Source organism: Shewanella sp. SP2S2-6 (genome assembly GCF_031931965.1).
Lineage (GTDB): Bacteria > Pseudomonadota > Gammaproteobacteria > Enterobacterales > Shewanellaceae > Shewanella > Shewanella baltica.
The window spans coordinates 1-57,671 of the sequence record NZ_JAUOEQ010000011.1; the positions used below are offsets into that span (position 1 = coordinate 1).

The following is a 57,671-nucleotide window of genomic DNA, read 5'->3' on the forward strand; positions in this document are numbered from 1 at the left end:
CTATTTTTTATAGAGAGTGGTTCCTAGCAAATAACTAACGAGTTGTTTGGTAAGAACAAAGCATTTACTTCCTAGCCTACTGAAGTGAATGTGTTACAAAGCTCGGTTACGAGTTAAATCATAAGTCTGGATCCCCTTCATTTTTTAGAAGAGAGTGCCTAGGACACCGTAGATGTTAAACGGGAACAATACGTTCAAATTAATATGTCCGGGTCCCCTTCGTCTAGAGGCCTAGGACACCGCCCTTTCACGGCGGTAACAGGGGTTCGAATCCCCTAGGGGATACCAATTTTAATCAAGGTTTATCGAAACTTTGGTTAAAGACAATAAACCACCTCAAGGTGGTTTTTTTGTGTCTGAATTTTGAATATTAAATCGAGATCTCCCCGATTCATTTATGAGTCATACGCGTCGAGTTATTTGCCGATTCCGAATTTACCCACCAATCAAACCATCCACATTAAGATAAATGATGCTTCGAGAGACATACTTAGTGCGCTGAAGTCATTCTGTTCAATCGTGTGATAAGAATTATTTAAGTGTTTTTCTGCTTAACCTTGTACTAGCCCATGGTTAAAACTCACCTTTCGGATTATTGAGTGTGTTGGCACTTTGAATGCTGCTACTTTCAATACTGATAAGTTGAACCGTTAATCGCGATTTATCTCATGCTTCCAATCGCTAAACGATCGCAATTTGAAGTGAACCGTTCTTACGGTAGCTATTGTAATAGCTGAATAGCGTATCGTTGCGGTGAATATGAGGGCGGTGTAAGAGTGAAGCTTTGCGGGAAGAGGGCAGAATTAGGCGGAGACTTACTTGAGATAAAAAAGGCGACACTCATTGCTGAGTGTCGCCTTTCGTCATTTAACTTTTAATTTAGTCTACACCTAAGAATCCACCGGTTTGGTGTGCCCATAGCTGAGCATAAATACCGCCAGCGGCAATAAGTTCTTGATGCGTGCCTTGTTCGACGACTCGGCCTTGATCTAACACGATTAGCCTGTCCATTGCGGCAATGGTCGAAAGTCGATGAGCAATTGCAATCACTGTCTTGCCTTGCATTAACTCATATAAACTTTCTTGAATGGCGGCTTCGACTTCGGAATCAAGCGCTGAAGTGGCTTCATCAAGCAGCAAAATCGGCGCATTTTTTAATAAAACCCGCGCGATAGCGATACGCTGTCTTTGGCCCCCAGAAAGTTTTACACCACGTTCACCGACTTGGGCATCTAAGCCATGATTACCGTGAGGGTCACTTAGATCCTTAATAAAGTCATTGGCTTGAGCTTGTTTAATGGCGCTATCGAGCTGCTCTTCACTGGCCGTTGGATTGCCGTAAAGAATATTCTCGCGGATGGTGCGGTGCAACAGTGATGTATCTTGGGTCACCATACCGATTTGCGAGCGCAGTGAATCCTGCATAACCGTCTTAATGTCTTGATCGTCAATATTAATCTGACCTTTCTCGACATCGTAGAAACGCATTAACAGATTCACTAAGGTCGACTTACCCGCACCAGAACGTCCCACTAAGCCAACTTTTTCACCTGCCTTAATATTCAGATTCAGATCTTCAATCACCCCAGTCTGCTCGCCGTAATGGAAACACACTTGGTTGAAATCAATCTTACCCTGATTGACGACCAACGGCTTGGCGTTTGGCTCATCTTGGATGATCGTTGTTTTCGATAAGGTGTTCATCCCATCGGTGACAGTGCCGATATTTTCAAATAACGAACTGATTTCCCACATGATCCATTGTGACATGCCGTTTAAGCGCAGTGCTAAACTGACCGCAATGGCTATGGCGCCTACCGTGATTGCATTATCAGTCCACAGAGCTATCGATACAGCGGCAATGCTGAATGCGAGTATATAGTTGATAATTTGCACGCTGACACTGATGCCCGTTACTAAGCGCATCTGGCGATAAACCGTGTCTAAGAATATCCGCATACTGGATTTGGCGTATTCGGCTTCTTTTTGCGTGTGGGCAAATAGTTTCACTGTGGTGATGTTGGTATAACTGTCGACAATACGGCCTGTCATGGTCGAGCGCGCATCGGCTTGTTCGGTAGAGACTCTTTTCAGCCTAGGTACAAAGTACCATTGCAGCCCAACATACAGTGCAAGCCAGATGAGCATAGGTATGACTAAGCGCAGATCTGCGCTGGCGATCATCACTAACATAGAAGTGAAATACACGAGAATGTATACCAATACATCGAGTAATTTCATCACAGTTTCGCGCACGGCTAGGGAGGTTTGCATGACTTTGGTGGCGATTCGGCCAGCAAAGTCATCTTGATAAAATGACACACTTTGCTTTAGCAAATAGCGATGTGCGAGCCAACGGATCGACATAGGATAATTGCCGAGCAAGGTTTGATGCATGATAAGCGCATGCAGTAATACCAAGATTGGCATCACAATCAGCACCATGCCCCCCATCAGCATTAAGGTCGTGCCTTCGTCTTGAAATAAGGTTTCTGGATTTTTTTTCACAAGCCAATCCACTAATTGGCCCATAAATCCGAACAGGGACACTTCAAGCATCGCCAGCAAAGCGGTCAGCACTGACATTAAGATCAGCGGCAGTTCGTAGCCTTTAGTGTAGTGGCGGCAAAAAGCATAAACCCCTGTGGGTGGCTTAGTCGGTTCATCATCGGGGAGGGCTTCAACCCAAGATTCAAATCGTTTAAACATGAATTAACTCTATGGTGAGATAAAAAATAGTCGCGTATAGCATATAGGATTTCATTCCCTAAAAGCATTGAAATGATTGAGTTCCGTTTTCCGCTAGTGCTACATGCTAGTTTTACGTAAAGTAATGAACAAGAAATTAATTGTGAGCGAATATTGTCGGGCGTAGTGAAAAATGAGTACAGATAGAGCGTCTGAGAGTGCGATTAAGCGTGATGAAATAGACTCAGTGCATTCACTGGAGTCAAGTGCTGGGCTACTTTCTGCGTCCATTTGCCGTGAGGCTAGGATGAGCCGCGATCCGCGTTTTGATGGTAAGTTTTTTGTGGGGGTATTAACGACGGGCATTTATTGCCGTACCGTGTGTCCCGCCGTCGCGCCAAAAGAGCAGAATGTGCGTTATTTTGATTCGGCCGTGAAAGCCGCACAGGCGGGATTGCGCCCGTGTTTGCGTTGTCGGCCCGACAGTGCGCCAGGTTCAAATCCGTGGAAAGGCACTGGCACAACGTTGGCGAGGGCCATTAGTTTAATTGAAGCGGGTGCCTTAGCGGGGAAATCATCGGGAGAGCCAGCGTCGACTGTGACACAATTGGCTGACAGATTAGGGATCAGTAGTCGTTATCTTAATAAGCTCTTTACCGAAGGTTTTGGCACTTCGCCTAAACAATATGCCTTATACAGGCAGTTACTGTTTGCAAAACAACTGCTACATCAAACCCAATTACCTATCACCCAAGTCGCGCTGGCTGCGGGTTTCAATAGTATTCGCCGTTTCAATGAGGCATTTAAGCAAACTTTACAATTGACGCCAACTCAATTAAGAAAGACCGCGTTAACCAAGGCGTCAAAGGAGCATGTTGTTGGACGAACAACAGGATTAGGTGAAATTGATACTATGGGTGAATTTGTGCCGCACTATGGATTAACCCTATATCAATACTATCGACCCCCATTAGATTGGGCATCGCAGCTGGCATTTTATCGCTTACGTGCGGTGACGGGGATGGAGTGGTTCACGCCGCAAATGAGTCATCCACAAGCGAGTGATGCTGTTCAGGTTGCAGATGAAGCGAACCTTGCCGCTGAAGCCAATGCTGACGATAACGGGCTCGAATATGGTCGCTGTTTTGCCATAGGCAAGATGCGCGGCACAGTGCAAATTATCCATGAGCCTAAGCTGAATCGCTTCAAACTTGCGATTGCTTTGACCGAAGATTCCGCTGTCGATGAGCTGCAATTGCTAGTCACTGAGGTGCGACGTATTTTAGATCTCGATGCGGATATGCAGCAGATTGAGCAAGGTTTAAGTACGCTGCCGAGTTTAGGTTTAATGCCGTTTTCGGGATTGCGCATTCCTGGCGCAGGATCTTTGTTTGAAGCGGTTTGCCGCGCCATCTTGGGTCAGCAAGTGACGGTCGTGCAGGCGACTAAGCTACTGAATATATTGGTTGAAGCCTATGGCGAGTGTTTTAGTCTCAATGGCCGCGAGTATCGATTATTCCCAACACCCGAGGCGATTCGTGAGGCGAGTTTAACTGAGCTTAAAATGCCGGGCGCCCGTAAATTAGCGCTCAATGCGCTCGCGGCGTTTATCTGCGAACATCCAGAGGCAAGTGTCGATGATTGGCTTAGCGTTAAAGGCATAGGTCCTTGGACGATAGCGTATGCTAAGCTTCGTGGCTTGGGCGATCCAAACGTGTTTTTACATTCGGATTTGATTGTTAAAAAGCATTTATTGGCCTTATATATCAAGAACAATAAGTTAGATGAAACGGCAGCCGCAGCAGTGAGCTATCCCAAATTGTGCGAGCAGCTGAGTCAACAAATTGCCCCGTGGGGCAGTTACTTAACCTTTCAGCTTTGGCATCAATAACCATCAAGCCGCCTCATATTGAACTGCCAGTTTAAAAAGATGAGTTAGCAGTTCAGTTAAGTACCAAATTAAGATCAAACAAAGAGCAAACAAAGAGCAAACGAAGAGACAGATTATGAAACATGCAATTCGTCAATTGAGCCAAGCGCCAAGCATTGCAGAATATCAACCCTGCGCCGTGGATACGTTTATCAGTCCTGCCGGAATATTACAGTTAAATGCCAATGCCTATGGGCTGAGCCATTTAACCGTTGTCGGCTCGGATCGCACTGAGGTTGTGCTTGCCAAGGCGAGTGAGGATGCCCTCAATCAAGCTAAGGCGCATATTCGCGAAACTCAGACGCAGCTCGCGGATTACTTTGCGGGTGAGCGGGTTGAATTTGATTTAAAACTCGCGCCCAAGGGCACTGAATTTCAGCGCGACGTATGGCAAGCCTTGCTCAATCTAGATTACGGCCAGAGCTGCAGTTATGGGCAGATTGCCGAGCAAATCGGTCGGCCTAAGGCAGTGCGCGCCGTGGGCGCGGCCAATGGCGCCAATCCAATCGCGATTATCGTGCCTTGCCATAGAGTGATAGGCAAAAATGGCAAGTTAACGGGTTACGCCTACGGGCTTGCGATGAAACAGCAGTTGTTAACGCTGGAAACTGACAAGCACTGCCTCGATATTTAAGCTAGAATAGCCGCCTATTAAGATATTGGTGAGCAGTTAAACTTTCTATGACTCAGGCTTCTTCCTCTGCAGCAAGCTTTGCCCAACTCGGCATTATTGCACCTTTGCTAAATCGACTAACCGAATTAGCGTATGTTTCGCCCACACCAGTACAGGCGGCGACGATTCCCGCTGTGCTCGCTGGGCGGGATGTGTTAGCCGGCGCCAATACGGGCTCGGGTAAAACGGCAGCCTTTGCCGTGCCGCTGTTGCAGCAACTTGTTGAAGCAAAAACAGACCATAAGACAGGCGCTTATGTTCGTTGTTTGGTCTTAGTACCCACCCGTGAATTAGCCCAACAAGTCGCAGACAGCTTTCTGTCCTATGCCTCGCATTTGAATGGCAAGCTAAAAATTGTCGCCGCGTTTGGCGGTGTGTCAGTCAATGCGCAAATGCAGAGCCTACGCGCTGGTGCTGATGTATTAGTGGCAACGCCGGGTCGTTTGTTAGATCTGTTGTCCAGCAATGCCATCAAACTTAACCGCGTTAGCGCCTTAGTGCTCGATGAAGCTGACCGTATGTTAAGCCTTGGTTTTACAGAAGAATTAGCCCAAGTGCTCGACGCGTTGCCCGCCAAGAAACAAACCTTATTATTCTCAGCGACATTTCCAGAAGAAGTCCGTGAATTAACGGCAAAATTGCTGAATGATCCGCTTGAATACCAATTCCAAAGTGAACAAGAAAGCACGATTCATCAGCGGGTGATCACCGTTAATCGTCCGATGAAAACCGCATTATTGGCGCATCTGATTAAAGAACATCAGTGGTCACAGGCGTTGATTTTTGTGAGCGCCAAAAATACCTGTAATCACTTAGCGCAAAAGTTGTCTAAACGTGGGATCAGTGCCGAAGTCTTCCATGGCGATAAAGCCCAAGGCGCACGGACTCGGGTGCTCGATGGGTTTAAAAATGGTGAGATCAGTGTGTTAATCGCCACTGACATTGCCGCCCGTGGTATCGATATCGATAAACTGCCTGTGGTGATCAACTTTGATTTACCAAGAAGCCCTGCGGATTATATGCATCGCATTGGCCGTAGTGGCCGCGCCGGTGAAGCAGGCTTAGCTGTGACCTTGATTTCCCATGAGGATTATCACCACTTTGGCGTGATAGAGAAAAAGAACAAGCTTAAGTTAGTGCGTGAGCAAATTGTCGGTTTTGAAGCTGATGACGAAATGCCAGCCGAACTGTTAGAACAAGCTAAACCTGTCGCCAAGCCCGAAGGTACGGGTAAAAAAAAACGTAAACAGTTACCACCTGCCAATGCTGAATTTTGGGGTAAAAAATCTTAAGTCGTTGGAAACAAGCTATTCTTAGCTTATCTCTGACGTCCCTTGTCATCTCACTTGTCGTAGGTAAGGTTTATGCAACACTTATTCTGGTTAGTTGAAGGTAAAGTCGCAGGGCGCAGTGGTCCCAATAAAGATCCTTGGGATTTGCAGGCGCTTAAAGAGGCCGGTATTGGTGCCATCCTGTCGGTCAATGGGGGCGAAGGCTGTGAGCCTAGCACCTTTAAAAAGCTCGATTTACGTTACGAATGTATTCCCTTTTCGCGCAATGTGCCGCCCCAAGATGGGGATGTGGCGATTTGTGTCGCTCAATTGCCCAAGGCATTAGCTTTTATCCAACAGTGTGAAGCCGATGGCTTACCTGTGGTGATCCATTGTCGCTCGGGTAAGGATCGCACCAGTCTCATCATGGCCTATTACTTGATGGTCAATGGTGCTGCGCCATTACACGCTGTCAGCCAAGTTCGCAGTATTCGCGATATCGCCTTTACTGCAGATGGTTGGGATCAATTCGCCTTTGACGTTTTGTACGCATTACAAGACTAAGCCTTTTTTAGGCGACTTAGAGTCGAACCTATTCATTAATAGGCATAATAGTTTCATTCGTTTGACCTTAGTCATCAAATTTTTACTGTGTTAAGGTTAAGCTATCCGCAGGTTGGTTTTAGTGAGTTATCTATCTAATTATGAAAAGTAAGGCAAGTCAGTCACAGGGATTACTACTGTTTCGGTTATCACAGACTCAAGTGTTTGCCTTAGGCACGTTGAAAGTGCGTGAGCTGGTGCCGTACACACGTCTCAGTAAAATCCCTCAATCTCATCCGACGATTCTGGGTGCTTCAACTATCCGTGGTCATACGATTCCTATCATAGATATGGCGGCGGCGATTGGTTATCGGCCGATTGCCCCAGAAGAGCGTGAAAAGTGCTACATCATCATCACGGATTGTCAGCGGATGATCATTGGTTTCTTAGTACGTGGTATCGATAAGATTATCGAATGCAACTGGCGTGATATTGAAGCACCATCGTCTAGTTTGGGTAAAAATGCCTATTTGACCGGCGTGACACGTTTCGAGGACCAACTGGTACAGTTGCTCGACGTTGAACTGTTATTGTCGAAAATCTTTCCCGATAACCCGCAGGCGAATCGGGCTATTTTGACCGACGTACAACGTGAAAAACTCAAACCTATGAATATTCTTTTAGTGGATGATTCTAAGGTGGCACGTAAGCAGTTATCCGACGCCCTTGATATGATTAACATTCCTTATCGAGTCACCGCCGACGGCAAAGAAGCGCTAGTCATGATGGAGCAAGCGGCACTGGAACATCACCCGATAGATATTTTGGTGAGTGATATCGAGATGCCGGGACTGGATGGTTACGAATTGGCTTTTGAAGTGCGTGATAATCCACTGACTGCCAAGGCCTACATTATTTTACACACTTCTTTATCCAGCGAAATTAGCGTGAGTCAGGCCCATCAAGTTGGGGCGAATGAAGCACTAACTAAGTTCGATGCCCACGAGTTAATCGATGCCATGTTACGCGGTGCCGATCTCGCCTTAGATAAGCGCTAATCTGGCGCTTGTTAGTTTTTTGTATGCTTTTTGCGGGGCTAGGGTAATTTAGTTAGCTTATTTCCCCGCAAAACTAGACAAGTCCAGTCACATCCTATAAAAACCTTATTGGCCTCATTTCCGAAGGTGCGCGTTGGGGATCTCAACCGAAATATAATAACGATAGGTTAAACCATGAAACAAGAATCATCATTGTTAGCTAAGTTGGCTAATGGCAGTCTCGTAATACAAATCTTTTTGGGGATCATCGCTGGTGTGGTCTTAGCCAGTTTTTCACCGAGTAGCGCGAAAGATATCGCCTTCTTAGGCAGTTTATTCGTTGGGGCATTGAAAGCGATTGCTCCCATCTTAGTATTTATCTTAGTGGCGTCATCGATTGCCAACCAAAAGAAGAATACCCAAACCAATATGCGTCCCATTGTGGTGCTGTACTTATTCGGCACTTTTGCGGCCGCATTAACCGCAGTGCTCCTGAGTTCAATTTTCCCGACTAATTTAGTCTTAGTTGCCGGCGTGGAAGGCACCAGCCCACCACAGGGCATAGGTGAAGTCATCCATACCTTGTTATTCAAACTGGTTGATAATCCGGTGAATGCGTTAATGACGGGCAACTATATTGGTATTCTCGCTTGGGGTGTGGGCTTAGGTTTAGCCTTACATCATGCTACCGATTCGACTAAGCAAGTGTTTGCCGATATGAGCCACGGTATTTCACAAATGGTGCGCTTTATTATCCGTTTAGCGCCTATCGGTATTTTTGGTCTCGTTGCGGCGACATTTGCCGAAACCGGTTTTGCGGCGATTGCAGGCTATGCCCAGTTATTGGCCGTGCTATTAGGTGCGATGGCTATTATTGCTTTAGTCGTTAATCCATTGATTGTGTACGTGAAGATTAAACGTAATCCGTATCCGCTGGTATTTCAATGCTTGCGTGAAAGTGGTGTAACGGCGTTTTTTACTCGCTCGAGCGCGGCAAACATTCCGGTGAATATGGCGCTGTGTGAAAAGTTAAAGCTGCATGAAGACACTTATTCCGTTTCTATTCCCTTAGGTGCCACTATTAACATGGGCGGCGCGGCGATCACTATTACCGTATTGACCTTAGCTGCGGCGCATACCTTAGGCATTCAAGTCGATTTACTGACCGCCTTGTTACTGAGTGTTGTTGCTGCTGTTTCAGCTTGCGGCGCATCGGGTGTGGCGGGTGGTTCATTATTATTGATCCCACTGGCTTGTAGCTTGTTTGGTATTTCTAACGATGTTGCCATGCAAGTGGTTGCTGTTGGCTTTATTATTGGTGTGGTTCAAGATGCAGCCGAAACTGCACTGAACAGCTCAACTGACGTTATCTTTACCGCTGCCGCTTGTGAAGCCGCTGAGAATAAAGCTAAACTGAGTTAACGAGTGCTGTTATTCGTATCGAAAAGTATTATGGAAGCAGTCACTTAGGTGGCTGCTTTTTTTATGGGAGTCGTTATGATCTTTTTTGATTTTAGCGTACTAGATGCTGCAAAGCCCTGGTATGGAATAAATGACACTGTGATGGGCGGTTTGTCCCGCAGTAAAATGACGGTTTCACCTTTAGGTTATGGTGAGTTTAGTGGCCATGTGTCGCTGGCAAATGGCGGCGGGTTTGCCTCAGTGCGCTGTGAGTTTAGCCCCATAGATGTCAGTGAATTTACTGGGATTTACCTCGAACTCGATGACGACCGAACTAAAGACTATAAAGTGAATTTAAAGGATGTCGACACACCGCAAAGTACGGTATATCAAGCGCCTATGCCCACGTCAACTCACCAAACCTTTGGTGTGAGTAGTGCCAGAGTATTGAATTGGCAGCGGATTGAAATTCCCTTCAGTGATTTTAAGCCCCAATGTCGGGGTAAACCCATTTCCCGTCCGAATATAGTATTGAGTCAGTTGTGCAGCTTAGGGTTAGTGATTGGCGCCCAGCAAAGTGGCGACTTTTCATTGAAAATCAGAGAAATCGGCTACTACTAGCGCTTGTAGTGAGTTTCTTATGGTGAATTTATTGTCGCGAGTTTCTTACCGCTAAGTGCTTATGGCAGATGGCTTGTTGCTAATGGCGCGGGTCATCTCAAGGCTTAATTGAATAAGAAAAAGGATAAGGCCGAGGCACTTATCCTTATGGTGGCGGTGCCAAATAGTGAACTTGGCGAAAGCCGCAGCTTAAGCGCCGATAATCCCTAATGGTTTGGCGGTTTGCCACGCGCCGCGGGTAAAATCAGGGAAGGTGACTGAGTTACTGCGGTCATTGATTGAATGTTCACTTAAGATATTCACCACCGACCAAGATGCACCATCGTACACATCCTGATCTAAAGCCTCACCATTGCGTAGGCAATAAATCATGCGCCATAGCATCACAAAGTCCATGCCGCCGTGGCCGCCGTTAATTTCAGCCTCTTTTCCTATGCGCTGCCACAGTGGGTGATCGTATTTGTCGTACCACTTTTGCATGTCCATATCCCACTCGTGGTAACTTTGACCAAAGCCACCATTTTCGACGGCGATCCGATTCGGGAAGCCAGCAAACACGCCATTTGTCCCTTGGATCAAATTATGGCGACTGTAAGGTCTTGGGGTCGTCGTGTCATGCTGGACCATGATGGTTCGGCCCTTAACGGTTTTAATCAGGCTGGTATTGATATCCCCATTGATGTACTTGAGCTGATTACGCTCATGATCGGCGGGGAATTCACGCTTAGCATAAAGTGCACGGCCAAGGGCAGGAGAACTCATCGAGGTAAGATAATCAAATCGGTCACCGCGGTTAATGTTCATATACTGGGAGACTGGCCCTAAACCGTGGGTTGGGTATAAGTTGCCGTTACGTTTGGTATGCCAGTAAGTCCGCCATGAGCCTGTCTTATGATCGATCTCCTTCATCTGCCAGCGTAGCTCATGGATATAAGCGGCTTCGCCGTGGAGTAGCTCACCAAATACGCCTTGGCGCACCATGTTGAGCACCATCAGTTCTTCGCGGCCGTAGTTGACGTTCTCCATCATCATGCAGTTTTTCTGAGTGCGCTCAGCGGTATCGACAACTTGCCAGCACTCCTCAACCGTGAGCGCCATTGGCACCTCAACAAAGGCATGTTTGCCGCTCTCCATGGTTTCGATTGCCATAGGCGCGTGCCATTCCCACGGGGTCGAAATAATCACAATATCGATATCATCGCGGCTCAGCAAATCGCGATAGCTCAGATCATTACCAGTATAGACAGCCGGTTTGGGCCGATTCTGTTTAACGATATGATCTACGGCTCTGTCGAGTACCGCTTGATGGGTATCACAAATGGCTTTGAGTTCAACGCCCTCTAAATGACAGAATTGCTCGACATGGCTAAACCCCCGCTCGCCAACACCGATAAAGCCGACTCGAACCACGTCCATCTCAGGCGCTATGAGTCCGATAACGGATTTACCGGCTTGCGGTTTAGGGGCGACGCTACTGGCGTAGGCATTGAGAGCAATATTGGCAGTAACGAGTCCTGCTGTGGCGGCACCTGCGGCCTTAAGAAAATTACGACGATGAATGTTATGCATAGCGCTTCCTGCTTTATTTTTGTTTTGTAGGGATATTGAAATATCACTTGGTCTGATTTGTACGGTAATTCACCTATGGGTTATATCAGAAACCCCATTCAAATTAGCAATAAAAGATGTAACAAGCTCATTCAGCTCGCTAGATAAGTCTTTTAGCTGCCTTTACTTTAGCGATAAGTAAATAGTGATAAAGATCGCGTTTTTATTTGTAGATTGAGCTACACTGCCGATTAATTAGTCAAAGGTATTTATCTTTTATATTTTAAATATTTAGCAAATTTAAATTAACCAAAAAGTTACATTTGACGGGCGATTTGAAGTAATTTGCTGCTGTGGGGAGTAAAGAGTTAAATGGGTTCTATGCTTAATGTACTACCACAACTGACATTCACTTTAGGTGATTGGGTATTGCATAAGGATATCAGGATGTCTGGGATCGAAAAACGCCGTCGCCTTCATTGGCGGGAGACAGATATGCAAAATCGTGAAATTATAGGTCGTTGGTTAGATGGGCGTCCTTTACTGGGTGACAAAATTACCCTCTATAAAGAAGACGATAAATATTTTTTAGAAACTTGGTTTAGTGATGGCTGCCATAGTTTAGATGAAGTCTATATGACGCAAACTCCTGAGGGCCATAAGCTGGAAGATGTTGGCGGCAATTTTTTCGGTGAATTCTTTATCGTGACATCGTCGCAGCAATTACAATTTTGTAATGAGCAGGGCTGTTATTTCCAAGCAGAAAAATTAGCGGCTGATGTCGATTTTGGTCAAGGTATACGTGTCGCTTAAACGACGACAGTCGAATCCGTAAATAACTAAGGTCGCATTTTAGCTCAGTGCTAAGTCGCGACCTTTTGCTTTTATGGAATTGTAGCGAGTGGCTTAAGTTATTCAGTAAATGGATGTTTGCTGCTAAAAAACAGCGGTTTAGCCGAATAGGGATGGGTCAAACTTAAGCTTTGTGCATGTAAACATAAACGCGGTCTGGCCTTGATAACCTCGGCATCACCATAAAACTCATCACCCAAAATCGCATGGCCTAGGGCAAGCATATGCACACGCAATTGATGGGTGCGGCCTGTTTCTGGCGAAAGCTCGACTAAGGTGCTGTTTTCTCGGCGCTCTAATACACGGTAGTGAGTGAGGGCGCTTTTGCCGCCAGTATCTCCCGCCTGTAGCGTTTTTTGATAGGGCGGATGTTCAGTGTCCGGCACTATCGCGAGGTCAATAATCCCCTGTTCTTGCAGCACATGTCCCATCACTTCGGCAATATAGACTTTCTTACTCTGCCTATCTTGAAACTGTGTTTTTAAATGCGACTCCGCTTTTTTATTACGGGCAAACACCATAATGCCCGAGGTCGCGCAGTCGAGCCTATGCACTAAAATCGTTTCTGGATAAAGGCTTTGTAAGCGGGTTAACGCGCAATCGAAGGTGTGAGCAGCTCGACCCGGATTAGATAATAATCCCGAAGGTTTATTGATGATAATCAGATCTCTATCTTTATAGCGGATGTCTAACCAAGGAACTGCTGGGGGCTGGTAATCAAATATCTGCATTTTGTCCTCATTTTTGCGCGGCCATACTAGCAAAATTTACGCAGGCACACAGCATAATCTCATGCTCGCTTATTGCGAGAGGGGGGAGGGCAAATATTCTGCAGGCGTCTTACGGCTCCAAATACGGGTATAAGCCATCAGCTGCGGATAAAAAGTGCGGAACGCGGTTTCGATTTCTATCTGCATTTTATTGACGACTTTGTGGGCATCTTTAAACAGTGCGGCTTGCGGATGCTGTTTTGCCACTTGTGCTAAGGCGTGTTGTAAGCCTTTTTCCGTGGTGTAGCTGCCTAGCCAATCAGCGCTACGCATGGCGGGCAAGAGTTTCAATAGTGCCTCAGGATGGTATGGGTCTACCCCTTGGGCGGCGAAAGTATCTAACGCGTCATAGGCCTTGCTGCTAAATTCATCCAAGGGTTGGTGATGATATTCTTCCCAATAATAAGCTAAATAGTGATCGAAACTCACGGCCATGAGTTCTGCTGCTATGCTTCTTAAGGGCGCAGGGAAAGCTTCCATTAATTCAATCGTGAGTTCGTGGCTGGCGCAGAGATTATTAATCTCTTGGTTTAGCCATAACGCTTGGCGTAACTCAATTGGAGCTTGTGCAACTGGCGCTTGAATATAGTTACCCGCCACATTGGCGGCAAGGTGTGTTTTACTGATGTCGGCGAGATGTAAGTGTGTAAGAAAGTTCATATTTTGCGCTTGGTTAACCACGTCGGTTCACGGTATCATGCACAAGCGCGCTTAGGAAAGCGCGGAAGCCAAAAATGCAGTATTTTTTCACTTTTTAGGATCATGGATGATGTGGAACTGGTTCACCAAAATGCTTGGTAGAGACGAGCAGCCGAAGCGCAAAAAAGTGCTGGTAGAAATCCCCTTTGAACAACACCGTTTTAGCATGGATGATTTCAGCCGTTCACGGCTTAAATTCGATGCCGATGACAATTTGCCCCAAGATGGCGTCAAACCTATGGTTCCTGAGCAAGAAGTGGACGCTGGCAATAAGTAATCTTGATATTCTTGGCCTCTAACCATAGACTAGCCGCCGTTCTAAGCTATCTAGAGGCCTATCATGCGCGTTGCAGACTTTTCTTTCGATCTCCCCGATGAGCTGATCGCTCGTTATCCTATGGCGCAGCGTAATGCATCACGTCTGTTAACCTTAGACGGCAATTCTGGCGCCTTAGGCGACAAACAATTTACCGATCTGCTGGGGATGATTAATCCCGGCGATTTAATGGTGTTCAACAATACCCGAGTGATCCCCGCGCGTATGTTTGGCCAAAAGGCCAGCGGCGGTAAGTTAGAAATTTTAGTTGAGCGTATGCTCGATGATAAGCGCATCCTCGCCCACGTTCGCAGCTCTAAATCGCCGAAAGTCGATTCGTTAATTCTGCTCGACGGTGGCTATCAAATGAAGATGGTCGCCCGTCACGATACCTTATTTGAACTCGAGTTGTTATCCGAGTTGACCATTCTAGAGGTGCTCGAAGCCGTAGGGCATATGCCGCTACCGCCTTATATCGACAGACCCGATGAAGATGCCGACAAAGAGCGTTATCAAACCGTGTATAACCAAAACCCAGGCGCCGTTGCCGCGCCAACGGCGGGGTTACATTTTGACGATGCCATGCTCGATGCATTAAAGGCCAAGGGTGTGAATGTCGCGTTTGTGACTTTGCATGTAGGCGCGGGCACCTTTCAACCCGTGCGCGTCGATACCATTCTTGAGCACAAGATGCATTCAGAGTGGGCCAATGTGCCGCAGGATGTGGTTGATTTAATCGCGCAAACCAAAGCGGCGGGTAAACGTGTCGTGGCCGTCGGCACAACATCTGTACGTTCCTTAGAAAGTGCGGCGCGCGCCAGCCAAGGTGAACTCAAAGCCTTTAGCGGCGATACCGATATCTTTATTTATCCTGGTTATCAATTCCAAGTGGTCGATGCCATGGTGACGAACTTTCATCTGCCCGAATCGACTCTCATCATGTTAGTCAGCGCATTTGCCGGTTTTGATCATGTTATGGCGGCGTATCAACATGCTATCGCGCAAAAATATCGCTTTTTTAGCTATGGTGATGCCATGTTTGTGACGAAAAAAGCCCACTAGACCAAGATTTTGTTTTAAAATAGCCGCCCAAAGTGAGTATGGGCGGCAACTTTTTTTCGTCAAAAGGTTGAACCTTTTAACGCTGTCCCCATCTCTATTGTTAATCAAAATGGCATTAGCCATTAAAAATGTAGTCAGACTGTTTATCTGGCGAGGTGAATTATGAAATTTGAATTAGACACTACCGACGGCCGTGCGCGCCGTGGTCGGTTGATTTTTGACCGTGGCACAGTAGAAACCCCCGCATTTATGCCTGTTGGAACCTACGGCACAGTTAAAGGTATGACGCCAGAAGAAGTACGTGCTACAGGCGCGGACATTTTGCTCGGTAACACTTTCCATTTATGGTTGCGCCCAGGCGAAGAAATCATGCGAAAGCACGGTGACTTGCATGATTTTATGAACTGGCAGCGTCCGATTTTAACGGATTCGGGTGGTTTCCAAGTATTCAGTCTTGGCGATATCCGTAAGATCACCGAAGAAGGTGTGCATTTCCGTTCACCAATCAATGGCGAGAAAATCTTCTTAGATCCTGAAAAATCAATGCAAATCCAAGATGCATTGGGCAGCGATGTGGTGATGATTTTTGACGAATGTACGCCGTATCCCGCGACTGAAGATGAAGCGCGTAAGTCAATGCAGATGTCGCTGCGTTGGGCCAAACGTTCGCGTGATGAATTTGACCGTTTAGAGAACCCTAACTCTCTATTCGGCATTATTCAGGGCGGTGTGTATGAAGATTTACGCGACGAAAGCTTAAAAGGCTTAGTCGATATCGGTTTCGACGGTTATGCCGTCGGTGGTTTGGCCGTAGGAGAGCCTAAAGCAGATATGCATCGTATTCTTGAGCATATTTGCCCGCAAATACCTGCTGACAAACCTCGCTATCTGATGGGGGTCGGTAAACCAGAAGATTTAGTTGAAGGGGTACGTCGTGGTGTTGACATGTTTGACTGTGTAATGCCAACCCGTAATGCCCGCAACGGTCATCTGTTTACGAGTGAAGGTGTGATCAAAATACGCAATGCGCGTCATAGAGATGACACGTCACCACTCGATACTAAGTGTGATTGTTATACCTGTAAAAATTATTCACGGGCGTACCTTTACCACTTAGATCGTTGTAATGAGATTCTGGGTGCGCGTTTAAACACCATTCACAACTTGAGATACTATCAAATGTTAATGGAAGGTTTGCGCGGTGCGATTGAGACGGGTACATTAGACGCCTTTGTGGCGGACTTCTATACCAGTCAAGGTCGCGAAGTACCAGAGTTAGTCGATTGATTTTTTGCTAATAAGAAGAGAAAACTATGTTTATTTCAAATGCATATGCAAGCGCTGCCGGCGCACCACAAGGTGGCGGCACGATGGAACTGATTTTCATGCTGGCGATTTTCGGCCTGATTTTCTATTTCATGATTTTCCGTCCGCAATCAAAACGCGTTAAAGAGCACAAAAATCTGATGTCTTCACTTGGCAAAGGTGATGAAGTGCTGACCAGTGGTGGGATTTTAGGCAAGATTGCAAAAATCAGCGACGAAAGCGATTACGTGTTACTGAGCTTAAACGACACAACACAAATCACGATCAAAAAAGACTATATTGCAGCTGTATTGCCTAAGGGCTCTATCCAGTCGTTGTAAGCCAAGAGGGCTCAGGCGTGTTAAATAAATACCCAATGTGGAAAAACATTATGGTGATGCTCGTCATTGCCATAGGTTGTTTCTATGCCGTACCGAACCTATTTGGTGAAGATCATGCGGTGCAAGTGGTGGCGACTCGAGGTGCTGAAGTCACGGCATCAACCCAAGCCAGTGTGAACGAGCTGTTAGCCAGTAAGGGCATTGCGGTAAAGCGCTCTGAGCTTGAAAAAGGTCAGTTGTTGGTCCGTGTGCAAAATGCGGATCAACAGCTACTTGCGAAAGAAGTGATTGCTGACAGCTTAGGCGACAAGTTTACTGTGGCGCTCAACTTAGCCCCAGCGACACCTAAGTGGCTTGAGTCAATGGGCGGTAGCCCAATGAAACTCGGTCTTGACCTTCGCGGCGGTGTGCATTTCTTGATGGAAGTGGACATGGGCGAAGCGATTCGCAAAATGGAAGAGGCTAAAATTGCCGATTTCCGTTCGCAATTACGTGAAGAAAAAATCCGTTACGCGGGCATTCGCAATAATGCTCAAGGAATCGAGATTAAATTCCGTGATGGCGAAAGTTTAGCCAGTGCCGAACGTTTCCTAAAATCTCGCAGCAACGATATGGTGTTCACCGATGTGAGCAAGGGCGAAGATTTTGCCCTGCAAGCTGTGATGAGTGACGTGTATCTTAAGCAGATTAAAGAAGAAGCACTGCAACAAAACATTACTACCATTCGTAACCGTGTAAACGAGTTAGGTGTGGCTGAGCCTGTAGTACAACGTCAAGGCGCCGAGCGCATTATCGTTGAACTGCCAGGTGTGCAAGATACGGCTCGCGCCAAGGAAATCTTAGGTGCAACCGCATCGATTGAATTCCACATGGTCGATGACAAAGCCGATCCTAATGCTGCGCAATCTGGCCGTTTACCAGCGGGTTCTGAAGTGTACCAGCGCCGCGAAGGTGGCACTGTGATATTGAAGAAAGAAGTTATGCTGACCGGTGATCATATCACGGGCGCACAACCTAGCTTTGACCAGTACAGTCGTCCACAGGTTAGCATCAACCTTGATGCGAAAGGCGGCACCATTTTCTCTGACGTGACCAAAGATAACATAGGCAAGCCTATGGCGACATTGTTCATCGAATATAAAGACAGTGGTGAGCGCAATGCCGACGGCAGCGTTAAGATGCAGAAAATCCAAGAAGTGATTTCTGTTGCGACCATTCAAGCGCGTTTAGGCCGTAACTTTGTGATCACTGGCTTAAGCCATGGTGAAGCACAAAACCTCGCGCTATTACTGCGTGCTGGTGCCTTGATTGCCCCAGTGTCGATTGTGGAAGAACGTACCATAGGTCCAAGCTTAGGTGCTGAAAACATTCAAAATGGTGTGCAAGCTATGGTTTGGGGTATGGCGGTTGTCTTACTCTTTATGCTGGTTTACTACCGTGGCTTTGGTCTTATCGCCAACATAGCGCTAACCGCAAACTTAGTCATGGTGGTGGGCGTAATGTCTATGATCCCTGGCGCAGTGTTAACCCTACCGGGTATTGCCGGTATGGTGTTGACTGTGGGTATGGCGGTTGACGGTAACGTGCTGATCTATGAGCGTATCCGTGAAGAATTACGTGCGGGCCGTAGCGTCCAGCAGGCCATCCATGAAGGTTATGGCAACGCATTCTCCACCATCGCCGATGCGAACATCACCACTTTCCTAACGGCGCTTATTCTGTTTGCCGTAGGTACAGGCGCTGTTAAAGGCTTCGCGGTGACCTTGATGATAGGTATTGCGACTTCCATGTTTACCGCAATCGTGGGTACTCGCTCAATCGTTAACGCGATTTGGGGTGGTAAGCGCGTGAAGACTCTGTCTATCTAAGGGGAAGTGACAATGCTTGAAATTTTATCTTTAAAACATACGGTAAACTTCCTCCGTCATGCACTGCCTATCAGTATTATGTCGGCTGTATTGGTGCTGGGCTCGCTGGTTTCGCTCGCGACCAATGGTATTAACTGGGGGCTTGATTTCACTGGCGGTACCGTCGTTGAAATGGAGTTCACTAATCCGGTCGATTTAAACGCTCTGCGGGTGCAACTGACGACGCCTGATTCTGAAGGCGCCATTGTGCAAAACTTCGGTTCTAGCCGTGACGTATTAGTACGTTTACAGGTGAAAGAAGGCGTTAAGAGTGACGTGCAAGTTAAGTCTGTCATGGAAGCTGCGCAGAAAGTTGATCCACAAGTTCAGCAGAAGCGTGTTGAGTTCGTTGGCCCACAAGTGGGTAAAGAACTGGCTGAGCAAGGCGCTTTAGCGGTATTAGTCGCGCTTATCTGTATCATGATCTATGTGTCATTCCGTTTTGAATGGCGCTTAGCGTTTGGTTCCGTTGCGGCACTGGCGCACGACGTGATCGTGACTTTAGGCGTGTTTTCGGTATTCCAATTGGAATTTGACTTGACCGTACTGGCGGGTCTACTGACGGTTGTGGGTTACTCACTCAACGATACTATCGTGGTATTTGACCGTATCCGTGAAAACTTCCTTAAGATGCGTAAAAGCGACCCTGAAGAAGTGGTGAATACTTCAATTACTCAAACCATGAGCCGTACAATCATCACCACAGGTACAACCTTAGTGGTGGTCGTGGCCTTGTTCCTTAAGGGCGGCACTATGATCCATGGCTTTGCGACTGCATTGCTGATGGGTATTTTTGTGGGTACGTATTCTTCTATCTATGTGGCGAGTTTCTTGGCCATTAAACTGGGTATCAATCGTGAACACATGATGCCAGTTGAGATTGAGAAAGAAGGCGCAGACCAACCTCCTATGATGCCTTAAAGGTTACATTCGAGTTAAAAAGCCACCGACGAGGTGGCTTTTTTTTAGCTCGATTTTGAGATAGATCTGACATTCTGCTAGCAAACTCACAAAGTTATAGTCAGTTATGCTGTAAAAGTGGGATGTTAATTAAATTAACAACTGATGTAAAAATCAGCGCTCGACAGGCTCGGCTATTTAGCAGTAGGATGTCGGCAACCCATATTCCAGAGAGTTGTAGCCGTAGGATGTCGCATGGAAGAACGTAAAGTGTTAGTTGCTGGTGGTAATTTATTGCAAGCCCACACATGGAAAGGCTTATTGGCAGCCTGCGGTATTCATGTTGAGCTCAGAGGTGAAGCGCTATTAGGCGGGATTGGTGAGCTTCCGACTGGAATGCACAATGTCGAGTTGTGGGTGGGCGAGTCCCAACATGCGTCGGCGCAAGTGCAACTGAATGCGTTAGATGTTGAAAGCCCACAATGGCAATGTGTGCAATGCCATGAAACCAATGAAGGCAGTTTTGAGTTGTGCTGGCAATGCAGCTCTGAGCGCAGCGAAAGCCACAACTAGCCTTGGATAGGCAATCACCTTTGCTTTGTGCTGTGGCTGAAAGATTGCGTCTACTGGATGAGAAGATTACACTTTGCTGATAAGCTGACATTCATCATGTCATTCAATATCTTATCTAGGAGTCAGTGATGCCGCATCCCAGTGCTTTTTCCGCCCTTGTTGACGCAATTCTGCCTAACATCACCGAAGTGACCATTGAAGCCTATCAGGCCGATGACAGCTGGCATCTTGTGGATGTGCGTGAGGATCGCGAGTGGCTGCAGGATCATTTACCCCAAGCAAAACATTTAAGTCGGGGTATTTTAGAGCGTGATATCGAAGCACGTTTCCCCGATAAACATACCCCCATATTACTCTACTGCGCAGGTGGTGCGCGCTCAGCCTTGGCGGCCCATAATCTGCAACTCATGGGTTACACCCGCGTTGCCTCATTGATTGGTGGCTATAAAGGCTGGGTACAGCGTCAACTGCCAGTCGTGCAGGATTAAGCGTTCAGGATCTCATCTAATGCAATATTTCCCCTTGTTTGTCGATACGGTTAACTTAAATGTCTTGCTGGTGGGGGCGGGTGATGTGGCGAGCCGTAAGCTGGCCCTGCTGACACGTACCGAAGCCAGTATTCACGTGATAGCCCCTGAAGTGAATCCTGAAGTGCAGCGTTATGCCGATACGGGCCGTATTCTGCTATCCCATCGTGAAGTGGTCCACGCCGATATTCAAAATTATGATCTGGTGTATTTAGCCACGGCAAACGATAGTCTTAATGCCGAGTTGGCGACTCTAGCCACCGCGCGCGGTATTTGGGTTAATGCCGTTGATAATCCGGCATTTTGCCGTTTTATCACCCCTTCGATTGTCGATAGGGGCCGTTTAGTGGTGGCGATCAGCACGGCGGGCGCGGCACCGGTATTTGCACGCACGATTCGCTCGCGCTTAGAATCCAGCCTACCGCAATCACTCAAGCCTTTGTTCGACTTTGTCGCCGATAGACGCGTCGAAGTGCAAGACAAGCTCGATTCAACCTCGAAACGCCGCTTATTTTGGGAGCGTTTTTTCGATACCAACGGCGACCGTTTCGATAGTCGTACCGCCGAGCATTACCATAATGCATTTAATCATTTAGTCAGCCGCGGCGAAATCCTTTTGCTGGATGATGCAACCTCTGTGGACTTACTGCCACTCGCCGCCATGCCGTTGTTGCAGCGCCTCGATTGGATCTATAGCCAAGGCGATTTGAGCGACGAATTGGCAGAATTAGTCCGTCGAGACGCCAATCGGGGCGAGTTACCCGCACTCAGTGAATTGAGCCTGCAATACGAACAGGGCACACGCATGTTGCTGGTGGCCGATACACAAAAAATCAGTCAGTTGAAAGCGCATTTCCTGATGGCTAAGCATTTACGACCCGGCGCGATTTAATTTCTTATCGATTCTGCTTTCTGTCAGATTGCACTTTCTGTTCGATTTGATGGGCGTATCCTATTGTTCGTTTGAGCTAATGCCGAGTCTCAGGTAGACTCGGCAGCCTTATTTTAGAATTTCGCTGTTTCAGGATTTCACTCTGCATTTAGGATGACTATGGCCCTCAAAGCGACCGTGTTTAAGGTCAATTTACAGATAGCCGATATGGATCGGAATTATTACCAAGATCATCAATTGACGCTTGCCCAGCATCCTTCCGAAACCGATGGCCGCATGATGGTGCGTTTACTGGCGTTTATTGTGAATGCCAGCGAAACCTTAAGTTTTAGTAAAGGTTTGTGCGTCGATGATGAGCCAGAGCTGTGGGACAAAACCCTATCAGGCGAAATTGATCTGTGGGTTGAGTTTGGTCAGGCCGATGAGAAATGGCTGCGAAAGGCCAGTGGCCGCGCCAAAGTCGTGCAGTTATTTACCTATGGTGGCCGCAGTGTACCCATTTGGTGGAAACAGAATCAGCAGGCGTTAGAGCGTTATCAGAATTTAAAAGTGTGGAATATTGCCGAAGAGTCAGTCACGGCAATGGAAGCCTTTGTTGGGCGTAATATGGCATTGCAAGTTTCGATTAGTGAAGGCCAAATTTGGTTATCGGATAATGAAACCAGCGTGTTGATCGAACCTGAAATCCTCAAAGATATTGCATAACATGTCTTGTAAAAAAAGAGCCTGCGATAGCAGGCTCTTTTCATTTATTACTTTCATTTCTCAGTAAGCGTATCGATTTGGATTTATTGGAAGCTCAGTTCCCAGCTATCGATATAACCCACATCACCACGGCCACTGTCTACGGCTTTCAACTTCCATACGCCGTTCGAATTCGCACCCGTCATATCAGCGGTATAGCTCTTGTTGATATTGGCAGCACCTGAACCTGTGTTGCTATGCAGAGTGATGGTTTTACCAGAAGGGCTGATCAACTGCACTTTTAAGTCACCAATGTAAGGGTGGACTATGTTCACTACCGCAGTCACAGTGCCTGAATCACCAGTGCGAGTGACTGTGATTGGGCTAGTGATCCCTGCAGCTTTGTTATCAGGGATGTTGTAGTTATCAGTGTTGCTATAGCTTGCTGGCGTAGTCGGTGGCGTTCCACCGCTAGATGCTGTGTAGCTTGCTGTTAATGACACACCAGTGAAGGCAGAGTAGCCTTTCAGCATGGCGTAGTAAGTGCCTGATTGGATGTTGGTGATTGGGCAAGACTCGCTATTGCCACTTTTATACGGACGGCAATCATAGTTAGCTGTAGTCGGCGCTGCACCATATTGCACATACAAGTCCGCATCACCTGTTCCACCGTTCATCACAAAGCCTAAGTTAGTTGCGCCTTGTGGTACGTCAAAGGAGAAGTGCAGTTCTTCACTCGCTGCGCCGCCTAAGCCCGTTTTAGCCACACCGTTAACTAACACGCCATCGGTTGGAGTTGGATCAACCGGACCCGTTGGGCCAGTACAAGAGGCATCTAAGAAGGTTTTCGCGGCAACAGCGTTGACTAAACCATAGCCATAGTAGTTATCACGGCCCGCAGTACCAAGATCTTCGGCGGTCATTTTCAATGCGTTACGAACCTGCGCCGCACTACACTCAGGGTGATAGCTCCACACTAAGGTTGCAACACCTGACACATGTGGCGTCGCCATCGAAGTACCGTTGTAGTACTCGTAATCTTTATTGCCTTGGTTGCTGACTGTTGCTGTCGCACCCAGTTGGTTACGCAGTGCTAAACCTGTTGCGCGATCCACTGATACGGAAACCATATTGATTTCACTGTTTGCATCGACAAGGAAGGGGTTTTGTAAGCCAGGTAATGCCGCGTTACTGTAAACAATCGCCGCACTGGCACCGGCATTTTTACAGGCTTTAGCCGCATTTATTTCAGGGTAACTTGTGCCTTGATTGCCAACACGTTCCACTAAACAAATCTTATTGGTCATGTTGCCGCAGTTGAAGCTAGTTCCGCTGACGCTACATTCGGCAAGCGTAGCTGTCGCTGTACCATTGTATGGTGCTGGCACATAGTTACCGCCCGATGAAATGAGGCGATTATGAGGCACTACACCTGAATCAAAGTAAGACTGACCACCGATAGTAATATCGGCTAAACGGCCTTCGCCACGGGTAACCGTCGACAGAATCGCTTCACCTGGGCCAGATATTTCAACTTGGTTGGTGTATTGGGAAAATGCAGAGTGGTCTTTATGATTATCCACTGAGGCGACTGACATCACGCCATCGTAGGATGCTGGATAGCTGTGAGCACTATTGCCATCGTTACCTGCAGCGGCAATCAAGAGAACACCATTATTATAATGGGCAGCCAGAGCATTACGCTCAGTGGTGCTCGAACCCGCACCACCTAAACTCATAGTGACAACGTTAGCGCCGTTGGCAACACAAGTATCTACTGCGGCCACTAAAGATGAAGAGTAACCCCAGCCAGATTCGTTAAACACTTTTACGACATGAATATTGGCATTTTGATTTGGCATTACGCCGATCACGCCGTCGTTGTTGGCAATTGCCGCAATCGTGCCCGCAACGTGAGTACCGTGGGCGTTGTTGTTACCTGGCTCGAACCAGTTGCCTGTGCCTGAGTTATTGGTGCCCGTGACATTATTGCCACTTAAATCGCTGTGACTACGATCGTAGCCAGAATCGATAATACAAATAGTACGATTGCCTGCTTGGCTATCGCTTAACTGAGTCGCCCCCACAAAGGTTTGACCCCAAGGCGTGCTTTCACTCAGTAAGTGACGCGGCATATCCTCTTCAACATATTCCACATCGGCGCGCTTTTTTAACGCATTGATGCCGTTTGCATCGAGTTTGACCGAGTAACTGTTACTGCGGCCGATACGCTTCATTTCCTTCGCTTGTACTTTATTCAATGCAGTGTGCTGGGCACTGATTTCCGCCATTTGTGGCTGATAATTCATCGTGCTTGGCAGCGCATCAGTTGTCGCGTCACTTGATTGTTGATCACTCATTGATTGCACATTGCTGGCCGACATAATGGCCGCTGCATCGGCGTTTTTAAATTTCACTATGTAACGCTTTGGCAGTGGAGAGGTTTGTGCTTGTAATGCTGCGGCAAAACCTGGGGCTTGTGGTGCTGCTTGTACACCGGCTGAGATCGCAATAGCTAAGCTTGAAAGACTTAACGCTATTTTAGTGGTTCTGTTGATTGTCATGTTCTTCTTCCATGGTCAATTTAGTGTTAATCATTATTATTTTATGTTTCATAAGAATAACTACGACTCAGATGCTACTCGGTTAGTGAATCTATCTGCGACCAAAGTATTTGTAAATCAATTGTTAATGGTATGGCTGATTGTAAAAATCTAAATTTTATAAGCAGTTAATGTGAATATAAATTCAACATGTAACGAGTTGTAACCAAATTTTATTCAAATTTTTGTTTTTTTATGTGGTAAATATGAATAAGTGAATGCGAATTTACGGTCAATATGAGTACTTTATATTGATTTGTTGGTTTCCATGGTATTGAAATTTATACATATATTTTTTTGTGATTACAAATAACTAAATTTAACTTTAAAGTTTAAGGATAATAATAAGATTTTCTCAAGTGATTGATTATGCGAAATTGTTGCAAAACCCTGTCAAGGGAGTGGCGGTTGCCAATTCATTGACGACGACTAAGCCATTCACGCTAATTTGTTGAGGTGTTTTTTGAAGGGGAATGTGAGCGGCAAAACGAGAAGTGAAAGCATGCGATGTGGCTGATAACGGTAAATGCTGAGTGTACATTATCCAAAATAGCGTTACAGGATATGAGCTACAACTGCGAACTCGAACATGCTTCAATTATGTTTGTGAGGCTAATTATGTCGATAACTTTTAATTAAAAATTTTAAATAATCTTATTTATTTTTCATCGTTAGAACAGTCTAAAAAATATATTCATTTAAATAATTATAACGCCCATTAGTGTGGCGCTTTACTTCTAATAATCTGTATACATAAGCTCGAATTTTTAGCATTTTCACAAAACTTGACATATAAGCATTTTGCCTAATAGCGTGTCTATTAGATGGGTGGTAAGTTAAATTAATTCATGAGGTTAAGTTTTTTCTTGCGGCATTTTTTAAGCGAGTGAGTGCACGAATTTAAGGCTGTGCACTATAAATCCTAAATTGGAGTCAATAAAAATTATAAAAAATATAACATCTAAGCGGATCGTATTGATATCTTCTTCAGCTGATCATCTTCATATAGAGCTTGAAACACCACAGTTACTTGCTGAAAAATTAAATGCAATTGTTTCAAATGCTTGGCCTTGTGGCGAATATGATTGTGATGCAATGGCGTTTTTCCTTGCTTGCTATGAAAATGGCGGTGAAGCAGCAAAAGGTTGGTATGGCTGGTATGCAATTGATATTAATCCTGTTTCAGGAGAAAGAACGCTAGTTGGCTCTGGTGGTTATTTTGGACCTCCAGATAGTCATGGGATGGTTGAAATTGGTTATTCAGTGCTACCTGAGTGGCAGCGTCGTGGCTATGCTACTGAAATTGTTAATACACTCGTTTCCCATGCTTACTCTTTTGAGAAAACAAAGAACATTATTGCTCATACTTCAGCGGAAAATGAAGCATCAAAAAGGGCTTTGATTTCCAATGGTTTTAGTGAGACTGGCGTTAATGAAGGTCATCTACGTTTTGAACATGTTAGATAGTTAATTTTTTGCCATACATCAGCTCATTGATGTTACTTGTGTAGCAGCGAAAACGATTACTAATTTTTATCTGAATCGATTTACGCTAATAAGATACTTCAATATCTCGCCATTCGCCCGCCATCTTAGAAGTCTAATGTTGGGGTGGATAAAAAGCTTTTTATATAAAGCAATATTGATTGATAGGCTATTGCTTAAAGTAAGCTTATTCACTTAGACAATAAAAAAGCGCCTTAGGGCGCTTTTAGGGGGTAAACCTTGAATGACTATAATAAGGTTACAGTGCTTAAGTGATTTACACTTGCTTCCCCGAACTAGCGCACTAGAGCCTAGTCGATGGCGGTGAATTACTTAGCGGGCGTTTTTTGCGCCTCAATTAAGGTGGAATAACCGCCACCATTATAGGTTTGAGTATATCCTGCAGCCACTAAGGCTTCGGTTGCGATACTGCTACGGCGGCCACTGCGGCAATACAAGACAACAGGGGCATCTTTGGCGATGCCGCGCTTAGCAAATTCCTCTGCCACTTGCTCAAAGGGAATATTTACCGCATTGGCTAGATGACCTTCGGCAAATTCTTCAGGCGTTCTGACATCGAGCACCATAGCACCTGCGGCAATTTTATCCCATGCGATTACAGGATCTTGGTTGGCGGCGCTGGCCATCATGGGCATTAGTAGCAGTGGCATGAGTACCAGCGACTGCAGGCTTAACAGGGCTAAGCGCATTAGGCTTTGGCCCCAGGTTACTAGGTTGTGGGTCACTTTATCTCTCCTTGACGACTTTTTTGGCACACTTGTATTAGCCAAGCGGGTACTTACTCACCTAAATCTTAACTCTTAACTCTTAACTATTAAGTAGTGACTTTGTGTGGCTTAGCTTTGCTTGGCAATTTCAGCCTCTGATTTTACACCCAATTTGCGTAAAACCATGGCGGCAGGGCAAAAACCAGTAAAAGCACTTTGGAACAGGTTAGCGCCAACAAATGCGGTTAGCCACAGAAAGTTGTGGTGCACATAGGCGGTTAACACCAGTGACAGTAACACCATAAATCCGGCAAAAGCCATAATGCTGCGTTCTAATGACATACCTTACTCCTTGAGGCCATCTTGGTGATGGCCTTTGTTGTGGTTAGTTTTGTGTTTGTGTCTGAACAGTATTCATGCGGTTTTTCATTGCTGTGTAGTACAGCACTGGGATGACAACTAAGGTCAGTATGGTCGAGATAAAAATACCAAAGATCAGACTGATCGCTAAGCCATTGAAAATCGGATCATCAAGGATAAACAGCGCCCCAATCATGGCCGCTAATGCGGTGAGCATAATGGGTTTGGCTCGCACGGCACCCGAGTGGATCACTGCCCGCTCAAAGGGCACGCCGGATGCGGTTTCTTGATTGATAAAATCGACTAATAATATCGAGTTACGCACAATAATCCCCGCCAGCGCTATCATGCCTATCATGGACGTCGCGGTGAATTGCGCTCCGAGCAGGGCATGGCCTGGCATTACACCAATCACAGTTAATGGGATTGGCGCCATGATGATGAGCGGCACGAGATACGATCTAAACTGCGCCACTACCAAGAGATAAATGGCGATCATGCCGACCGCATAGGCGATGCCCATGTCTCTAAAGGTTTCGTAGGTGATTTTCCACTCGCCATCCCAGAGCACGGCGACCGAGTCTAGCCCTGTGGGTTGGTGAATATAATGCTGATCAAACCCTAAGCCATCGGCGCCATCAATTTTGCCCGCCATGTCAAACATGCCGTAGAGCGGGCTGTCCAGTGGCCCCGACATATCGGCGACGACCATGATCATAGGGATCATATTCTTATGGATAATCGGTGCATCGATTTTGCCGCGTTTGATGGTAACTAGCTCAGACACAGGCACAGATTGCCCCGTTTGGCTCAGTAACTTTATATTCAGCACTTGCTCTAAATCGACTTTCGCACCTTCGTTTAATTGCAGGCGGATCGGTATCGGTTGTTTTTGCTGGGCTTGATGTAAATAACTCACGTCTTTGCCGCCAACGGAGGTGGCAATCAAGTCGACAATATTGCTGTAGGGCACGGCCATCAAGCTGGCTTTACTGCGGTCGATCATCACCTGCCATTTTTGCTGGGCGGCGGGCAAGAAAATATCGATATCGACCACATCTTTGGTTTCATGGAACAGCGCCTGCATCTCGTAAGCGGCTTGCTCGCGGATTGCGGGGCTTGGGCCATATACTTCGGCAACCAGCGGCGACCATACTGGCGGTCCAGGTGGCACTTCAACTACTTTGATATTGGCTTGATATTGCTCGCCAATTTGCTGCAGTTCGTCTCGCACCGATACCGCTATGCTGTGGCTGTCGCGTTTGCGGTGTTTTTTATCCACTAGGTTTACTTGAATGTCGCCAAGCTCTTGGCTGTGACGCAGGAAGTAGTGACGCACTAAGCCGTTAAAGTTCATTGGTGCGTTAGTGCCCGCATACAACTGCAGATGCTCGACTTCAGGGACAGTCGTCAGATAGCGACTCAAATCCTGTAGCACTCTCTGGGTTTGCTCTACGGGAGTGCCTTCTGGCATGTCTACCATCACTTGAAACTCGGACTTGTTATCGAAGGGCAGCATTTTTAGCACTACAAGCTGACCCACGGGGAGCGCGACGGCGATACCGATCAACACAAATACGCCGGCAGCCAGTCCCACTCTTGCCTTACGGGCATTTTTCCCCAGCAGGAAAGGACCAATTAAGTGGGTGAAGAGACGCACCATTTTAGTTTCGGCTTCATCCTCGTGTGAGGCTTGGGCGCTATCGTGCTTGTCATTGTGTTTCAGCAGTTTACGACTGAGCCAAGGGGTGACGACAAAGGCAACCACTAGAGAAATCAACATGCCCATACTGGCGTTGATAGGGATCGGACTCATGTAAGGCCCCATTAAGCCCGATACAAAAGCCATCGGCAGCAGTGCCGCGATAACAGTGAACGTCGCCAGAATCGTCGGGCCACCGACTTCATCGACCGCCACAGGGATAAGCTCACTAAATGACTTTTTGCCGAGCGCCATATGCCGGTGGATGTTTTCTACCACGACTATGGCATCGTCGACCAAGATGCCGATGGAGAAAATCAAGGCGAACAAGGACACGCGGTTTAAGGTAAATCCCCATGCCCAAGAGGCGAAAAGGGTGATCGCCAGCGTGACAATAATGGCCACACCTACGACTAAGGATTCGCGGGCACCCATGGTTAAAAAGACCAATACGACTACGGCGCTGGTGGCGAAAATCAGTTTTAAAATAAGGGTGTTAGATTTATCCGCCGCGGTTTCGCCATAGTTACGCGACACTGTGACTTCGACATTCGCGGGGATCAACACATTGTCGACCTTAGCAATCCGCTCAATGACACTGTTGGCGATATCGACGGCATTTTGGCCCGCTTGTTTACCAATCGCGATGGTGACGGCGGGATAAATATCGGTTTTATCTGCGTGCCAAACGCTCTGTTTAGGGATGTCACTCTTCAAGCTGATTTCGGCAATATCCGCCAAATAAATCGGAATATGCTTGCCTTGTTTATCTTGATAGACACTGACAACTAGTTGCTTGAGATCGTCTATGGATTGTAAAAATTGCCCCGCCTGAACTTTAATCTCTTGATTACCTTGCACTAAGGATGCGGGCATAGAGACCATATTATTGTCATTCAGGCTTTGTCTTAATTTGTCGTAGGTCAGATTAAAGCTGTTCATCTTGGCGGGATCGATACGTATGTTGGCCACCATGTCGTGCTGGCCAACGGTATAGATTTCGCGGGTACCGGGAATGCGCTTAATTTCGGTTTCTAATCCAAGGGCGACATGGGTCAGTTGCTCGGCAGAGACTTGTCTGTCCTTTGACCACAAGGTCAAACTGACAATGGGCACATCATCGATACCGCGCGGTTTGATCAGCGGATCGCCCACGCCTGCGCCCCTTGGCAATTTATCCATGTTGGAATAAATCTGGTTGTACAGGCTGACGATGGCATCATTGCGCGCGACGCCTACCTTAAAGATGACGATAATCAGTGCGCCATCGGGTTGGGAGAACGAATACAGGGTATCTATGCCTTTGATTTCGGAGATCACTTGTTCCGCAGGCAAGGTGACTAAGTTTTCAACTTCCGTAGGTGTCGCGCCGGGAAAAGGAATAAACACGTCGGCAAAGGTGACATCAATTTGCGGCTCTTCTTCCTTTGGCGTCACCAAAATAGCAAATAAGCCAAGTAAGAGTCCGAGAAGCGCTAATAGCGGCGTGATGGCGCTATTTTGGAAGGCGGCGGCAATTCGACCGGAAATCCCAAGTGTGGTCTGTGGTACTGGAGCATGTTTCATAAAACAACCTCGACAAAGCTTAAGTCGCTAGGGAATTTATTGCTTTTTGTTGAGCAACACTTGGTAGGCATCAACGGCAACCTTGTCGCCCGACTTCAGGCCCGCCAGCACTTCGACCTCGCCATCTAAGGGACTAGCGACACGGACTTGGGTGAGTACAAATTCTTCGCCCTTTTTAAGGTAAACGCTGCTCAGTTCGTTCATTGTCAGTAGCGCTGAGGTGGGCAGTTGGATTTTTTCTCGCTCGCCATTTTTAAAGGAAGCTTTTGCCCACGTGCCGGGTTGAAGATTAGCTTCATTTTCAGGCAGATTAATGCGTACTTGATAGCTGTGGCTGACGGGATCGGCAAAACTAAAAATAGTGAGATCCTTTGAGGTTAACTCGCGGCCATCACTTAAACGGACGAGGAATTCGGGGGCGTTTTTCAGCTGATTGATATAACGCTGCGGCACTTGGGTAATGGCGCGCATTTGACTCGCGGAAAACCCTGAAAGTAGTGCTTGTCCTGGGCTCACGGTTTCGCCCAGTTCGACAAAACGCTCTGTGACTACACCACTAAAAGGCGCTGATACCACAGTGTATTTTAAGGATTCGCTGGCTTTGATGACGCGGGCTTGCGCTGCGGTTACGGCTTGTTCTGTGGCCTTAGCATTGGCGGTGGCTTCATCCATCGCGCCCTTAGAAATCGCGCCTTGAGGGAATAACTCTTTATAACGTTTGTATTGCGCCTGTGCTTCAACATTCAAGGCTCTGGCTTTGGCTAAGTCGGCCTCAAAGCTTGCGAGTTCAGCGCCTTGTTCTTTACTGGTGATCTCTAGTAGGGCGGCTCCTTCGGGGACAACATCGTTAACATCGTAGTTGAGTTTGACGATACGACCAGAGGTTTGCGCTGACACAGTCGCCGCTTTTACTGCTTCTATGGTGGCATCTAAGGTGACCCAATTGGCGTAGGGTTTAGTTAAGACTTCGATGGTTTCGACTGAGGCAGCCTGAACTTGAGTACTGGCAAGCGCCAGCAGTAAGAAAAGAACGCGAGAAATTGACGTCATAATTCATATCATCCCAGATGTAATTCATGAGTAAATTCTAATGTAGTTGTTTTCAATAGGCAATCAATATTTATTAGAAAAATTTAATATAGTGTATTTTCCTAATTTAGGAATAAGGCCCATAAGTGCCTTATTCCCATCGTTTCAGTGAGTTCCGACTAAGCCTAAGATTTAGTCATTTAAATAGTAGGTGAGTGTGGACACAATGCGAATTTGTTTAATGTAAGGCGTGCTGTTATCGCGATCCGAAATAGTAAACTGGCCTTGACTGGCGGTTTTAATTTTTCCGAGGCGAGAATCTGAATCCTTAGCAAATTTTTCCGCCACTTCACGGGCATTTTGAGTGGCTTCTTGCACCATCACAGGTTTGACTGAATTGAGATCGGTAAACAGGAATTCGGTGCGATTATCATACTCTTGGCTGGCGATCGCTATGCCTTCCTTCACTAAGCTAATCATCTGCTTACGAGTATTGAGCATTAAATCAATTTGCGGGGTATAAACCGACAAATTTACCTTTGCCGAGTAACGGTATCTGACGTTGGGATCGACATAACCTTGGGCTTGGCGATCTTCAATTGAAGGTAATGAAATCGTAATTTCGCTATCGCTAAAGCCTTGTTCCTTTAAAAACGCCACGACGCGGTCGGTTTTTTGCTGAACCGTCTCGTAGAGTTTAGGCAGATTATTATCGACCTCAGTGAAATTGATTGGCCAAATCGCTACATTGGCTTTGACTTCTTTTTCCGCTAAGCCCTTGACTGTCACTGTGCGTTCCATAGCTTTCATCTGCAATAACGCTGTGCTCGCTGTCTGACCAACATACACAAGCCCAGCACAAAGGAAACCGCCCAGCAGCAGGGCAGGAAGGATGTTATTTTTTTCCATAAAAAGAATCTCTTGATTAGATAAACTCAGCCTACGATACCCAATAAACCTAAGTCATGCACTGGGTTTATTCGGGATAGATGCCGCTTAAGATTTGAGGAAGACAAGTTGGCGATATCAGCTTGATATCGCTTTATTGAGACGGGCTATTTTTCCGGAGGAATAACACTTGGCTGCCATAATTCGACTTTATTGCCGTCGGGATCGATAAACCAGCCAAAGCGGCCAAACTCTGAATCTTCAATGTCACCCACGAGCTGACCGCCTCCTTGTTCGACCTGCATGAGCGCTTGGGCCAGATCATCAACGATAAAATTGAACATAAAGCTCTTATCTGAAGGCTCAAAATAGTCCGTGCTATGGGCGAAGGGCGTCCAAACATGGTAGCCGAGTGTCGCTTTATCTGTGTGATAAAACGCGGCGCCGCCCCAGTTTTCAATGGGGACCTGAAGATGGGTTTTATACCAAGTTGCCAAGGTAACGGGATCTACACTTTTAAAGAAAATTCCACCGAGTCCAATGACTTTAGCCATAGCCGTAGCTGCGTGTATAGGAGTATGAATTAACTTTAGGCAATAAATGCTTAAGATACAAAAAAGCCGCAAAAAATGCGGCTTTTAGGATTAAGCGTTTAGCTTAGAACTGGTAGCTGTATTGAACTGAGTAGTACATACCGCTTGATTCAGTAATTGCATTCACAGGACCAGCGATTGCGCTGTTTTCGATCAAGTGAACTTTTTCACCTTTAATATAAGCGATACCAAAGTCAACGGTGTTTTGTGGGTTGATGTGGTAGCTCATACCCGCTGTATACCAGTTACGGTCAGAGTCTGGGAATGAAATTGAGCTAATTTCGTCCACAACACCTTGGTCATGCATATAACCTGCACGAACGGTGAATTGTTCGTTGATAGTATAAGTACCACCTAGGCTGAATAACCATGAATCTTTCCATTGGTATTCTTTCAGGGCAACGTCGCCAGCTTGCAGTTGAGTACCCGCACCCGCTTGACCTGGAATAATAGTGGCGACGCCATCTTTAGCGGTGATTTGATCAAAGTTGCCCCACTGGGTGTACTGCGCTGTATAGTGCACTGCAAACTTAGTAGTGAGCTGATGGAAACCTGCAACTTGGAAAATATCGGCTAGTGGTACGTCTAAGCTGTCAAAGCTGGTCGCTAGGGCTGTTTTTGAACCTAAACCAACGGCAGATAAATCTTTAGTGCTGATCGTGTTGATATCACCTTTAACATTCACTGTTGGGCTGAAACGATAGCTGATACCGAAACGGTTATCTTTATCTAGCTCAATAGTGGCACCCACTATACCACCGAAGGCCCAGCCGTCAGCGTCGACGTCAACCAAAGGCGTAGTGCCCATGTTACGGGTTAAACGACCTTCACCGTAGATGGCATCCACACCCGCACCGATACTGAACATTTCATTAATACGGTATGAAAGGCTGGCGTTAAAGTTAACCGTTGTGACTTCTGTTTCGCCGAGTAAATCATAAGGTGCTGGTGAGTTTGCAGGTAAACTCTTTGAAAGTGAGCTGGCATCGGTACCGGTACCAAAGTTAGAAAACGCAGCAAAGCCCACGGCGAACTTATCGTCGATTGGGTGGATGTAGAAAATATTAGGGATAATTTTAGAGCTACCCGCATCATCGATGCTGCCTAAGTCAACGGCACCACCGGCAAAGTTAACGTCTTTAACATCAACAGTAATATCGGCATAAGTTAAGCCGAATGAGATCGCATCTTTATCGAATAATGCCATAGCAGCAGGGTTACGTGATAACACAGAAGCGTTATCGGCAATAACCGCATCACCAGCAAATGCACGGCCCATACCTGTGGCTGATTGACTGTTGAGTTGAAAACCTGAAGCTAAGGTTTGAGTACTTGCTAATGCGACAGAAACGGCAATGAGTGTCTTGTTGAATGTTTTCATTATAATTCTCTCTATTTTTTATAAGTATTGGATTTTTATTCGGTCCTAGTCAGCCGAAAGTCTTTAAATCCATTTATTAGTCTTCGGCATCTTATGGACTGAACCTAACCTCAACAAGTCCGACCAGATGTGAAAATTGTTAATTTTCAGTTAATTAAAAACCTTTAAAACAGAGGTTGAACTTTAGTACGCTTGAATGGTCTGGCCAGATGCTTGATATGAAGGGCTTTGGGTTTAACGATAGGTTTCAATTGACGTTAACGGTTTGTAATTGTGTGTTGAGTATTTAAAAGGATACAAAATGTAAAAAGCGCACAAATGTGCGCTTTTTAAGTTATATAAGCGTGTCTAAACTAGAGTGCAGACTTAAATTGTTCGAACTCTGTTGTTACATTTTCACTTGGTGCAGACAATTTGCTCACCAAAATACCGGCAAATGTGGCGAACACAAATCCTGGCAGGATTTCGTATAGTTCGAAAATCCCCCCCGTCAGTTGCTTCCAAATCACGACCGTTAATGCGCCGACAATAATAGTAGCAATGGCGCCATTACGGCTGTATTGCTTCCAAAATAGCGATAATAAGACGACAGGACCAAAGGCCGCACCAAAGCCTGCCCAAGCATAACTCACAAGGCTTAATACACTGCTTTCAGGATTAAGGGCAATGATGCCTGCGATCACGGCAATCGCCAGCACGCCCATGCGACCGACCATCATCAACTCGCGGTCATCCGCTTGTGGGCGTAACCATTTACGGTAAAAATCTTCAGTGATAACACTTGAGCACACCAGTAACTGTGAATCTATAGTGCTCATGATGGCCGACAAAATGGCCGCAATAAGTAGACCACCAATCCAAGGGTTAAACGCGGCTTGGGCTAAATGAATAAATACCGTTTCTGAATTCGCTAGTGGGGCGTTAGCGAAATACAGAGAACCGGCAATACCTGTGGCTAAAGCGCCAATTAAAGATAAGACCATCCAGCTCATGGCAATACGGCGCGATAAGGGCAGGGCATCGGCACTGCCTATCGCCATAAAGCGCGACAAAATATGCGGCTGACCAAAATAGCCAAGACCCCATGCGAGTAAAGACAACATGCCTATCACTGTGGTTTTGTCGCTGACCAAGGCCAACATCGCAGGATCGATAGTTTCAATTCCGGCGTGGCTTTCAGGGTGAGAGAAAACGGCAAAGGGGACGATTAAGAGGGCGACAAGCATCAAACAGCCTTGGAAAAAGTCTGTCCAACACACGGCAAAGAAGCCGCCAATAAAGGTGTAACCGACTATGATGGCTGAGCCAATCACCAGCGCCACTGTGTAATCGAGGCCAAAAACTTTTTCAAACAGAATCGCGCCACCGACCATGCCTGAGGAAGCATAGAAAGTGAAAAACACTAAAATAGTGATTGCGGAGACGAGCTTGAGATAGCCCTGGGTATCGTGGAAACGTTTCTCGAAGAAATCCGGTAAGGTGAGGGCGTTATCGGCGAGTTGAGTGTAAATACGCAGTCGTCTGGCGACAAATAGCCAGTTTAGCCAAGCCCCAAAAATTAATCCTATGCCAATCCAAGCTTCACCTAAGCCGCCTAAGTAGACCGCGCCGGGTAAACCCAGTAACAGCCAACCTGACATATCAGAAGCACCCACACTGAGTGCGGTCACAGCGGGGCCCATTTTGCGGCCACCTAAAATATAATCATCAACAGTATCGGTAGCACGGTAAGCCCAAAAACCTATGCCCATCATCAATACTAAGTAACCAACAAATGTGATTAAAATCGGGGTTTCAATCGTCATCTTGCCTTTTCCCATCTTTTTATTATTAAAAGTGGCAAGCATGCTACCAGATGTTTGAACAATCGCCCATTAGCAGATAAAAGTGTGATTAAAATCTAACCTCCGATAGAGTGAAAATATCGGAGGTTAATTTAAAAATGGTAAATATAATATATGGTTAGATAAAGGTGTTCTTGATTTCGTCTTTCACATAGCTAAGGTCAGCTTGATCCTCACCTATGAGCAAAATAAACGCATCGGGTGTTTCAAAGCCCATTCCTTGGTATTTGCCATCGGCGAAGGTTTGGTCTAGCACCATACGTTTTTCGAGTGGCACGATAAAGAGTGTAACCTTGCTTTGCTCGCCCTGTAGTACTAAGTGCAGGCTTTTCACCCCTTGAAAATCACAATAGGAGGTGTAATACACTTTGCCTGGTTGTTGGGTGAACTTAGCATTGCCAAAGTCTTTCATCGACGCGAGCTGCGCATTGACCTGATTAAAGTTGACGTTTTGATCCACCTGTAAAGCAACACCTTCATGGTAGACATGGGCCAGTGCATGTTCAGCTAAATCGATTGGCCCTAAACGCAATAGACTAAAACTGATCCCCACCACAAATGCTACCGAGGCCGCCATCGCCACTAAAAAGCCCGTCTGACGGCGGTGTTTATGGTGTTGTTGTAACTGCTGACGCAAAATCAGTTTATCGGCGAGATCGTCCGCCACCTCTACTTTCAATGCATTTGTTAGTTTGGCATCAAGGTTTTTGAGCTCATTGATTAAGGCTTGGTTTTCTGGCTTAGCAGTAATTTGCGCCAGAAAATCAGCATCTTGATTATGAGGATCTTCATAAGCTTGACGTCTAAATTTAAGCTCATCCATTGGATTGACCTCTCACATCATTCTTCTCAAGTAATTCTTTCAATTGGCTCCTCGCCCGAAATAAACGCGTCATTACGGTGTTGCGATTGAGCTCCATCAGCTCGGCGATTTCGTCACCACTAAAACCACCAATCAGCTGCAGTAAGAGTGGCTCGCGGTATTCGATATCCAGCTTGCCAATTTGCCGACGGATCAGGTATTGCTCGGTCTGCTCTTCACTGCTATTGGAGATATTGTCTTCTAAGGTATCTTGCTCAACGTCGGAATAATCGAACTGTTTACGCTCGAAACGCCGCGCATTTTCACGCCTAAGAATCGTGATCAGCCATGCCTTCGCCGCTTTATCATCCTTGAGGGAATCCAAAGAGCGCCACGCCCGCAAGAAGGTTTCTTGGGTAATGTCTTCAGCCACGTGTTTATCGCCGCATAACCAGTAGGCGTAGCGGAAGATGTCTGCATGTAGCGCCTTGACTAGGCTGTTGTATCGTCGTTGTTTACTTAGCATGTCAGAAGAGACCGCGGGCTCGACGGATTTCTTACGCCAGTTAGCAAACATTTTCATTTTTTCGGCTTGTTGGCTGAATTTTTAGCATAGTTGAGCTCGCTTCTCTGTCATTAAACCCATAATTTACTTAGGATTCAGTGGGCTTAATGGCGCCGATTTTGGGTTTGAATGTTTATGATCACAGGCTTTAACCGCGTTAAGCAACGCGGCGCACTCGGCGGTCAGCTTGTTAGTATTTGCACTGTCAGTATGGCTGTTGGCATCGGCCTTCGCACTATAGGCGGCAATTTGCAGTTGCTGTATCGCCTGTGCGAGTTGCGGTGACTGCTCGGCAATTTTATCGAGTGTCATAGGCGCTTGCTGTAACTCGCTGAAGTAGCGCTGTAACTGCAACATAATGCGGCTCACATCGCCACTGGCGCAGGCTTGCTCCAATCCTTGTAAGCCCGCAACATTTACTGATTGTGCTGAACTCATTGAAGCGTTAATTGTTGTCGGGGCGGCCGATTGGTTTTTTAAAGCGCGGCGCCAAGCGATTAAAGTGATGATCCAAGCGACGAGAGTGATCAGCCATAGCGCAGCAAACACCTTAACCATCCAGGAGTCATTGTTGTCGGCCGCTGAATTTGCTTGCCAAGAGGCTTGGGCGGGTGCATCTGTGACTGCACCGCCTGTTACCACTATGGTGCGTGCGGGTAGCGTCGCGGTTTCTTGACGTTTAAGGTGCGGATTCCACCAAGGCACTTTGACTTCGGGCAGGGTAAATGTTCCCGCTTTGCTGGGAACGATTGCCGACGTAATACTGTACTGGGAGACAATTTGCGCATCGCGCACAAAGGTTTGTCGCTGAGGTTTTTCAGGGTATGACTTCAGTTCATTAGGCAGGGTTTGCACTATATCTGGCAGGCTATTTTCATCGGCATTGGAAGCCAATAAAGTCATAGTGCGAGTAATAGGGCTACCGACGGTAAATTCTTTAATATCCTCAGGGAAGTTTTCTTTTAGCACCACTAAATCGGCAACCAGCCATTGGCCTTGGAAACTTGTCGGCGCAGGATTTACTTGCACTGTGAGTGAGGGCGCGCCCGCTTGCATGGGGCGGCTTTCATTAAAGCCAAACATGCCGCCGCGTCGTTGGGATTCGACGAGCACATCGCCCGCAAAGGTTGCGCCTTTGATGTTCACTTGGCCGGGTAAGTCCGGAATGATGCCATAGGTGCGTTCAATCACGCGGTAACGGCGGCCATCGACTATCTCAGATCCATCCTTATCTTCGCCGATTTGTTTGATCTGCGCGCCTTCGATTACTGGTGCGCTCAATACGCCCCTTTGTAATTCTACCGCCAGATAGAGTTTTACCTTGTAGGTAATGAGCTGCCCGACATAGGCCTCGTCAGTTGACACTTTGGCATCGATGAATAGGTTATTCATCTGTGCGGGCTGGCTACCCGTTTCGACCACTTTGAGTGGGATCGGCGCCGAGCTGATGCCATCAATAGTAAAGGCTGGAATGGTTAACTGGCCTTTTTGTTTTGGCGCGAGCAACACTTGCCAGCGAGTCTCTTTGACCGCATCGAAGTTCATGATCTGTGTGCTGCGACTCACGCTGGTGCGGCCAACAATAAAGTCTTTCAGCAGGGCGGACGTGTCTAGCTTGCCAGTATCGATTTCGTCATCGACACTGATGTTGAGCACAAAGTATTCACCCTCCATCACAGGATTACGATCGACCGATGCCTCAATTTTGCTAAGTGCAAAGGCAGGATGGGCCACTCCGATGGCAAGGAGTAGCAGGATAAAAAATTGTCTCGTCACCACTGTTCGTTATCCTTTGATATTTGGCCATTTTGACGGCGTTTTTGATATTCCAACTGCATCTTGTTGCGCAGTAACACTTGCGGGTCTTCACTCACGCCCCTCAGTGCTCGTTGCATTTCTGCGGGCAGTGGCTCGCTATTGGTTGGCGGTGCCTCGACCGATTCACTCATAGCAGCCTCTTGTTTATCTTGCGCATTTTGCTCAGGAGCTTCTTTGGCGGCAACGCTTTGCTTTGCTTGCTCCGCTGATTTTTGCGCCTCGGCATCGGCGTTAGCCTGCGCTTGCATCTTAGCTTCATTTTCTACAGGTGAATTGTCTACCGGCTCATTTTCCTTTGCATCCTGCTCGGCATTTTGTTGCTTGGCTTGTTGATCCTGTTGCGCTTTATCTTGATCTTGCTGAGCTTCATCTTGCTTGTCCTGAGCATTGCCATTTTGCTTATCTTGCTCAGACTCTTGCTCATCCGCTTTTTGCTGCTCAGGGCTTTGCTCAGGATTGGCATTGTCCTGTTGATCCTGAGACTCTTGTCCCGCTTGATCTTGCTTATTCTTCTGAGCGCTATCTTGGTCAGATTGTTGTTTATCCTGCGACTGCTGATTACCGGATTGTTGGTCGCCAGATTGTTGGTCACCTGAATTGGAATCACCGGACTGCTGATCGCCTTGTTGATCTTGGTTCTTATCCTGTTGATCGTTTTTACCTTGCTGCTTTTGCTGCTCTTTCAATTGCTTTTCAGCCAGTTCAAGGTTGGCCTTTGCCGCAGGAAAATCGGCTTGTTTTTCAAGTGCAGCTTGATAGCGCTCCTTTGCCTTATCGGGTTTACCGAGTTGCATTAGCGCATTGCCTTGATTGTAGAGGCCTTGGGCTGAGCTATCTTGCTCGAAGGTTTTCAGCGCTTGCTCATAATCACCGGCCTTATATTGGGCGCTGCCACGCCATTGGGGTGACTCAAACTGCTTAGCGGCGTTGGCATAATCTTGGGATTGATAGGCCTGCATCGCTTGCTGATCTGGCGTTTTCCACACATTGTCCCACACACTGGCATGGGCAGGCTGAGGCGCGGCCGCGAACAGTAAGCCGCCAATGAGAGTGGCAAATCCAACGCTTGCCACGATTCCTTGCCTAAAGCTGAAAAGGGCGGGAAGCAGTAATAGCAGGGCGAGATAAGGTCCAAGATCCTGCCAGGTTTCACCGTCAAGATCTGTGGCTTTGGCATCGCCCGTATCACTTAACCAATGTTGTAATTGGGCCAGATCATTGCCGTCGGTGCGATTTTGGATTAACACGCCTTTATTATCCGCTGCCAGTTTTTGCAGCAGGCCAAAGTCAGTGCTGGCCACAACGACTTCGTTGCTGCTGTCGCGCTGCAATTGTCCATCGGGTAGACGAATTGGCGCGCCTTGGCTGGTCCCAAAAGCGACGACCGCAAGACGATATTGCGTGCCACTTAATGCCGAGTTAGCGTCATCAAATTGGGCAGCAGTTATGCCATCTGTCATCACGATAATATCACCGCGAATATGCCCACCCTGAGCCAGTAGCGTTTTAGCTTGGGTTAAACCTGCCGCTAAGTTTGAGCCACGAACGGGCATGATTTCAGGGCTTAAGGTCGGCAATAAATTGAGTAGCGTGCCGGTATCGCGCGTTAACGGGCTGATAGTAAAGGCATCGCCGGCAAAGGCGACTAAACCTGTTTCACCTTCTTTAAGATTACGCAGCAGATCCGTAGCCCTAAATTTAGCTTGGGTTAAACGGTTCGGCGCCAGATCGGTAGCGAACATAGACACAGACATGTCCATCACCAATACGCGGCCTTGCTCGGCGGCAAACACAGGTAAGGATTGTTTATTCACGGCAGGTCCGGCGAGCGCAAAAGTCGCCATCAGCCAAGTGAAAGCTAATAAATGCAACGGACGGCGGGATTTCTTGCTGCCTTGGGTGACCAATATTTTGGCTAAGTGCGGCGCAATATACCTATTCCACGCGCTGTGGCTCTCGCGTTGTCGCCATAAACTCAACAACACTAAAGCCAGTGGCACTAGGGCGAGTAGCCATTCTGGGCGAATAAAATGTAGGCTCATTATTTAATGTTCCCCTGTGAAGTGGTTGCGACAGAGGGTTTAACGCGGCGCGCTGCAAAGAATGGTAATTGACCTAAGGCAATCCACAGGCTCGTCAGTAACGCCAGTGCCAGTGGCCAATAGAACAAATCTGCCTGCGGACGATAGCTTAATTGATCGCGACTCACAGGTTCGAGTTTATCGATTTCTTGGTAAATCTGGTCGAGCTCTTGGCTGTTGCGGGCGCGGAAATAACGACCGTGGGTGACTTCGGCGATATGCTTAAGTTGGTTCTCATCCAGATCCATCGAGGGATTAACCCGCTCGCGGCCAAAGAGTGTGCGGCGCTCCATCACATCGGCACCGACACCGACAGTATAAATAGTGACTTTACGATTAGCGGCAATTTGCGCCGCTTGCTCCGGCTCAATATTGCCCGCGTTGTTAGAGCCGTCGGTCAATAAAATCAACACTCTGTTACTCTCGTCCATTTTATCGAAACGTTTTACCGCCAGCCCTATGGCTTCACCTATGGCGGTTTGTTTACCGACTAAGCCGATTTGTGCTTCTTTTAAAAATTGCGCCACTGAACGTCTGTCTTGGGTGAGCGGCGCCTGCAAATAGGCGTGATCGGCAAAGAGAATTAAACCGATACGGTCGCCTTTGCGGCGCTCGATAAAGTCACTGACGACGTGCTGAATTAAAGTGAAACGGTCAACGGTTTTACCATTTACCACCATGTCTTCAATCTGCATGCTGCCGGATAAATCCACCGCCATCATCAGATCGCGGCCTTGGCTCGGCAGTTCGAACGGTTCGCCAAGCCATTGAGGACGAGCAATAGCGAGCACTAATAGGCACCACATCAGCCAGTAGCGTTTGCGACTCTGGCGCGTGTTGGCCGCTAAGCTTTGTTTGCCTGTTTGGCTTATTCCGGGGAGTTGTAGCCGGCCACCATCCACTTGTACGGTTTGTTGGCGCCAAAAAATCAAAGGTAAAGGCAGTAATATCAATAGCCAAGGCCATGCAATGGTTAACATTGTGCCTCCGGTTGTTTGGTGTCAGCTGGCTGGATTGGCGCTTGGCTTTTAGCTTGAGCGTCGCCACTAGCTTGAACGTAGCCCTTAGCTTGAACAAGATTCTGCTCAGGCGCACTCAGTGTTGCTTTCGATGCCAACCAAGCTTTTGCGAGTTCATGTAACTCATTGGCTTCAGCTAAGGTCAACGGCGTTTGCTGGTGACGTTTGGCCAACAAGTGGCCGATACGTTGGCGTTTAGGCGCGGGTAAATAGCTGTCTAGCCACGTCGCCCAAGCTTCACCATCAAAGGAGGCTATTGCATCTCTGCTGAGATAACTCATGGCGGTACGCTTTAATAGGCTATTGACGTCAGAGACATAGGACGGCGCTTGTCTATCAAGCTGACTAAGCAACTGTTTCGCGGCTTTTTTCGGCGCGAAGTCTCGGGCGCGTTTTCTTAGCCAGATAACTAAGAGTGTGATGAGAGCAATCACTAGCGCGAGGACCAACCAATAACCGATTGCCCAAGGCCAAGCGCCGATTGGATCGGGATGAATGATATCCTGCAGATCCGCCAGCGCTGGGTTTGGCGCTGTAGCCATAGGGACTGCAGCCTGTGGATTTGCTATAACTGGTGTCACTATTTCTGAATTCACTGTTGCTGGATCCATAGTTAACGCAATAATTCCAATTGATGGGCTAGGGGAGCACCTGCATCGATGAGCTGGGTGCGCACGCGCAGTTGCTGCATCATGGCGATAAAGTCCCTTTGCTGACGCAGCTGTATATCAAGCCAAGCCTGATAACTGTGGCGGGTGAGCACTAAGTCCTCCTCCCCATCCCGTACTGGCAAACTAAAGTTGTGCGGTAACGGCAGTGTCCCTTGGCGCAGGGGATCGGTAATAAGATAGGCGCCCACATCGCAATGACGCTTAAGCTCAGTGAGAGGCGCGATACATTGGGGGCTAAAATGGCTGCCATCTGTCACTATCCAAACTAAGGAGCCGGGTTTGGCGATGCGTTGTAATCGCTGACAAGCGCGCAGAATATGATCAGGATCGCGCTGGTCACTGCCAACATGATTGAGTTGATTCTCATGCACACGGCGCAGGCCTGAGATCAATTGCAATATGCCCTGACGACGGCTGCGGGGTTTGAGCTCTAGATGCTCAGACTCGCACGCGATCAAGGCGCCGAGTCTATCGCCATGATTAATCGCATTCCAACCTAAGGTGGTCGCAAGGTGCCCTGCTTGCACCGATTGCAGTAATAAACTTGAGCCAAAATAGAGACTTTGGCTTAAGTCGATTAACAACAGAATAGGGCGCTCACGTTCTTCGACAAATAACTTAGTGTGGGTTTTGCCCGTGCGAGCGGTCACGCGCCAATCAATGGTGCGCACATCGTCGCCCTGTTGATAGTGGCGCACTTCGGCAAACTCCATCCCGCGGCCTTTGATTAAGCTGCTGCGATGGCCCGCTAAATTAGCGCGGGCACGGCTGTAACGCTCGGGCATAGCACGGGCGATATTTTGGCACGCCAGCAGCTCTTGCTCGGTTAAATGCAAGCCATCGGCAAACAGCGGCAAGCCATCGGCCGAGGCTGAGAGTCGCGCAGTGTCACTCATCTTATTTCACCTTTATCTTCACCGTTAAGGTACTGCAACTTGACTCAAGATGTGATTGATCACCTGATCGCGGCTGACGCCTTCGGCTTGTGCCTGATAGCTGAGTAATAATCTGTGTCTTAACACATTCGGTGCAACGGCTTGAATGTCTTCCGGTGAAACAAAGTCTCGCTCGTGCAGCCAAGCGCGGGCGCGGGCGCAGCGTTCTAACGAAATAGTGGCGCGTGGGCTGACACCGTACTCAAGCCATTTCGCTAAGTCTTCGCTGTAACGCAAAGGCTCGCGGGTCGCCATAACGATTTCGACTATGTATTTTTCGAGTGGCTCGGCGAGATAGATTTCCATGGCTTCGTCACGGGCGGCAAACACATCGGCTTGTGCAATCGGCTCAGTGGTCGGCAATTCGTGGGTGAGTGCTTCTTTACGGGATTGGCGCAGAATTTCGATTTCAGTCTCGCCGCTCGGGTAATCAAGATTCAAGTGCATTAAAAAACGGTCAAGCTGTGCTTCGGGCAGGGGATAAGTGCCTTCGTTTTCTAATGGATTTTGGGTTGCCATCACTAAAAACAGCGGTGGCAGCTTATAACTGTGCTTACCGACGGTGACTTGACCTTCGGCCATAGCTTCTAATAAGGCCGATTGTACTTTGGCGGGGGCGCGGTTAATTTCGTCTGCCAAGATCAAATTGTGGAAAATCGGTCCGGCTTCAAACTCGAAGGTGCCAGTTTGCGAGCGATAAATATCTGTGCCGGTTAAATCGGCAGGCAGCAGATCTGGGGTAAATTGAATGCGGTGGAAATCGCCCTCAACCCCGTCACATAAGGCTTTCACCGCACGGGTCTTGGCCAGTCCAGGTGGACCTTCAACTAATAAGTGGCCATTGGCAATTAAGGCAATGAGCAGATTTTCGGTCAATACTGGCTGCCCTAAAACAACCTTATTTAGGTAAGTGCGTAATGCATGGAAGCGACTCAAAGGCATGATGCTACTCGTTTTATTATGTTGAAAATGCGTGTGTGGGCTATAGACAACGGATATGGTAAAGAATTCCCTTAGGGTTTGGCTAGTGTTAAAAAAACAAACAGGTGTTTAAAACTTGCTGACAAGAAGTTAGAATCAGATCACACTTTAATGGTCAGACCTGTTATTAGGCGTTTTTCGCCGTAAAACAATGGGTCAAACACGGAAATAGCTAGCGCCGCCTGAAATCTCTCAGCGATTGCGCACATAAAGAGGGTGACAAATGAGTGATAGACAACAGGTTACGAACGCCAAGGGCGAGCGTATCGCAATTGTAGCGGGTTTAAGAACGCCATTTGCAAAACAAGCCACGGCATTTCACGGTGTATCGGCGCTCGATATGGGCAAAATGGTGGTCAATGAATTATTGGCGCGCTCTGAACTCGATCCTAAGCTGATTGAGCAATTAGTGTATGGACAAGTGGTGCAAATGCCCGCTGCACCTAACATTGCTCGTGAAATCGTACTCGGTACTGGCATGAATGTGTCGACCGATGCCTATAGTGTCACTCGTGCCTGTGCAACTAGCTTTCAATCTGCCGTCAACGTGGCCGAATCTATCATGACGGGCAATATCGAAATCGGTATTGCGGGCGGCGCCGACTCTTCTTCTGTCTTGCCTATCGGCGTGTCGAAAAAATTAGCCCATGCGTTAGTCGATCTGAATAAAGCCCGTAGCTTTGGGCAAAAGTTACAAATTTTCCGTCGTTTAGGCATTAAAGATTTATTACCTGTGCCGCCTGCGGTAGCTGAGTACTCAACGGGCTTGTCTATGGGACAAACCGCCGAGCAAATGGCAAAAACCTACAATATTAGCCGCGCCGATCAAGATGCCTTAGCGCACCGCTCGCACACCTTAGCGAGTGAAACTTGGGCTTCGGGCCATCTTCGTGACGAAGTGATGGTTGCCCATGTGCCGCCGTATAAACAGTTTATCGATCGCGATAACAATATCCGCGAAAACTCGGTACTTGAGTCATACGCTAAGCTGCGTCCTGCATTCGATAAACAACATGGTACTGTGACGGCGGCCAACAGTACGCCACTGACTGACGGTGCCTCAGCGATTATCCTGATGAGCGAAGGTCGAGCTAAAGCCTTAGGTTATCAACCAATTGGTTACATTAAGAGCTACGCTTTTAGCGCCATTGATGTGTGGCAAGACATGCTGATGGGACCCTCTTACGCGACGCCACTGGCGCTGAAACGTGCTGGAATGGAGCTAGAAGATCTTACCCTGATTGAAATGCACGAAGCCTTTGCGGCGCAGACATTAGCGAATATGCAGATGTTTGCTTCGAAAAAATTTGCCGAAGAAAAACTTGGCCGTAACCGCGCGATTGGTGAAATCGACATGAGCAAGTTTAACGTGCTCGGCGGCTCGCTTGCCTACGGTCATCCTTTTGCTGCAACGGGAACCCGTTTGATCACGCAAGTGTGTCGTGAGCTTAAGCGCCGTGGTGGTGGAACTGGCCTAACAACGGCCTGTGCGGCTGGTGGTTTGGGCGTGGCTATGATAGTGGAAGTGGAGTAATCGGCATGGAAATGACCTTTAATTTAACCCGCCGCGACGACGGCATTGCTATTTTGACTATGGATGTTCCTGGCGAAACCATGAACACCCTAAAAGCGCAGTTTGGCCCTGAAATCAGTGAGATTCTGGCCGAGATCAAAAGTGATTCGAGCATTCGCGGTTTAGTGCTGATCTCAGGCAAAAAAGATTCTTTTGTCGCGGGCGCAGATATTTCTATGCTCGATGCTTGTAAAACGGCGAGCGATGCCAAAGCCTTATCCCAACAAGGTCATGTAGTTTTCAATGAGCTAGAAGCCTTAACTATTCCTGTGGTTGCCGCAATCCATGGTGCCTGTTTAGGCGGTGGTTTAGAGTTAGCCTTAGCCTGTCATCAAAGGGTATGTAGCGATGATGGCAAGACTATGCTCGGCGTTCCGGAAGTCCAACTTGGCTTATTGCCAGGTGGCGGCGGGACTCAACGTTTGCCACGTTTAGTCGGCATTACGACGGCCTTAGACATGATGCTGACCGGTAAACAAATCCGCCCTAAACAAGCCTTGAAAATGGGCTTAGTGAATGATGTTGTGCCGCAGACGATTCTGTTACAAACCGCAGTTGAGATGGCGCTTGCGGGTAAACGTGCACCGAAACCAGTTAAAAAGTCACTCGTTAATCAAGTGCTTGAAGGCACGAGTTTCGGCCGTAACATTATTTTCGATCAAGCGACTAAGCAGGTCGAAAAGAAAACCCAAGGTAATTATCCTGCGCCTGCCAAGATCATTGACTGCGTGCGTCAAGGGATTGCTAAGGGTATGCAAAAAGGGCTAGAAGTCGAAGCCAGTCATTTTGCCGAATTAGTGGTATCGAAAGAATCTGAAGCGCTGCGCAGTATTTTTTTCGCGACCACAGAAATGAAGAAAGAAACCGGCGCTGAAGGTGCGAGCCCGCGTAAAGTGAAAAAAGCGGTGATCTTAGGTGGCGGTTTAATGGGTGGCGGTATCGCATCTGTCACAACGACCAAGGCTAAAATCCCCGTTCGTGTCAAAGACATCAGCGAAAAAGGTTTAAGCAATGCATTAGCTTACGCCTACAAGCTGTTGGATAAAGGGGTTAAGCGCCGTCATATGACGCCTGCTGCCCGTGACAACCTAATGGCACTGATGACCACAACGTCTGAATATAAAGGCGTTAAAGATGCCGACATCGTTGTGGAAGCGGTATTTGAAGATTTAGCGCTTAAGCATCAAATGGTGAAAGACATCGAGCGTGAGTGTGGTGAGCACACCATTTTTGCGTCAAACACCTCATCTTTGCCTATTAGCCAAATCGCCGAAGCGGCAACGCGTCCTGAGAACGTGATAGGTCTGCATTATTTCTCACCAGTAGAAAAAATGCCGCTGGTGGAAGTGATTGCCCATGCTAAAACGTCACCAGAAACCATTGCGACCACGGTCGCATTTGCCCGTAAGCAAGGTAAAACACCGATAGTGGTGCAAGACGGCGCGGGTTTCTACGTGAACCGTATTCTTGCACTCTACATGAACGAGGCCGCGCAATTATTACTTGAAGGCCAAAGTGTTGAACATCTTGATAAAGCGCTGGTTAAGTTTGGTTTCCCTGTGGGCCCTATTGCTTTACTCGACGAAGTGGGTATCGACGTGGGCGCTAAGATTTCACCAATCCTCGAAAAAGAATTGGGTGAACGTTTTAAAGCGCCAGCGGCTTTTGACAAGCTTTTGGGTGACGATCGTAAAGGCCGTAAAAATGGTAAAGGCTTTTATCAATACGGCGCTTCGAGCAAGAAAGTTAAAGCTGTCGATGAGAGTGTTTATGGCGTGTTAGGCATTAAGCCTGGCACCAATAAAGACGCCAAAGCAGTAGCCGAGCGTTGTGTCGTACAAATGCTCAACGAAGCGGTGCGTTGCTTGGATGATGGAATTATTGCATCGCCAAGAGATGGTGATATTGGCGCCATTTTCGGTATTGGCTTCCCACCATTCCTCGGTGGTCCATTCCATTATATTGACACTTTGGGCGCCGCGAACTTAGTGCGAATTCTTGAAGGTTATCAAAGTCAATTAGGCAGCAGATTCGAACCTTGTGAGCGCTTGAAAACTATGGCTCAAGAAAACGCGCACTTTTTCTAAGTTTTAGTGAATCTAAGCCATAGTTAATCTAGGTCTTAGTTAATCTCGGTGTTAGTTAACCAAGGTTGAATAAAAAAGCGGCAGATCATTGCCGCTTTTTTTATTGCCACAAGGCATGTTTTTGCCTAAAAAATGTTCACAATTTAGCTGTAGATCTTGTATTATCCAAGCCCTTGATGAAGAAAGCAGTGCTCAGTGCTAGGTGTCCTGTACTGAGAATATAGCGATGAATGAGTGTTGCTCGTTTCAGCAGTCTGCGGCGGTCATTTCATCCAGCCGTTAAAACGGCGTATTTAACATGTGCATCAATCAGCAAGACTACGCGAGGAGCATCCGCATTTTGATGGGGATTAATTTCCCTATATTTATGATTTTTTTGTTATTTTTTAAAGAGGTGGTTTGTGGCTTTGCTGGTTATCTTTATCGCATTAATCTCGGCTTGGTACTTCGGCTTAGCTGCATTTACCGCAGGCCTTTCTGTTACGCATTGGACATTACTGGGTTTTGTGCTCGGGCCTTTGGCTTATCCGCTCTTTACGACACACCGCCATTTAGCTTTGAGGAAAATCCGTTGTAGTGAGGAAGGGATATTAAATAGCTAATCTATCAATATGTAATGCTATGTATTTTCATACTTTTTTACTTATGTAAAACTAAAGGGAGCTAATGCTCCCTTTATTGTTTCTAGCCTAATTTTCCATCATAGTGCACGAGTTAGACTCATGGCTACAGGACTTAAATTAATTCCACCAACCTTTCGCAGAAATCACTTCAAGGTGGTTTAAGCCTTCTGGCAACTTAACTTTTTTACGCGCTGGTTTGGATAAACCGAGTGCTTTTTTGATTGAATTTAGCATAGTCACTCTCCCTAACCTGATTAATGTTATGCAACTTCAGAGTTAATGAACTTAACGCATGGATGACCAGCAACTTCTAGTGATTTGAACTTCACTGCAGGATGACCAGCAACTTCAAGTGATTTGAATTTCACTGCAGGATGACCAGCAACTTCAAGTGATTTGAATTTCACTGCAGGATGACCAGCAACTTCGAATGGTTTGAACTTCACTGCAGGATGACCAGCAACTTCAAGTGATTTGAATTTCACAGCAGGATGACCAGCAACTTCAAATGATTTGAACTTTACTGCAGGATGACCAGCAACTTCGAGTGATTTGAATTTGACCGCAGGATGCCCTGTAGTTTCAAGCGAAGTTTGTCCAGAATTGGTAGTCGCTTCAAGTGCTGCAGAATTTGCTACAAAACCAATTGAAGATAATAAAGTAACTGTTACTAGGATTCCTTTAATCATTCTAATTCTCTCTCAGGGTAGTTGATATTGATTTATTATTGACACTGATAGTGCTATAGCACTTGTTGTGCCAATGTTGTGAATCGCAATCAAATTGAGAGTTAAATGATTAGGTAATGTTGCTTTTTGTGTTTGACTTTATCATGTCTTCTTGGAGTAACAGGGTAAATTCGGTCTCTTTTATGGCCTTACTAAAAATATAGCCTTGAATTTCTTCACAGTTGAGTGCTCGTAAAATATTCAATTGTGCTGCTTGTTCTACCCCTTCTCCCACAACAGAAAGCCCCATGTTATGGGCGATAGTGATAATAGAATCGACCATTTTGAGATCGCGATCAGACTTATCAATATCGTCAACAAAAGCTTTATCAATTTTTAAAGTATGAATCGGGAAACGTTTTAAGTATGAAAGGGACGAGTACCCAGTGCCGAAATCATCGAGTGCCAAACTAACGCCCATTTTAGCCAGTTGCTGCATGACAATAATCGCCGTTTCCGGCTGCTTAATGACAGTACCTTCAGTTATTTCTAATTCAAGGTGACAAGCGGGGAGTTTGGTGAGTCTTAAAATTGACTCTATTCGTTGTTGGATATCGGGGAGTGCAAATTGACGTGACGATAAATTGACGGCGACTCTGCCGCTGAATATTCCTTGTTCACGCCATTTCTGCGCTGCGAAACAGGCTTTGCGTAAGACGATTTCACCAATTTCAACAATTAAACCGTTTTCTTCAGCAAGTGGAATAAAATCATTTGGGGGTATCAAGCCATGTACTGGATGATTTAATCTGACTAAAGCCTCCATGCCTGCAATTTTACCGCGCTTAAGATCAACCTTAGGCTGATAATAAACTTCAAATAGATCATCTTTTAAGCCTTCACGGATAAGATTCTCTATTTCTAACTGCCTAATCGCATGTTGATTTAATGACTCTGAATAAAACTGATAGCAATTACCTCCTGCTGACTTTGCATGGTACATAGCAATGTCAGCTTTCCTCAGTAATGCTTGCTCACTTTGCTCATCTTCTGGAAATAGTACTATACCAATACTTAATCCTAGGACTAGTTGTTCATTACTCACTTCAAAAGCGGGTTTTAACCCTTCGATAATACGGTTAGCAATCGCAGCGCTGGCGCTTATATCTGAGCCTTTATCTAATACAATGGCGAATTCATCTCCGCCTAGACGGTAAATACTGGTGTTTTTAGGAAGTAATGACTTAATGCGAGCAGCAACGAGCTTTAATAATGTATCTCCAATCTGGTGACCCAAGGAATCATTTATACGTTTAAAATTATCAAGATCAAGTACCATTAACGCATGGGCTATTTCTCGATTCACTAGGTTACTTAAGGTCACTTGTAAGTTGGAGCGATTTGGGAGTCCGGTTAAGAGATCATTATTGGTTAGTTTTCTAAGCTCTTCTTCTTGCTGTTTCCGTCGCGAAATATCCGAAAAAACCCCGACATAGTGTGACAATTCGCCTAACTCATCATAGATAGCATCGATAGTGAGCTCCATGTGGAAGTGACTTTTATCTCCTCTTGCGGCTTCGACTTCATTTGCCCAGCGACCTTGTTGCTTCAACATGGTCCTGATTTGGGTGGAGAAGGTTTCAGGATATAAATCAAATGTGAGTACGTTGCCAATAAAATCAGTTCGGTTACGTAATGAAATCTTACAGCAAGCTTCATTAACTTCGACAAAACGGTATTCACCGTCGAGGATAAACATGCCTTCAGAAATATTTTCAATGGCTTTTTCAAAGAGTTTTAGTTGCTCTTCTTTTTGTTTAAATTGACTAATGTTTTTAATCGTACCTGTCATACGCAGGGCATTATCTTTGTCATCCCGCTCTACAATTTTGGCGCGGTCTAAGATCCATACCCAATTGTCGTCTTTACCTTTTACTCGGTATGCGGCTTCGAAATGATCTGTTTCACCATAAAAATGCTTATTGAGCGCTTCTCGAACACGCTCTTGATCCATTGGATGTATATTGCTCTCTTCATCTGATTTACCAGAACGGTGTCCATCACGGGGAAATTCAAGTGCTCCCCAGATATTTGAGCGGAAAATGTTGCCAGTTTCTATATCCCAGTCCCACATTTCATCACCACTTCCCCATAAGGAAAGTTTTAATCTTTCTTCACTGAGGACAATTTGTCTTTGCGTCTCCCTACGACGTAAAATGGCTTTTACTATCACAAATGAAATGAATATTGTAATTACTACATATATAGATTTTGCTTGAAATGATGACCACCAAGGAGGTGTTATTATGACAGCAAGCTCCTTTGTTGCTGCTTTTTCACCAGAAAGGGAGTTAACGGCATATACTTGAAAATTATATTTACCTGGCGATAGGTTTGTATATGTAGCAGAGTTTGTTCCATTTGCTGATATCCATGTATCGGAAAGGCCATACATTCTGTAGTGGTAGTTGGTAGAGGAGTCGTCTGACATAGGTGATATAAAATTAAATGAAAATGGATAATCTGAATATTTTAAGGTTATTTCATTTTTATTTTGATTTTCTTTGTTAAAGAAGTTGCTTTCTTTTTCTTGTATTATATTAAAGACTAAGAATTCTGATATTTCAGTTCTGTTTATCTTGCTATTATTAATATAGCTCACAGTATTAATTGGAGATACTAAGCTAACTCCATTTATACCAGCAAGTAAAATATAACCATTAACCTCTATTCCACTCGGCGAGTTATATTCATACTGACTTCCATTTGATGTTTTTAAGGTGTATGACTTCTTGTTTTTCTTTTCATATATAATAACTTCACTCAGTGATGCCGCAGTTAAAAAATCATTACTATCAACGATGGCGTAAATTTCTTTTTTATTAGAAAATACTTCAGAAATACTATTGTTTTTTGCATTGTAGAACATTAACGATGTAGATGTTCCAAAATAAATTCCATTATCGCTTTTTACTATGCTGTATGTTATTTCTTCACTTAAGTTTTTTAATAATCCATTTTTATATTCTTTAAGGCCCCCCTGACCTGCAACATAAATAATATCTGTCGACTCTAATTCAATATCAAAAATTGGCTCGTTTTTTTTAGTGTCAACACTACTGATTATTTCTCCTTTACTGATAATCAATACTTTTCCATCAGATGTTCCTGCAGCAATTAACGAGTTATCTTCATTGCTAGATAAGGACGAGATTGATTTTTTACTAATCAATTTTACAGTATCTATTGTCTTCAAAAACAATCCATTATTAGTCCCGAAATAGAGCCCGTCATCATTCAATATTGCATATTTATATCCTTGACTTTGTGTGTCGAAACTTTCTATTAAACTAAAATTGTTGTCAAAAAGATCTATTTTTTCGGATTCGGATGAGACGAGAAATCCCTGAGGGTTCTTTGTAAGATGCCAGGCATTATCTTTTACTAAATTAGTTTGCTGTACTAGGTTATTAACGTTTCTTATAATAATAACGCCTTGATCAATGCTGCCCAATATAAACATATCTTCTGTTGCAAGAAATGAAGATATTTTATCAGTGCGATCTGAAGATAGAAGTCCTACAATGGCATTTTTAGAAATATTAACAATGTTTTCGTTAGTGAAGCCATAAATCGTATTTTTATATTTTGTGAGTTGAGAGAATGCTCGTGGATCTATTTTTACTATTTCATTTTCTTCGTATTCATATAATCCATCACTGAATGATATTAGCATTGTCGTGTCATTCTTTTGCTCAAAATCCATTGTTTTTCGAGCTATCTCTTTTAATTCACTCCCGCTTAGTTCAAATAATGTGCCTGCATAGTCTCTTATATAATAATCGTCGCCTACTTTTATCGTTTTTTTAATTTCACTTAGGCCTTTCTTTGAAAGTTCATATGTTTTTTCTTTGTTACTTATATCAATAATTGCTTTGTTGGTTCCAACAATTAAACTCTTATCACTTGAGTTGAGGCTCCAGACTGGGGAGTCATTTACCGACAGACCATAATGAGAAAATGATTCTTGCAGTTTATCATATACGACTAGACCACTATCGGTTCCAACATACAACACGCCTTGCTCATCAATGAGTAAACTTCTGATAAAAGAACTGGGAAGGCCTGTTCTGGCATCATTAGCATAAAAATGCTTAAAGTTTTTCCCATCAAATCGATTAAGTCCATTAAATGTTCCAATCCATAGATAGCCATCATGGTCCTGGACTATAGACGTAACAGTGCTTTGGGAAAGTCCTTGCGGGACACCAAAAGATTGTGATTGGAGAATAATTGGAGATTTGTCAGAAAAGGGCGATGCGTTTACGTCTTCGAATGCATGCAAGCCAAAGAAAGCGAGCAAGACGATTTTAAAGAGTGCTTTAGGCATAGTGTTTGTTCTTATTATCCGAGGATGCCATGAAACAATTGTGTTACATCACTTTTCCAGAAAGTGAGGGCTTTGTCAAAGCGGAGGCGGCTAAAAATCCTTTTAACAGCATGTAGATGCAGCAAAATTGTTCGCTGTAGAAGGGGGAGAACATGGACTAGCCATGTTTTACATTAGTATTACGCCCAACCGTGATAGATACAACTATAGTTGGGCCAATTTGTAGCGGTTTTGTTTGTTTGTCCAATTTTGTGAACAAATGTGTGTGTAAAAGTGTTTTTGTTTAGAAATTAAACTTCTCTGCCGTTTGCTTAAACGTTTTGAGATCTGTGATCATTTTTTCTGACTGCAACGCCGCTTGGGTTCTGTGCTGTTCACCCGTGCTAAATAAGACTAAGCGGTCACTGTGTTTGGTGCGCATTTTACGCATCATGAATTTGAGTAAATCAGTGCGGGTGAGCTTAGTGATTTCGTCTACGACCAGTTCTCTTTGGTTAAATTGATAATCTCTGTTGCCGACACTGACCCAATATCGTTGGCTGCGAGTTTTGAGGTTCGCATCGTGCTCCATGATCTGACTAATAAGACCGACCTTAGTGCTTTCCCATTCTTCGTTGGTGATTTGCATCACGGCGTAATTAAAGTCGGCAATAAACTCATCTATTGCCTCTAATAAATGCAGTGGTCCAGTCGTAGGTGACTGGATATAAAAAATGAGTCCTGGATGGCGATTGAGCGGCAGATAACCTGTGCCAACCATGTAGCCTAACTGTTTCTCGGTGCGCAGTTCATGGAAGAAGGTGGACGACATAGTGTGGTTCAGTAAGCTAAATAGTGCCATTTTTTCTGGCGTTGCTACTGCGGATTGGTAATACACAATGATCGCGCTATCTTGATGATCTATTGCAAGTTCTCTAAGTAAGGTGCCTTGGCCCGTTAAATTGACTAATTCTCTGGTGGACTCGGCGCTTGGCGTCGAAACCAAGGATAAAATGTGCTCTAAGCGTTTACCGAGAGCTTGTGCTTCAGAGACTAACCAATCCCCGTAGACTAACCCTTCAAGATAGATCTTCTCGTAAAAGGCGCGTACATGGTTATGCAAATCTTCAAGGCTTATGTTTTCGAGCATTTGAGCCATGCGGGCAGGTTCATAACTGCTTTTTTGTAGCGTGACAGTCAGACTAGTAAACAATTGCGAAATAGGTTTAGCCTGCGCTAGATTCTGCCAACTGCGCAGTAGTTGAGATTTAATTAGGGCAAAACGTTCTTCAGTAAAATTACGCTCTCTGGCTTTGTGGATTAACAAGGCCAACAGGGTTTCTTGATTACCGGTAAAGCCCGATAAATGCAGGGTTATACCACCTTGATGCGGATAAATATTGTAGCTTAAGCCCGCAACTTCGGCCTGATAGGTTGGTTCAGTCAGATAATCGAGCAGCATTTCAACATACAGGCGGGTGAGGGCGGCATGTTTTGGTGTTTTACTCGCCTGCTCTGAGTCCAGCGACAAATACATGTGGCCTTTGGGCACATTAAACTCATCGTCTTTCTTGTGCCAAATACGGTATCCCGTCGATTCTGCAACGATCACTGGTACATCGACATCGCTCTTATCTGGTCGAGGAATGGAGTCGGCGACGATAAATGGGTTTGCTGCAGGTAATTGTAATTCTGGGCGAATACTGCTCACTTGCCAACGAACGAGGGACTGAGGTGCAATAGGGCGCACTTTATAGGGCGTGTGATACCAGTTGGCTTTACGATCCGTTTTAACCGATTGCGCGATAAGCTGCAGACGCATATTGTGAGGCGTCATTAGCCCGAGTAGGGCTATGGTTTCTGGAATATCCAACCCATCCATTCGATAGTCACCAAAGACCAAATCTTCGACTTCATAATGATGCATATTGATACTGAGGTGGCTGGCCAAATCGAGTGATTTAACTTGCTCTTGGTAACGAAACGCCATTTTGAGTAAGTTTGCGCGCTCTAAATAACGCCATTCATCTAAGCCTTGGGTTTTGATGAGCTCAATATACTCAAAACAGCAGCTGATAATCTCATCAAGATTCGCTAGTCCCTTATCGGTTAACTGTAAACCGATACTGTAATCTTTGAAGTTATAACCATTTACGCCGCCGCCCGCAGACAAGTTATTCACCAGTCCCTGCTCTTTAAGATAGGACAACAGGCTGCCATGGCTCTCATTGCCTAAAATATGGCTGATATAAGTCAACGGTTTACGTTTGTAGTAGTGGTCAATGCCTGGGAAATTAAAGCTGATGCTTAAGCGTTTTTGCTCCTTAAGCGGCACGATATCGATTTGGGTTAACAGCTCATTTTTCGAAAACAGCGGCACTTGAGGATAGTTTTTCACTAAGTTCAAGTTTCGGATCCCGCTAAAATAATGGCTGGCTAACTCTTCTAATTCGTCGAGGGAAAGCGGCGCGACTAAGCACAGGGTCATTAAGTTGGCGCTGTAGTGGCTTTGATAGAAATCGAGTAATTCGCTACGTACCTGTGCTTGCTCTCCGCCTAAGGTGACTAAGTTACCCACGGAAAATTTTGAGAAAGGATGCAGTGGATTAACTGTCTCTTTGAGCACTTGATAGGTACGGCGAATATCGTCTTTCAGTTTTAAACTAAATTCAGATTCAATAGCTTGGCGTTCTCTATCGACCAGTTCTAAGTCAAATTTAGGGGCGATAAAAAATTGGCTGAATCTGTCTAAGGAGTCGG

46 protein-coding genes and 1 tRNA gene (1 of these 47 running past the window's edge) are annotated in these 57,671 nt (G+C 46.1%); 23 read left to right on the forward strand and 24 right to left on the reverse strand.

Annotated features, from left to right (window positions below):
* Nucleotides 1-212 precede the first annotated feature (212 nt).
* Nucleotides 213-288, forward strand: a tRNA-Glu gene (locus Q4Q57_RS09880).
* Nucleotides 289-879: 591 nt separating this feature from the next.
* On the opposite strand, the gene Q4Q57_RS09885 is transcribed toward Q4Q57_RS09880, so the two are convergent.
* The gene (locus tag Q4Q57_RS09885) at nt 880-2,709 is read right to left on the reverse strand and encodes an ABC transporter ATP-binding protein (protein ID WP_311890717.1); all 1,830 of its coding nucleotides are present in this window, start codon (nt 2,707-2,709) and stop codon (nt 880-882) included.
* A 172-nt stretch (nt 2,710-2,881) separates the two neighbouring features.
* Here Q4Q57_RS09885 and Q4Q57_RS09890 point away from each other — a divergent pair, with 172 nt between their 5' ends.
* From Q4Q57_RS09890 to Q4Q57_RS09920, 7 genes are all read left to right on the forward strand, one after another.
* A complete protein-coding gene (locus Q4Q57_RS09890) occupies nt 2,882-4,579 on the forward strand; it encodes an Ada metal-binding domain-containing protein (protein ID WP_311890718.1) in 1,698 nt (565 codons plus the stop codon).
* A gap of 115 nt (nt 4,580-4,694) precedes the next feature.
* Complete coding sequence (locus Q4Q57_RS09895; protein ID WP_311890719.1) at nt 4,695-5,252, forward strand: methylated-DNA--[protein]-cysteine S-methyltransferase; 558 nt, start codon at nt 4,695-4,697, stop codon at nt 5,250-5,252.
* 47 nt (nt 5,253-5,299) lie between these two features.
* Nucleotides 5,300-6,583: a DEAD/DEAH box helicase gene (locus Q4Q57_RS09900; protein WP_311890720.1), complete on the forward strand. Its 1,284-nt coding sequence runs from the start codon at nt 5,300-5,302 to the stop codon at nt 6,581-6,583.
* Nucleotides 6,584-6,655: 72 nt separating this feature from the next.
* The gene (locus tag Q4Q57_RS09905; protein ID WP_006082288.1) at nt 6,656-7,126 is read left to right on the forward strand and encodes a dual specificity protein phosphatase family protein; all 471 of its coding nucleotides are present in this window, start codon (nt 6,656-6,658) and stop codon (nt 7,124-7,126) included.
* Between the two features lie 140 nt (nt 7,127-7,266).
* Entirely contained in the window at nt 7,267-8,163 is an 897-nt protein-coding gene (locus tag Q4Q57_RS09910; RefSeq protein WP_006085504.1) for a chemotaxis protein CheV, read from the forward strand.
* A gap of 174 nt (nt 8,164-8,337) precedes the next feature.
* On the forward strand, nt 8,338-9,564 hold the full coding sequence (gene sstT / locus Q4Q57_RS09915) for a serine/threonine transporter SstT (RefSeq protein ID WP_006082286.1): 1,227 nt from the start codon (nt 8,338-8,340) through the stop codon (nt 9,562-9,564).
* A 75-nt stretch (nt 9,565-9,639) separates the two neighbouring features.
* Nucleotides 9,640-10,164 carry a CIA30 family protein gene (locus tag Q4Q57_RS09920; RefSeq protein WP_311890721.1) on the forward strand — a complete coding sequence of 175 codons (525 nt, stop codon included), beginning with the start codon at nt 9,640-9,642 and terminating at the stop codon, nt 10,162-10,164.
* A 189-nt stretch (nt 10,165-10,353) separates the two neighbouring features.
* On the opposite strand, the gene Q4Q57_RS09925 is transcribed toward Q4Q57_RS09920, so the two are convergent.
* Nucleotides 10,354-11,733: a Gfo/Idh/MocA family oxidoreductase gene (locus Q4Q57_RS09925; RefSeq protein ID WP_311890722.1), complete on the reverse strand. Its 1,380-nt coding sequence runs from the start codon at nt 11,731-11,733 to the stop codon at nt 10,354-10,356.
* A 351-nt stretch (nt 11,734-12,084) separates the two neighbouring features.
* On the opposite strand from Q4Q57_RS09925, the gene Q4Q57_RS09930 reads away from it, so the two are divergent.
* Nucleotides 12,085-12,525, forward strand: coding sequence for a hypothetical protein (locus Q4Q57_RS09930; protein ID WP_131523165.1), 441 nt, complete (start codon nt 12,085-12,087; stop codon nt 12,523-12,525).
* A gap of 98 nt (nt 12,526-12,623) precedes the next feature.
* On the opposite strand, the gene Q4Q57_RS09935 is transcribed toward Q4Q57_RS09930, so the two are convergent.
* Both Q4Q57_RS09935 and Q4Q57_RS09940 read right to left on the reverse strand, forming a co-directional pair.
* On the reverse strand, nt 12,624-13,295 hold the full coding sequence (locus Q4Q57_RS09935) for a pseudouridine synthase (RefSeq protein WP_311890723.1): 672 nt from the start codon (nt 13,293-13,295) through the stop codon (nt 12,624-12,626).
* A 69-nt stretch (nt 13,296-13,364) separates the two neighbouring features.
* On the reverse strand, nt 13,365-13,994 hold the full coding sequence (locus Q4Q57_RS09940) for an acyl carrier protein phosphodiesterase (protein WP_311890724.1): 630 nt from the start codon (nt 13,992-13,994) through the stop codon (nt 13,365-13,367).
* A gap of 106 nt (nt 13,995-14,100) precedes the next feature.
* Here Q4Q57_RS09940 and Q4Q57_RS09945 point away from each other — a divergent pair, with 106 nt between their 5' ends.
* The 10 genes from Q4Q57_RS09945 to Q4Q57_RS09990 all read left to right on the forward strand — a co-directional run bounded on the left by Q4Q57_RS09945 (nt 14,101) and on the right by Q4Q57_RS09990 (nt 22,561).
* On the forward strand, nt 14,101-14,310 hold the full coding sequence (locus Q4Q57_RS09945; RefSeq protein WP_311890725.1) for a hypothetical protein: 210 nt from the start codon (nt 14,101-14,103) through the stop codon (nt 14,308-14,310).
* A 63-nt stretch (nt 14,311-14,373) separates the two neighbouring features.
* Complete coding sequence (queA, locus tag Q4Q57_RS09950) at nt 14,374-15,411, forward strand: tRNA preQ1(34) S-adenosylmethionine ribosyltransferase-isomerase QueA (protein WP_311890726.1); 1,038 nt, start codon at nt 14,374-14,376, stop codon at nt 15,409-15,411.
* A 162-nt stretch (nt 15,412-15,573) separates the two neighbouring features.
* On the forward strand, nt 15,574-16,698 hold the full coding sequence (gene tgt, locus Q4Q57_RS09955; RefSeq protein WP_106650965.1) for a tRNA guanosine(34) transglycosylase Tgt: 1,125 nt from the start codon (nt 15,574-15,576) through the stop codon (nt 16,696-16,698).
* 26 nt (nt 16,699-16,724) lie between these two features.
* The gene (yajC, locus tag Q4Q57_RS09960) at nt 16,725-17,057 is read left to right on the forward strand and encodes a preprotein translocase subunit YajC (RefSeq protein WP_007649452.1); all 333 of its coding nucleotides are present in this window, start codon (nt 16,725-16,727) and stop codon (nt 17,055-17,057) included.
* 17 nt (nt 17,058-17,074) lie between these two features.
* The gene (secD, locus tag Q4Q57_RS09965) at nt 17,075-18,925 is read left to right on the forward strand and encodes a protein translocase subunit SecD (RefSeq protein WP_311890727.1); all 1,851 of its coding nucleotides are present in this window, start codon (nt 17,075-17,077) and stop codon (nt 18,923-18,925) included.
* A gap of 12 nt (nt 18,926-18,937) precedes the next feature.
* Nucleotides 18,938-19,885, forward strand: a complete 948-nt coding sequence (gene secF, locus Q4Q57_RS09970) for a protein translocase subunit SecF (RefSeq protein WP_006082274.1) — start codon at nt 18,938-18,940, stop codon at nt 19,883-19,885.
* A 234-nt stretch (nt 19,886-20,119) separates the two neighbouring features.
* Nucleotides 20,120-20,437 carry a putative signal transducing protein gene (locus Q4Q57_RS09975; protein ID WP_311890728.1) on the forward strand — a complete coding sequence of 106 codons (318 nt, stop codon included), beginning with the start codon at nt 20,120-20,122 and terminating at the stop codon, nt 20,435-20,437.
* 128 nt (nt 20,438-20,565) lie between these two features.
* Nucleotides 20,566-20,925, forward strand: a complete 360-nt coding sequence (locus Q4Q57_RS09980; protein ID WP_006082272.1) for a rhodanese-like domain-containing protein — start codon at nt 20,566-20,568, stop codon at nt 20,923-20,925.
* Nucleotides 20,926-20,944: 19 nt separating this feature from the next.
* Complete coding sequence (locus Q4Q57_RS09985; RefSeq protein WP_311890729.1) at nt 20,945-21,856, forward strand: bifunctional precorrin-2 dehydrogenase/sirohydrochlorin ferrochelatase; 912 nt, start codon at nt 20,945-20,947, stop codon at nt 21,854-21,856.
* 159 nt (nt 21,857-22,015) lie between these two features.
* Nucleotides 22,016-22,561 (forward strand): YaeQ family protein, encoded by a 546-nt coding sequence (locus tag Q4Q57_RS09990; protein ID WP_311890730.1) that lies wholly within the window; start codon nt 22,016-22,018, stop codon nt 22,559-22,561.
* 83 nt (nt 22,562-22,644) lie between these two features.
* Here the strand turns inward: Q4Q57_RS09990 and Q4Q57_RS09995 are convergent, their stop codons facing one another.
* Nucleotides 22,645-25,104 (reverse strand): S8 family serine peptidase, encoded by a 2,460-nt coding sequence (locus tag Q4Q57_RS09995; RefSeq protein ID WP_311890731.1) that lies wholly within the window; start codon nt 25,102-25,104, stop codon nt 22,645-22,647.
* Between the two features lie 1,014 nt (nt 25,105-26,118).
* Between Q4Q57_RS09995 and Q4Q57_RS10000 the strand changes: the two genes are divergently transcribed.
* Nucleotides 26,119-26,610: a GNAT family N-acetyltransferase gene (locus Q4Q57_RS10000; protein WP_259590511.1), complete on the forward strand. Its 492-nt coding sequence runs from the start codon at nt 26,119-26,121 to the stop codon at nt 26,608-26,610.
* Between the two features lie 347 nt (nt 26,611-26,957).
* Here Q4Q57_RS10000 and Q4Q57_RS10005 read toward each other — a convergent pair whose 3' ends face one another.
* The 16 genes from Q4Q57_RS10005 to Q4Q57_RS10080 form a co-directional block, all read right to left on the reverse strand.
* Entirely contained in the window at nt 26,958-27,374 is a 417-nt protein-coding gene (locus tag Q4Q57_RS10005; RefSeq protein WP_311890732.1) for a rhodanese-like domain-containing protein, read from the reverse strand.
* A gap of 111 nt (nt 27,375-27,485) precedes the next feature.
* Entirely contained in the window at nt 27,486-27,698 is a 213-nt protein-coding gene (locus Q4Q57_RS10010; protein WP_006082265.1) for a DUF2892 domain-containing protein, read from the reverse strand.
* Between the two features lie 43 nt (nt 27,699-27,741).
* On the reverse strand, nt 27,742-30,984 hold the full coding sequence (locus tag Q4Q57_RS10015; protein ID WP_311890733.1) for an efflux RND transporter permease subunit: 3,243 nt from the start codon (nt 30,982-30,984) through the stop codon (nt 27,742-27,744).
* A 36-nt stretch (nt 30,985-31,020) separates the two neighbouring features.
* The gene (locus tag Q4Q57_RS10020) at nt 31,021-32,034 is read right to left on the reverse strand and encodes an efflux RND transporter periplasmic adaptor subunit (protein ID WP_115334290.1); all 1,014 of its coding nucleotides are present in this window, start codon (nt 32,032-32,034) and stop codon (nt 31,021-31,023) included.
* A 171-nt stretch (nt 32,035-32,205) separates the two neighbouring features.
* Nucleotides 32,206-32,922, reverse strand: coding sequence for an SIMPL domain-containing protein (locus Q4Q57_RS10025; protein WP_006082262.1), 717 nt, complete (start codon nt 32,920-32,922; stop codon nt 32,206-32,208).
* Nucleotides 32,923-33,068: 146 nt separating this feature from the next.
* Nucleotides 33,069-33,455 (reverse strand): VOC family protein, encoded by a 387-nt coding sequence (locus Q4Q57_RS10030; protein ID WP_259528180.1) that lies wholly within the window; start codon nt 33,453-33,455, stop codon nt 33,069-33,071.
* Between the two features lie 103 nt (nt 33,456-33,558).
* Nucleotides 33,559-34,875, reverse strand: a complete 1,317-nt coding sequence (locus Q4Q57_RS10035) for an OmpP1/FadL family transporter (protein WP_115334292.1) — start codon at nt 34,873-34,875, stop codon at nt 33,559-33,561.
* A gap of 353 nt (nt 34,876-35,228) precedes the next feature.
* A complete protein-coding gene (gene putP / locus Q4Q57_RS10040; RefSeq protein ID WP_011847196.1) occupies nt 35,229-36,680 on the reverse strand; it encodes a sodium/proline symporter PutP in 1,452 nt (483 codons plus the stop codon).
* Nucleotides 36,681-36,837: 157 nt separating this feature from the next.
* Nucleotides 36,838-37,542: a DUF3379 domain-containing protein gene (locus Q4Q57_RS10045; RefSeq protein WP_283628301.1), complete on the reverse strand. Its 705-nt coding sequence runs from the start codon at nt 37,540-37,542 to the stop codon at nt 36,838-36,840.
* On the reverse strand, nt 37,535-38,098 hold the full coding sequence (locus Q4Q57_RS10050; RefSeq protein WP_006085483.1) for a sigma-70 family RNA polymerase sigma factor: 564 nt from the start codon (nt 38,096-38,098) through the stop codon (nt 37,535-37,537). The genes Q4Q57_RS10045 and Q4Q57_RS10050 overlap by 8 nt, the downstream gene beginning before the upstream one ends.
* A gap of 72 nt (nt 38,099-38,170) precedes the next feature.
* Entirely contained in the window at nt 38,171-39,865 is a 1,695-nt protein-coding gene (locus tag Q4Q57_RS10055) for a BatD family protein (RefSeq protein WP_311890734.1), read from the reverse strand.
* The gene (locus Q4Q57_RS10060; protein ID WP_311890735.1) at nt 39,859-41,946 is read right to left on the reverse strand and encodes a VWA domain-containing protein; all 2,088 of its coding nucleotides are present in this window, start codon (nt 41,944-41,946) and stop codon (nt 39,859-39,861) included. Before Q4Q57_RS10060 ends, Q4Q57_RS10055 begins: the two co-directional genes overlap by 7 nt.
* Nucleotides 41,946-42,965, reverse strand: a complete 1,020-nt coding sequence (locus Q4Q57_RS10065; RefSeq protein ID WP_311890736.1) for a VWA domain-containing protein — start codon at nt 42,963-42,965, stop codon at nt 41,946-41,948. The genes Q4Q57_RS10060 and Q4Q57_RS10065 overlap by 1 nt, the downstream gene beginning before the upstream one ends.
* Nucleotides 42,959-43,615: a DUF4381 domain-containing protein gene (locus Q4Q57_RS10070; RefSeq protein WP_268650512.1), complete on the reverse strand. Its 657-nt coding sequence runs from the start codon at nt 43,613-43,615 to the stop codon at nt 42,959-42,961. Before Q4Q57_RS10070 ends, Q4Q57_RS10065 begins: the two co-directional genes overlap by 7 nt.
* A gap of 2 nt (nt 43,616-43,617) precedes the next feature.
* Nucleotides 43,618-44,571 carry a DUF58 domain-containing protein gene (locus Q4Q57_RS10075; protein WP_063884751.1) on the reverse strand — a complete coding sequence of 318 codons (954 nt, stop codon included), beginning with the start codon at nt 44,569-44,571 and terminating at the stop codon, nt 43,618-43,620.
* A 24-nt stretch (nt 44,572-44,595) separates the two neighbouring features.
* Nucleotides 44,596-45,552, reverse strand: a complete 957-nt coding sequence (locus Q4Q57_RS10080) for an AAA family ATPase (RefSeq protein WP_006082248.1) — start codon at nt 45,550-45,552, stop codon at nt 44,596-44,598.
* A gap of 262 nt (nt 45,553-45,814) precedes the next feature.
* On the opposite strand from Q4Q57_RS10080, the gene fadI reads away from it, so the two are divergent.
* The 3 genes from fadI to Q4Q57_RS10095 all read left to right on the forward strand — a co-directional run bounded on the left by fadI (nt 45,815) and on the right by Q4Q57_RS10095 (nt 49,853).
* Nucleotides 45,815-47,125, forward strand: coding sequence for an acetyl-CoA C-acyltransferase FadI (gene fadI, locus Q4Q57_RS10085; protein WP_006082247.1), 1,311 nt, complete (start codon nt 45,815-45,817; stop codon nt 47,123-47,125).
* A gap of 5 nt (nt 47,126-47,130) precedes the next feature.
* Entirely contained in the window at nt 47,131-49,251 is a 2,121-nt protein-coding gene (fadJ, locus tag Q4Q57_RS10090) for a fatty acid oxidation complex subunit alpha FadJ (protein ID WP_311890737.1), read from the forward strand.
* Between the two features lie 401 nt (nt 49,252-49,652).
* On the forward strand, nt 49,653-49,853 hold the full coding sequence (locus Q4Q57_RS10095) for a hypothetical protein (protein ID WP_259560658.1): 201 nt from the start codon (nt 49,653-49,655) through the stop codon (nt 49,851-49,853).
* Between the two features lie 281 nt (nt 49,854-50,134).
* On the opposite strand, the gene Q4Q57_RS10100 is transcribed toward Q4Q57_RS10095, so the two are convergent.
* The 3 genes from Q4Q57_RS10100 to Q4Q57_RS10110 form a co-directional block, all read right to left on the reverse strand.
* The gene (locus Q4Q57_RS10100; protein ID WP_311890738.1) at nt 50,135-50,563 is read right to left on the reverse strand and encodes a hypothetical protein; all 429 of its coding nucleotides are present in this window, start codon (nt 50,561-50,563) and stop codon (nt 50,135-50,137) included.
* A 109-nt stretch (nt 50,564-50,672) separates the two neighbouring features.
* Nucleotides 50,673-54,932: an EAL domain-containing protein gene (locus tag Q4Q57_RS10105; protein WP_311890739.1), complete on the reverse strand. Its 4,260-nt coding sequence runs from the start codon at nt 54,930-54,932 to the stop codon at nt 50,673-50,675.
* Between the two features lie 283 nt (nt 54,933-55,215).
* Nucleotides 55,216-57,671: the 3' portion of an insulinase family protein gene (locus Q4Q57_RS10110; RefSeq protein WP_311890740.1), read on the reverse strand. It continues 334 nt past the right edge of the window; 2,456 of the gene's 2,790 nt are visible here — the last part of the coding sequence; its start codon lies beyond the right edge, outside the window; it ends in the stop codon at nt 55,216-55,218.

Coding starts and splice junctions, on each gene's coding strand:
- Q4Q57_RS09885 (WP_311890717.1), bottom strand. CDS start 2,709: ATGTTTAAACGATTTGAATCTTGGGTTGAAGCCCTCCCCGATGATGAA.
- Q4Q57_RS09890 (WP_311890718.1), top strand. CDS start 2,882: ATGAGTACAGATAGAGCGTCTGAGAGTGCGATTAAGCGTGATGAAATA.
- Q4Q57_RS09895 (WP_311890719.1), top strand. CDS start 4,695: ATGAAACATGCAATTCGTCAATTGAGCCAAGCGCCAAGCATTGCAGAA.
- Q4Q57_RS09900 (WP_311890720.1), top strand. CDS start 5,300: ATGACTCAGGCTTCTTCCTCTGCAGCAAGCTTTGCCCAACTCGGCATT.
- Q4Q57_RS09905 (WP_006082288.1), top strand. CDS start 6,656: ATGCAACACTTATTCTGGTTAGTTGAAGGTAAAGTCGCAGGGCGCAGT.
- Q4Q57_RS09910 (WP_006085504.1), top strand. CDS start 7,267: ATGAAAAGTAAGGCAAGTCAGTCACAGGGATTACTACTGTTTCGGTTA.
- sstT (WP_006082286.1), top strand. CDS start 8,338: ATGAAACAAGAATCATCATTGTTAGCTAAGTTGGCTAATGGCAGTCTC.
- Q4Q57_RS09920 (WP_311890721.1), top strand. CDS start 9,640: ATGATCTTTTTTGATTTTAGCGTACTAGATGCTGCAAAGCCCTGGTAT.
- Q4Q57_RS09925 (WP_311890722.1), bottom strand. CDS start 11,733: ATGCATAACATTCATCGTCGTAATTTTCTTAAGGCCGCAGGTGCCGCC.
- Q4Q57_RS09930 (WP_131523165.1), top strand. CDS start 12,085: ATGGGTTCTATGCTTAATGTACTACCACAACTGACATTCACTTTAGGT.
- Q4Q57_RS09935 (WP_311890723.1), bottom strand. CDS start 13,295: ATGCAGATATTTGATTACCAGCCCCCAGCAGTTCCTTGGTTAGACATC.
- Q4Q57_RS09940 (WP_311890724.1), bottom strand. CDS start 13,994: ATGAACTTTCTTACACACTTACATCTCGCCGACATCAGTAAAACACAC.
- Q4Q57_RS09945 (WP_311890725.1), top strand. CDS start 14,101: ATGATGTGGAACTGGTTCACCAAAATGCTTGGTAGAGACGAGCAGCCG.
- queA (WP_311890726.1), top strand. CDS start 14,374: ATGCGCGTTGCAGACTTTTCTTTCGATCTCCCCGATGAGCTGATCGCT.
- tgt (WP_106650965.1), top strand. CDS start 15,574: ATGAAATTTGAATTAGACACTACCGACGGCCGTGCGCGCCGTGGTCGG.
- yajC (WP_007649452.1), top strand. CDS start 16,725: ATGTTTATTTCAAATGCATATGCAAGCGCTGCCGGCGCACCACAAGGT.
- secF (WP_006082274.1), top strand. CDS start 18,938: ATGCTTGAAATTTTATCTTTAAAACATACGGTAAACTTCCTCCGTCAT.
- Q4Q57_RS09975 (WP_311890728.1), top strand. CDS start 20,120: ATGGAAGAACGTAAAGTGTTAGTTGCTGGTGGTAATTTATTGCAAGCC.
- Q4Q57_RS09980 (WP_006082272.1), top strand. CDS start 20,566: ATGCCGCATCCCAGTGCTTTTTCCGCCCTTGTTGACGCAATTCTGCCT.
- Q4Q57_RS09985 (WP_311890729.1), top strand. CDS start 20,945: ATGCAATATTTCCCCTTGTTTGTCGATACGGTTAACTTAAATGTCTTG.
- Q4Q57_RS09990 (WP_311890730.1), top strand. CDS start 22,016: ATGGCCCTCAAAGCGACCGTGTTTAAGGTCAATTTACAGATAGCCGAT.
- Q4Q57_RS09995 (WP_311890731.1), bottom strand. CDS start 25,104: ATGACAATCAACAGAACCACTAAAATAGCGTTAAGTCTTTCAAGCTTA.
- Q4Q57_RS10010 (WP_006082265.1), bottom strand. CDS start 27,698: ATGTCATTAGAACGCAGCATTATGGCTTTTGCCGGATTTATGGTGTTA.
- Q4Q57_RS10015 (WP_311890733.1), bottom strand. CDS start 30,984: ATGAAACATGCTCCAGTACCACAGACCACACTTGGGATTTCCGGTCGA.
- Q4Q57_RS10020 (WP_115334290.1), bottom strand. CDS start 32,034: ATGACGTCAATTTCTCGCGTTCTTTTCTTACTGCTGGCGCTTGCCAGT.
- Q4Q57_RS10025 (WP_006082262.1), bottom strand. CDS start 32,922: ATGGAAAAAAATAACATCCTTCCTGCCCTGCTGCTGGGCGGTTTCCTT.
- Q4Q57_RS10030 (WP_259528180.1), bottom strand. CDS start 33,455: ATGGCTAAAGTCATTGGACTCGGTGGAATTTTCTTTAAAAGTGTAGAT.
- Q4Q57_RS10035 (WP_115334292.1), bottom strand. CDS start 34,875: ATGAAAACATTCAACAAGACACTCATTGCCGTTTCTGTCGCATTAGCA.
- putP (WP_011847196.1), bottom strand. CDS start 36,680: ATGACGATTGAAACCCCGATTTTAATCACATTTGTTGGTTACTTAGTA.
- Q4Q57_RS10045 (WP_283628301.1), bottom strand. CDS start 37,542: ATGGATGAGCTTAAATTTAGACGTCAAGCTTATGAAGATCCTCATAAT.
- Q4Q57_RS10050 (WP_006085483.1), bottom strand. CDS start 38,098: ATGTTTGCTAACTGGCGTAAGAAATCCGTCGAGCCCGCGGTCTCTTCT.
- Q4Q57_RS10060 (WP_311890735.1), bottom strand. CDS start 41,946: ATGAGCCTACATTTTATTCGCCCAGAATGGCTACTCGCCCTAGTGCCA.
- Q4Q57_RS10065 (WP_311890736.1), bottom strand. CDS start 42,965: ATGTTAACCATTGCATGGCCTTGGCTATTGATATTACTGCCTTTACCT.
- Q4Q57_RS10070 (WP_268650512.1), bottom strand. CDS start 43,615: ATGGATCCAGCAACAGTGAATTCAGAAATAGTGACACCAGTTATAGCA.
- Q4Q57_RS10075 (WP_063884751.1), bottom strand. CDS start 44,571: ATGAGTGACACTGCGCGACTCTCAGCCTCGGCCGATGGCTTGCCGCTG.
- Q4Q57_RS10080 (WP_006082248.1), bottom strand. CDS start 45,552: ATGCCTTTGAGTCGCTTCCATGCATTACGCACTTACCTAAATAAGGTT.
- fadI (WP_006082247.1), top strand. CDS start 45,815: ATGAGTGATAGACAACAGGTTACGAACGCCAAGGGCGAGCGTATCGCA.
- fadJ (WP_311890737.1), top strand. CDS start 47,131: ATGGAAATGACCTTTAATTTAACCCGCCGCGACGACGGCATTGCTATT.
- Q4Q57_RS10100 (WP_311890738.1), bottom strand. CDS start 50,563: ATGATTAAAGGAATCCTAGTAACAGTTACTTTATTATCTTCAATTGGT.
- Q4Q57_RS10105 (WP_311890739.1), bottom strand. CDS start 54,932: ATGCCTAAAGCACTCTTTAAAATCGTCTTGCTCGCTTTCTTTGGCTTG.